The sequence below is a fragment of the Amycolatopsis ponsaeliensis genome (assembly GCF_030182635.1).
Lineage (GTDB): Bacteria > Actinomycetota > Actinomycetes > Mycobacteriales > Pseudonocardiaceae > Amycolatopsis > Amycolatopsis ponsaeliensis.
The window spans coordinates 1-52,976 of record NZ_JAPZLD010000021.1 but is presented as its reverse complement, the minus strand read 5'-3'; the positions used below and the strand labels follow the sequence as shown (position 1 = coordinate 52,976).

Here is a 52,976-nt window from a genome sequence, read left to right as displayed (position 1 = left end):
TGCGAGCGGTCGTGCGCGGCGAGCACCCGGGCGGCGCTGGCCGCCACCGCCAGCGCCAGCTCCGGCGTCAGCTCGGCGTTGGCCAGGCCACGGACCCCGTCGGTACCGAACAGGCGTGCCATCGATCGACCTCCTCAGTGTGGTTGCGGCAGCGCAACCGACCACGACAACGTAGCGGCCCTCCCGGGCCGCGCTACCCCTGGATGTCGCTCCGGACCCCCGAAACGACACAGGCTCGTTCGTCACCAATCCGACCACTGTCACGGCCGAACCGGCCCTTGGCAACGGCTGCGTGCCGCTCGGGGGCCGGCCTGCTTTCGGCCGGATCGGTAACCCCGGTAAAAACGCCGAAGCGCCCATCCGATGGACGGATGGGCGCTCCGGTGGGTTGCGCCAGAGGCGCGATCAGCGCTTGCTGTACTGCGGGGCCTTACGGGCCTTCTTGAGGCCGTACTTCTTCCGCTCCGTGGCGCGCGCGTCACGGGTCAGGAAGCCGGCCTTCTTGAGGGCCGGGCGGTCGTCGGCGTCGACCTCGATGAGCGCGCGGGCGATCGCCAGGCGCAGCGCGCCCGCCTGACCCGAGACGCCGCCACCGTGCAGGTTGGCGAAGATGTCGAACGAGTCCGGCTTCTCGACCAGGACCAGCGGGTCCTTGATGAGCTGCTGGTGCACCTTGTTCGGGAAGTACTCCTCGAGGGTGCGGCCGTTGAGCTTGAACTCGCCGGTGCCCGGGACGACCCGGACGCGGACGACGGCTTCCTTGCGGCGACCGACGGTCTGCGCGTTGCCGCCGGCGGCACGCGACGGGCGCGGCGCGGCAGCGGACTCGCTGGTCGCGACGGGCGTCTCGCTGGTCGAGACCGGCGTCTCGCTGGTGGCGACCGGCGTCTCGCTGGTGGCGACGGGGGTCTCGCTGGTCTCGACGGCGCCGGTCTCGGTCGCCTCGGTCGTGACCTCGGCGGTCTCGGTCTCGGTGCTGGTCACAGACTGTTCCTCACTCACTGCGCGACCTGCGCGATCTTGGTGATCTCGCGCACCTGCGGCTGCTGCGCGGTGTGCGGGTGCTGCGGGCCGGCGTAGACCTTCAGCTTCTTCGCCTGGGCGCGGCCGAGCTTGTTCTTCGGCAGCATGCCCTTGACGACCTTCTCGAGAAGGTGTTCGGGCTTGGTGTCGAGCAGCTCGCCGAACGAGCGCTTCCGCAGGCCGCCCGGGTAACCGCTGTGCCGGTACGCGAACTTCTGCTCGCGCTTGTTTCCGGTGAGCGCGACCTTCTCGGCGTTGACGATGATGACGAAGTCACCGGTGTCCACGTGCGGGGCGTAGGTCGGCTTGTGCTTGCCGCGCAGCAGCGTGGCGACCTCGGTCGCGAGCCGGCCGAGCACGACATCCTCGGCGTCGATCACGTGCCAGGCACGAGTGACGTCGCCGGGCTTGGGGCTGTACGTGGGCAAGGGTCTACCTCGTCGTCAACATTGCGTGTGGGTTCTGTGCGGGCCTAGCGCGCTGATGCGCCGCAACGCACAACGACATATGAAGATACCCCCACGTCCGCCGCGGCCACGCATCGGGGGTGGGTCCAGGGGCCGGAACAGTCCCGGCCCGGGGCGACTCTACCCGGTTTTCCCGCCGAAGTGCCTGCACTCGCCGCCTCGACACGCGAGGATGAGACGATCCGGGCGACACAGCGCTTTCCATCGGATGCAGGGGACGGCGATGAGCAAACGACCGACGGTGATCTTCGTCCTGGCGGCCGTCCTGGCCCTGGTCAGCGCCTGCGGCACGGCCAAGGCGGGCACGGCGCTGCCGAAGGGCGACGACGCGGCGGACTACGTCGGCGGCAAGTTCGAGCAGGTCATCGGCAAGCTCGGGGACGCCATCACCGACACGCGCGACGTCACCAACTCGCTGGACGCCTACTTCAAGTTCGACGACAAGTGGATCCACAGCACCGTGACGTCGGCGCGCACCGGCAGCCCGGAGAGCCGGGCGGTGCGGCACCGGTCGCAGAAGAACCCCGACGAGATCATCGACACGTACACGCCTGCCGACGGCGCGGTCGAGTACACCTACCTCGGCCCGATGTACGTCCAGAAGGGCGTCTCGCCGACGGCGTGGGTGTCCATGCCGAAGCCCGAGGCCGGCCTGATCCTGCCGTGCGCCTGGGGTGGCGTGCTGACCCCGTGCCGGATGGCGGACTCGACCGTGGACGCCTACCAGGCCGACAAGCGCGCGGTCCGCGGCGCCAAGAGCCTCGGCGACGGGAAGACCGCGCTGACGGTCAACGTGCCGTTCGAGATCTTCGTCAAGAACAAGGTCGAGATCCTGCCGCAGAGCATCGTCAGCCAGGTCGGGCCCGAGCTGAAGAAGGCCATGGTGCCGACCACGATCACGCTGAACCCCGACGGCAGCCTGGTCTCGTTCGTGATGGACGCCAAGTTCTCCGGCGACGGCCACCAGCTGGAGCTCAAGTACGACTTCCGGTTCACCGGCAAGGCCAGCCTGCAGGACATGCCGAAGCTGCCGGACGCGTCGCAGATCACGGTGCTGCCCGACCGGGCCGCCATGGACGACTTCTACCGCCGGCTCGGCGAAGCGCAGGGCAGCTGAACCGTGGCCACGACCCGAGGTGACCTCCGATGACACCGCCGTCCCAGCCGCCCGACCCGCAGCAGCCGCAGTGGTGGCAGCCGCCGGCGAACCCGCCTCAGCAGCCGGGTGCCTGGCAACCCGAACAGCAGGCGACCGGCCCGCACGCCGGGCAGTGGCAGCAGAACGCGGACCCGGGCGCGGCGTCGGGTTCCTACACCGGCCAGTGGAACCAGGCGCAGCAGCCCGGCACCAGCGGGTCGTTCTCGGGCCCGTGGCAGCCGGGACAGCCCGCCGGCGGGCCGTGGCAGCCACCGTCCCAGCCGACGCCCCAGCAGCCGGGCACGCCCGGTGGCGGGTGGCCGGCTGCTGGGGCGTCCGGGCCGCCGGGACAACAGCAGTACGGCGGCGGGTTCCAGCCCACGCAGTACGGCGGCCTCGGCGCGTTCGCCGCCGAGCCGGGGAAGAAGCCGAAGTCGAAGAAGCCGTTGCTGATCGCCGGAGCCGTCGTGCTGGTGCTCGTCGTCGGCGGCGGGGCGGCGTGGCTCCTGGGCGCGTTCCGCGGGAACGTGCTCGAGCAGCAGTCCCTCGAGGACGGTGTGGTCAAGGTCCTCAACGAGAACTACGGCGAGCCGGACGTGAAGAACGCGCAGTGCCCGGCGAACGAAGCCGCCGAGAACGGCACGACGTTCGACTGCACGGTGAAGATCGGCGGGCAGGACAAGAAGGTGACGGTGCGGGTGCTCAACGACCGGCCCGAGTACGAGGTCGGCGCACCGCACTGAGTTTCCCTTGGCGCGCAGGCTCTGTTGTCCGCAAAGGACTCTGTTGCCATAAACGAAAACGGCGGGCCCCGCACCGAAGTGCGGGCCCGCCGTGGTTTCCGGGACTACCGGCTCAGAACAGGCCTTCGACGGCGGTGTCCGTCGACTGGTAACCGTCGGCGATCTGCGGCAGGGCGGCGGCGATCTGCGCCAGAACCTGCTTCAGGTCCTCGAACTTCTGGTCCCAGGTGCGCTGGGCCTGGTCGTACTGCTCCTTGGCGGAACCGGTCCAGGTGGTGATCAGCGGCTTGAGGTCGTCCTTGAGGCGGTCGAAAGCCTGCTGCAGCTCGCCGCCGGTCTGCTGGCAGTCGTCCGCGGCAGCGCGGATGGTGGCGTAATTGACGACAATGCCGGCGTCACTGGGCATGATGCGCTCCTTCTGTGCTGAGAAAGTTCAGGTGGGTGAAAAGAAAAGTTCCGGTGTGACGCTCAGCCGAGCGCGTCGAAACCACGGTTGACCGCGCCCAGGATCTCCTGCTGCTGCTGCTCGGACTTCTCGTACTTCGAACCGGCCTCGCGGAGCAGTTCCGCGATCTTCTGGAGGGCCTGGTTCATCTGACGAGCGTCGTCGTCGAAGCGCATCATGACGTGGTCGAACGCCTTCTGGGCCTCGCCCTGCCAGCCGGCGCGGGTGGCCTCGATGCGGTCGCGCAGCGTGGACAGGTTGGCGTCCATGCCCGCGCGGACCTCGGTGACCTTGCCCTCGGCGTCGGTGAACTGGGCAACTGTCCCTGTGAATCCGGATCCAGCCATGGTTGGAACCCCCTTCTGAAGAGTGGTTGTCCGTACGAAGCTCGTTCGTTTGTACGGCCCTACGACGCAGACATTGCCATGCCCGGTTCCCCCTTGTCGTGCTTTGCCCGCAAGTAGTTGCTTGCGTGAACGCTCGTGCCGGGAACCGATCGCCGCGAGTATTCCGCGAGTGCCACGAACCGGCGAAGCGTCACTCGGAAAAGTGTTCTCCACCAGCGTGGTTAGCACACGCACAGCGATCGCCGGACGCCTTCACCGATCGCGTCCCATGATTCGCATCTGGGAAAAGTCTTCGTCCTCGTCACCCGTTCGAGGGGCACGAGCGGAGGATTGCGAACGCGAAGGAACCGAATCGGCCGGATCCGGAACCGCCGGGACCGCCAGACCGCGGGCGCGGCGGAACCGCTCGGCGGCCGCGCGCAGGGTGCCGGGAGTCGGATCGCCGGACTTCGCGCCGCGGCCACTGCGCTTCAGCAGTTCGACGTTTTCGCTGTGGTGGCGCCGGCTGCGCGCCTTCGCGTTCCCGGTGACGCGCCGGGCGTGCGTCACCGCGTCTTCGCCGGTGCGCCGGAAGGCCGACGCGGCGCTTTCGAACTCTTCGGACGGCACCGCGTGCCTTCCTCTCTTCAGAATCTTGTTCAGCCGTCGGCCGGCGCAAGCGTCACCGCAAGCGGTCGGCTGCCGACCCGTAGCGCCGACCTGACCAGAATAAGGTTCTCAGTTGAGGATCTCGACCGTGCGCACGGCCTGCGTGCAGGCGGCGGCGACCCGGTCGCGCAGCTGCGACGTGGCGTACTGGCAGCCGACGTGGACCCGGATCCGGCCCTTCGCCACGACGTACCAGTCGACCTGGAGGTCGGGGCGGTCCTTCTTGATCTCGTGGTAGCCGATCACGGTCTTGCCCGCGTACGACAGGCTCGGGTTGAACGAGCTGTACTGGCTGGGCACGTCGTCCACGCCGGTCTTGATGTAGTCCACCAGCTTCTGCGGCTCCGCCGTCGCGTCGTAGTCCATGACGAACTCCTGGGCGACCAGGAGGTCGTTGCCGTCTCGGGACTCCTGCGGGTGGATGACGACCTGGCGCTGGGCGACCCGGTCGTCGGTCTGCACCCAGTCCTCGGGCGAGACGAACTTGAAGTCGTACTGCGAGAGCGTCCGGCCGGTCTCGGCCTGGCTCCCGGAGTCGCTGAACACGACGATCCCGGTGACGACGAGCGCGGCCACGACGACCACGGCACCGGCGACGATCCCCCAGAGCTTCCCGCGGCCGGGCTTCTTCTCCGGCTGCGCGGAGGCCCCACCGGGGCGGTTGCCCCCTGGGCCGCCCGGCGCGGACTGGCCGGCGGGCGGGGTCCACGGCGGCCGGGCCACCGGCTGTCCGTGGGGCGGTGACGGCGGCGGGGCCGCGCGGTTCGGGAACCCGTTGGACGGCGGGCCGGACGGCAGGCGCGGTGGCGTCGGCCGCTGCCCCGCGTCGCCGGGGCGGGGGGCGACGTCGCCGGGGCGGACGACCTCGGTGCGCTGCGCCGCCGGGTTGAGGGCGCCACCGGGCACCGCGCCCATCCGCGCCATCGCCTCGCCGGGCAGCGAGCCCGTGCGGTCCGGGTCCACCAGCACCGCCCGCAGCGCGCCGCGCGCGACCACGGTCTCGGGCTGGTCGAGGCTCGTCGGCACGACGCCGGTGCGTTCGTGCACCAGCCGCGAGATCATCGGGATCCGGCTCGACCCGCCGACCAGGAAGATCGCCGTGAGCTGCTTCGGCCGCAGGCCGGCGTCGCCGATCGCCGCGACCGTCAGCTCCACCGCGCGCCCCAGCGGCGCCGTGATGAGCCGTTCGAGGTCTTCGCGCGTCACGTGCGCGTCCGCGAACGGCGGCGGCATCGGCACGTCGGTGTAGGCGTGCCGGGACAGCGTTTCCTTGGCTCCCCGCACGTCCTGGCGCAGCACGCGGCGGCGGCGCCGGTCGACCAGCTCGCGCCCTTCGACGAGCTGGCGCCACGCGTCCTGGTCCGCCCCGGCCACGAGCGCGCCGACGTGCTCCAGCAGCGCCTGGTCGATGTCCGCGCCGCCGAAGGCCGGGTCGCCCCGGGTGGCCAGCACCTGGAAGCCGCCGCGTTGCGGACGGCCGGCACGGTCGCGCGCGTTGTCCGGCGGCAGCCGCCGCACGACGCTGACGTCGACCGTGCCGCCGCCGAGGTCCAGCACCGCCAGCGCGTCGCCGGGGCGGCCGCTGAACTCGACGGTGCGGTCGTTCGTCACGTCCTGCGGCGCGAACGTCGCCGCGTGGTAGACCGCCGCTGCGACCGGCTCGGGCACCAGCGCGACCTCGCGCGCCAGCCCGCCCGCCGCCTGCCGCAGCAGCCGGGTGCGGATGGCGCCCCAGTCCGCGGGGTGGGTCAGCACCAGCAGGTCGACCTCGGCCTCGCCGGCGAGGCGGCGCGCCTCGGCGACCGCGCGGCCCAGCACGGCGTGCACGACGTCGGTGACGCGCAGGACGCTGTCGCCGAGCAGCAGCTCGCCTTCGTCGATCCGGCGCTTCGGGTTCGGCTCGTACCGCGACGGGTCGACGGCCGCCTGCCGCTCGGCCTCCTGGCCGACGAACAGCGTGCCGTCCGCCGCCGCGAACACCGCCGAGGACATCAGCGGCTGGCCGTCGATCACCACGACCTGCGGATCGCGCCCGTTCATCGAGGCGACGACACAGGTGCTCGACGTCCCGAAGTCCACCGCAACCCGGACCGTCACCAGCAGCTCCCGCAGATTTTGTCGCGTTCCCCCGCGCCCGGCCGACAGGGCGCGCCCTCGCGAAGGAACCTACTCTTCGCCGCTGCGCGCCCCATCGCCGTACCTAGTCGGGCTGGATCCACGACACCTGGATCAGCTGCTTGCCGGCCTTGCGGGTCAGCAGGTTGCCCCGGCCCGGCGGCATCGCGCTGGCCTTGATGTTGCCGACCAGCGCACCCTCGTCCCGCGAACCGTTCATGACCATGCCCGGCGCCGCGATCTCCTTCAGCTTGCCGATGATCGGGTCGTACATCGCCTTGCTGGCACCACCCGTGCGGCGGACGACCACCAGGTGCAGGCCGACATCCTTGGCCTGCGGGAGGAAGTCGGAGATCTTCCGCAGCGGGTTGTTGCTGGAGGTGGCCACCAGGTCGTAGTCGTCGACCAGGATGAACAACTCCGGCCCCTTCCACCACGACCGCGTCTTCAACTGCTCCTGCGTGACATCCGGGCCGGGCAGGCGACGGGTCATCGAGTTGAAGACGTCGCTGACCATGCTTTCCAGCTGCGCCGCCGAGACCGCGTAGCCGAGCAGCGAGTCGCCCTGGACGAACCCGAGCATCGTGCGCCGGTAGTCGACCAGCAGGATCAACGCTTCCTTCGCGGTGAACCGCTCGGAGATACCGCGGGCGATCTGCCGCAACAGGTTCGTCTTCCCCGACTCGCCGTCGGCGAACGCGTAGAAGTGCGGTTCGGCGTTGAAGTCCAGGTAGATCGGCTGCAGGTCCTCTTCGTTGACGCCGATCGGGATCAGCTTCGAGTCGCGGTGCGCGTCGAGCTTCAGCACGTCCTCGTAGGTGATCATCTCCGGCAGCAGGCGCACCTGCGGCGCGACCCGGCCGCGCCAGGCGGCCCTGATCTTCGCCACCGCATCGGTCACGCCGGCCGCGATGGTCTCCGGGTCGCTCGACCCGTCGATCCGCGGCAGGCCGCCGAGCAGGTGCAGCTTCTCCCGCGTCAGGCCCCGGCCCGGCCGCCCGGTCGGGATGTTGACCGCGACCCGGCGGTCGATGTCCGACTCGGTCGGGTCACCGAGGCGCAGCTCGAACCGGGTCCCGATCATGTCCTTGATCGCCGGGCGGATGTCCGCCCAGCGGTTGGCGGCGATGATGACGTGCACGCCGTAGGACAGACCCTGGGTCGCGATGCGGGTGATCGTGGTCTCGAGCTCTTCGAAGTCATCCCGCAGGGCCCGCCAGCCGTCGACGACGAGGAACGCGTCACCGAACGGGTCCTGGTCCGCGCGGATCTCGCCGCGGCGCTTGCGGTTGCGGAACTCGGTCATCGAGTCGATGCCCATCGCCCCGAACCGGCCTTCCCGCTCGGTGAGCAGGGTGGTCAGCTCGGCCACGATCCGGCGGGCCTTGTCCGGCTCACGCCGGGCGACCGCGACACCACCGACGTGCGGCAGGTCCGCCAGGCCCGCGAGGGTGCCACCACCGAGGTCGAGGCAGTAGAACTGCGCCTCTTCCGGCGTGTGCGTCAACGCCATCGACATGATCAACGTGCGGAGCATCGTCGACTTGCCCGACTGCGGACCGCCCACGATCACACCGTGGCCGGCCGCACCCGAGAAGTCCGCCCACAGCGGGTCACGGCGCTGCTCATACGGCCGGTCGACGATGCCCAGCGGCACCTGCAGCCGGCTGTTGCCGAAGAAGCCGACCGGGGACAGGCCCCGGTCGTCGGTCGGGTTCAGGTTCGGCAGCAGCGTGTCGAGCGAGTTCGGGTCCTTCAGCGGCGGCAGCCACACCTCGTGCGCCGGCGGGCCCTGCCCGATCAGCCGCGAGACGATGACGTCCAGCTCGGACGGCTCGACCGCCTCTTCGGACTGCGGGGCCGCGGCCACCGGGGCTGCTTCGATCAGCTCCGGCTCCGGTTCCTTCGGCAGCTCCACGAAGTCCGGGACGAACAGCTGCGGCCGCTTGTCGGCGCGGACCACGGTCGCCGCCGGGCCCGCCGCCTGGATGCCGGCCGGGCGATAGGGGCCCGAGACGTAGGACGCCTTGAACCGCACCAGCGTCGACGTGTCGAACTTGAGGTACCCGCCACCGGGGACCGAGGGCAGCTCGAACGCGTCCGGCACGCCGATCGCGGCGCGGGATTCCGCCGCGGAGAACGTCTTCAGGCCGATCCGGTAGGACAGGTGCGAGTCCAGACCGCGCAGCTTGCCCTCTTCCAGCCGCTGGGAGGCGAGCAGCATGTGCATCTGCAGCGACCGGCCCAGCCGGCCGATCGCGACGAACAAGTCGATGAAGTCCGGCTTCGCCGCCAGCAGTTCGGAGAACTCGTCACAGACGATGAACAGTGCGGGCAGCGGGTCGAGGTCAGCGCCGTTTTCGCGGGCTTTCTCGTACTCCCAGACGTTCTTGAAGTTACCGCCGTTCTTCAGCGCTTCCTGCCGGCGGTTCATCTCGCCGGCCAGCGCGTCCTTCATGCGGTCGACCAGCGTGACCTCGTCCGCGAGGTTGGTGATGACCGCGGAGACGTGCGGAGCCTTGTCCAACCCCAGGAACGTCGCGCCACCCTTGAAGTCGACGAGGACGAAGTTGAGCGTGCTCGACGAGTGCGTGGCGAGCATGCCCAGCACCAGCGTCCGCAGGAACTCCGACTTACCGGAACCGGTCGCGCCGATGCACAGGCCGTGCGGGCCCATGCCTTCCGCGGCCGCTTCCTTGATGTCCAGCTCGACCGGCTGGCCGTATTCGCCGACACCGAACGGGACGCGGTAGCGGTCGCGGATCGGGCGGGGCCGCCACGCCTGCTGCACGTCGAAGGTCATCGGGTCGCCCGGGATGCCGAGCAGCTCCAGCAGCGACGGGTTGGACAGCAGCGGCTCTTCGTCGCCGACGTCCTGCCCGGCCGCGCCACCGACGCGGTACGGCGAGATCAGGCGGGCCAGCGACTCGGTCTCGACCAAGCTGAGGGTGTCCGGGCGGCCGAACCACTCGACACCGCCGGCACTGCGCGCACCGAGGCGGTCGGCTTCGACGACCAGCCGCAGGCCGCGGCGGGCGGCGAGGTTGCCGAGGGAGTCGGACAGGTCGACCAGCGTGACGCCGACCAGGCCCTCTTCGAGGACGATCTGCTCTTCGCGGGTGACCTCGGCGTCGTCGATGATGATCACGACGTGCGGCTGGTCCGGCGCCGGCGTGGCGTTGCGGGAGAACCGCTGGCGGTCACGGAGCTCTTCGTCGAGCCAGTTTTCGATCTGGGCCAGCGAACCGGCCATCATCCGCAGCTGGCCGATGCCGTCGGCCAGGGTCGGGTGCTGGGCGTGCGGGAGCCACTTCGCCCACTCCCACTCCTCCTTCGCCCGGCCCGCGGTGGCGACCGCGATCAGCACGTCGTCGGGGCTGTGGAAGGTGACCATCTGCGCGAGCATCGCGCGGGTCAGGCCGCGGGTCAGCGCCCGGTCGCCCTGCATGCTCACCGCGGCGAACCCGCGCAGGGTGATCTGGGTCGGCAGGTCCGGCACGATCGAGTGCGCGCGCACGAACCGGCGCAGCGCGAGGGTGGCGATCGGCTCCAGCTCGTCGACCGGCCCGGTCTGCGGCGGGACCAGCCGCGTCGCGAGGCGGTGCGAGCTGCGCCCGACGCGCAGGTGCAGGAAGTCCTGATCGTTCTGGCGGCGTTCCCACATGCGGCGGCTGGCGGCCAGCGACCACAGGGACTGGGGATCGGGGTGCACCCACTCGAGCGCGGCGCGCTGGTCGACCATCGCCTCGCGGGCGCGGTCGCGCATCTGGCCCAGGTAACGCAGGTAGTCCTTGCGGTCCTCGTCCATCTCGGCGCGCTTGGCGCCACCGCCCTTGCCGCCACCGCCGGCCATCATCCCGAGCGTGCCGACGACCATCATGCCGCCCATGGCCATCATCATCGGGTTCCGGTTGCTGGCCTGGAACATGAAGACCATCATCCCGAGCGACGCGACGATCATGACGATCGGCAGCGCCTTCATGACGATGTTGCCGGGGATGACCCGGGGCACCTCGGGCGGCGGCTCGAGGTGCACCTCACCGCCCGGCGGGCGTGGTGCCGCCAGCCGCGGCGACTTCTTGAACTGCAGCGTGCTCATCGAAGGACCCCTCATTCAAACTCGACGATGGCGGCCACCGCTTGGTGCGCGAACAACCTATCGAACGTCCTGATGGAATTCCGGCGGATGCCGTAACCAGCCCGTGAACCCTCGACCATCCTCGCAGGCGAGTGTACGGCCCGGCACCGACAGTCATGACCGTCTCGGCAATTCCTGCTGGTCATGAGCTGTCGGTGATCACAGTCTCAGGAGGGCGATGAGCGGGAAGAGCGGGAGCGTGGCGCCGGCGACCATGGCGGCGGGTGTGCCGTCACGACGACGGAGGCAGCCCGTACTACTGCGCCGGCTGGTACCACCAGTAGCCGAAGACCTGCCCGCGACCTGCCGTTGCCGGTGATTTTCGGACGTTCGATGATGTCGGCACCGGGGTTCGGTATAAGTTCCCCCGGGAGCAGTCTCGACCGAGCGGGGGCAGTGCAGTGGCTACGGGCACGACAGTTTTCAGCAGGGTGACGGTCGTCGCGCCCTCGACGCGGATCGACGTGGCCCTGCCCGCCGACGTCGCGGTCGCCGATCTCCTGCCGATGCTGCTGGACATGGCCAAGGAGTCGTCGCCGGACGGCGGGGCCCGCCACGGTGGCTGGGCGCTCGCCAAGCTCGGGGACGCCCCGCTCGACCCGAGCCGGACCCTGGCCTCGCTCGGCGTCGTCGACGGCGAGTTGCTCCAGCTGCGCAAGCGCAACGAGAACCCGCCGCCGCCGCTCTACGACGACGTCGTCGACGCCATCGCGGAGTCCTCCCCCGACAGCTTCCGCCCCTGGACCAAGGAGACGGCGAACCGCTTCGGGCACGTCGCGGGCGGGCTGGCGCTGGTCGCCGCCGCGTTCGCGCTGTTCATGAGCGGCTCGCTCTACGGCGGCACCGCGCTCGGCGCCGCCATCGCCGGCGGCATCGGCGCGATCGCGTGCGTCGCGGTCGGCGCGACGCTCGCCAAGGCCTACAACGCGGAAGCGACCGGGGTGCTCGTCGCCGCGGCCGGCGGCCTGCCCCTGGCGTTCGTCAGCGGCTTCTACATCGTGCCCGGGCTGTCGATGCGGGCCAACCTGCTGCTCGGCGCGGTCCTCGTGATCATCGTCGCGTCGGTCTGCATCATGGTCATCGGCGCGGGCATCACGACCTTCATCGCCGCGGCCACCGCGGGCACCTTCGGCGCGCTGGCCTTCCTGTTCGGCACGCTCGTCGCGCACCCGGCGGCCGGCATCGCGGCCGGCACGGTCGCGGTCGCCCTCGCGTGCATCTCGATCCTGCCGCGCGCCACGATCTGGCTGGCGAAGCTGCCGCTGCCGCACGTCCCGGGCAGCGCGGAGGAACTCAAGGAAGACTCGGGTTTCCCGGACTACCGGGCGATCGAGCGCCGCACGGCGATCGCGCACAACTACATGACCGGCCTGATGGTCGGCTGCGGCGTCACGGTCGCGGTGTCCGCGGTCATCGCCGCGAGCGCGCCCGGCGCGTTCGGGATCATCCTGGGCGTCGTCGCGACGCTCGTGCTGCTCCTGCGCGCCCGCGCGTACGCGAACGGCAGCCAGGCGGTCGCCCTGCTCACCACGGGCCTCGTCTCGGCGACCGGGATCGCGGTCGGCTGGCTGTTCACGGCGAGCGCGCAGAACCGCCTGATCTACGTCTTCGGCATCCTGATCCTGCTGGCCGCCGGCGCGCTCGTGGTCGGCGTGATCTTCCCGAACCAGCGCTTCTCGCCGCCGCTGCGGCGCACGGTCGAGATCATCGAAGCGCTCTGCATCGCCTCGGTGCTCCCGCTCGCCCTGGGTGTGATGGACCTGTACACGACCCTGCGGCACCTGAACTTCAAGTGACCGGATCGGGTGAATCTCGGATGGCAGTAGGACGGCGTTTCGGCGCCACCCGGCGGACCACGACCGCGTTGCTGACCGGCACGATCGGCTTCCTGTCCTCGGTGGCCGTCGCGGTGCCGGTGTGGGCGCAGCAGGCACCGGCCGACGGCTACTTCGCGACGCCGCCCCCGGTCGACATGAGCAAGCTGATCCCGGACTCCGGCCAGCCGGACAAGAAGTACAAGCCGAGCAAGGCCTGCGTCCAGCGCAGCACGCTCGGCCAGAACGTCATCCTGAAGAACCGGCCGTGGGGTCAGGAGTACCTGCAGATCTCGAAGGCGCAGGAAATCGTCAAGGCGGCGACGGGCAGTATCGGCAACGGCGTCAAGGTGGCCGTGATCGACACCGGCGTGACGCGCCACCCGTGGCTGCGCAACCTCCAGAGCGGCGGCGAGTACGTCGCGACGCCGACGAACGGCCAGCCGAAGGGGCTCGAGGACTGCGACGGCCACGGCACCGAGGTCGCCGGGATCATCGCGGCGAAGCCGGACAACCCGGAGGTCGGGTTCATCGGCATGGCCCCGGACGCGACCATCGTGTCCTACCGCCAGCTGAGCGAGAACTACGAGCCCGACACCTCGACCCCGACGCCGCCGGCGACCAGCAGTGGCACCCCGTCGTCGAGCACCAACCCGCCCACCGGGTCGGGGTCTTCGCTCCCGCCGAGCGGTGGCGGCGGCGCCGGGCCCGGTGACGGCGACCAGACCTCTCCCGGGCAGACCAACGGCGGGCGCCAGCTGGAGAAGGCCGGCACGGCGGGCACGCTGAAGACGCTGGCCGAGATCATCCGCGGCATCGCCGACCGCAAGGACGCCGACGTCATCAACATGTCGGTCGACAACTGCCGCACGGCGACGGGATCGATCACCGAAGGCGAGCAGCAGGTCCAGGCGGCGGTGCACTACGCGGCGCAAGCGGGCATCGTGATCGTCGCCGCCGCCGGCAACGCGACGGACACCTGCCCGCAGAACGACCAGCCGGACGCGAAGAAGCCCAAGACGATCGTGACGCCGCCGTGGTTCGCCGACGACGTGCTGTCCGTCGGGGCGATCGACGAGTTCGGCAGTGTGGCCTCGTTCAGCGTGCACGGCCCGTGGGTCGGCGTCGCGGCGCCGGGGACGAAGATCATCTCGCTCGACCCCGCCGAAGGCTCCAACAGCCTGGCGAACCTCACGTTCGAAAGCGGCGACAAGGCCAGCGAAATCCAGGGAACGAGCTTCGCCGCGCCGTACGTCGCGGGCCTCGCGGCCTTGGTCAAGGCCAAGTTCCCGAACCTCGACGCCAAGGGCATCATCAACCGGATCAAGGAGACGGCCCAGCACCCCGCCGCTCCGGGCGGCCGCGACAACTTCGTCGGCTACGGCGTCATCGACCCGGTGGCGGCGCTGACGCAGAGCCTGCCGTCCGAGGTCGGGAACCAGGCGCCGATCCCGCCCCCGCAGCTGGCCCAGCTCCCGCCGGCGAACGACCGCAACTCGACCCCGATGATCGTGGCGCTGGCCGGCACCGGCGGCGGTGTCGTGGCGCTGCTGATCACGCTGTTCGTGATGCGCACGATCCGCCGCAACCGGCCCGCGGAAACCGCTTCCCGACGCTGACGTTTCCCCGGCCCGCGGGCCGGGGAAACCGGGTCACTTCGCCGGCGGCGCCGGCGGCTTCTTCTGCGGCGGGTTCTCGTCCTCGCCGATCACCGGTGGCGCCACCATGCCCGGCTCGCCCAGGAGCTCCGTCGGTGTCGTCGTCGGGCGGGTCTTCGACTGGCGACGGCCCTGGCCGCCGCCTCCGCCGAACGCTCCGAAGCCCATCATCGGCATCATCGGGACTCCGCCCGACGTGCTGTTGTTGTCCTGCGCCTGCGGGGCCTGCTGCGGGGTCGCGTCGGCCGGCTGTGCGGCGTCCGGCGTGCCTGCTGCGGTGTGCTTCGGCTCCGCCGGGTCTCCGCTCGCCGACGACGGCGTGGTGACCTCGTCAGCCGAAGCCGCCGAAGCCGCCGAAGCTGCTGAAGCTGCTGAAGTCGCCGAAGCCGCCGAGTCGGAAGAACCCGGTTCCTCACCGGCGGAAGCGCCGTTCAAAGCCTCGTCCTGCAGCCGGAACCGCTCCTCCGGGTACCGGTGCGCGATCTCGATGCTCCGGGCGGTCGCGTCGGGGTCGTCGACGCCGTCGCAAAGCCGGTCGAACGCCTCGAGGACGTCGCGCGCGGTCTCGTACAGCGCCTTCGCCGACTCCTGCGTCTCCCGCAGCTGGACCCGCGCCCGTTTGGTGCCCCCGCTGGGCAACGTCATCGTCTCGGAGATCAGGTCCGCGGCGTCGACCAGCACCTCGACGAGGTCCACGACGACGTGGCGGAGCGTCGTCACCAGCTCGTCGAGCGCGCCGGCGAGGACGGTCATCGCCTCCTGGAGGTCGCCGCCCGCCGCGCCGATCTCGCGCATGTACGCGACGAACGCGTCGGCGTCCCGGCCCTCCCAACCACCGTCGAGACGGCCGAGGCCCTCGTCGAGCCGGGCGGACACCTCGGCCGCGGCACTCGCGGCCTGGCGCAGGCGCCCGGCTTCGGCGCCGAGGTCGCCCCAGCGGCCGATCAGCGGGCGGAAGTACGTCTCGACGGGATCGATCAGCCCGAGCTGGTGCGAGATATCGGTGAGGTACGCCAGGTACGGCTCGGCCGTCGCGGCGATCTCGTCGCCTTCCGCGTCCGGGGCGAAGGCCACCACGGGCGCGGCGGGCGCCGGGGCGGCCGGCTTGGCCAGCGGGTGCGGGATGGAGTCCGTGGCTTCCGGTTCGGCGAACATCATCCGATCTCACCGGCCCGCTTGATCAGCTCCGCGGCTTCGGCGTCATGCCCGCTGTGGCGGACCGTCACGTGCCGCAGCGCCTCCGCGGCCGACTTCAGGGCTTCGGCGCCGTCGACCAGCTGACGCCGCAGCGCGCCGGCCGCGCGGCCGTACGACTCGCCGAGCCCGATCTGCGCCCCCAGCGGCCCGTAGGACTCGCCGGAGACGCCTTCGCCCCCGACGATCGCCGCAGCCGCGTTCAGGTCGTCAGCGGCCTCCTCGGCCGTCCGGGCGTAGTCGGTGACGACCACGCCGTCCATCCTCAAGCCGGCCATGGCACCTCTCCGCTCACCAGAAGATCCTTCGAGCGTGTGACGTCCGGCGCCGCCCGATGGTTCCGCCTCAGCCGCCCGCCTGCGCGGTCGGGAACGAACCGGCGTTCGGGTCGATCGGCACCGAGTCGAACTGCTTGAGCACGTCCTGGGTGTTCAGCGAAGCCCCGGTCGGCAGCAGCCCGATGATCGACTCGGGCGCCGGCTGGCGGTTGCCCAGGCCGATCGCGTCCGCCGTCGTGGCGTCCGGGACGCTGTAGCGGATGCCGCGGTCGGAGATCAGCTGGATCGCGCCCTTGCCGAAGCTGGCCTGGCCGGTCGCGGACTGGACCACCGCGCCGAAGCCGGGCTGGAGGTAGAAGCCGTTGATCGGCACGCGGTTCGGGCCCGGCGTGGTGACCTTGGTCGTCGCGAACTTGGCGCCGCGGCTGTTCTGGCCGGGCAGCTGGGTTTCGATGTAGACCGACGTGTGGCCGTCGCGGTTGTCGCCGTCGCCGACCACCGACCAGCCGAGGCAGGCCACCGCCGAGTTCTTCGTCGCGTCGAGGACCGTCGGGACCGAACGCGGGAACTCGTCGACCGGGATGTAGCCCGCCTCGCCGGGCTGCAGGACGTGGACACCGGACAGCTTGTCGAGGCCGAGGTTGCGCAGCTCGCTCGCGCTGCCGTGCTTCGCGACGCGCATGACGTCGGCGACCGCCTGCGACACCCGCTGGATGCCGGTCGTGGTGATGGCCCAGTACTGCGGCTGCTCACCGGTGGGCTGCGTCGAGAAGACGTCGCCGGCGGTCAGCCCGCCGAGGTCGGCGGGGGGCGAGCCGTCCGCAACCTGCGGCGGGGTCAGGGGCGGGACCTCGGGGATCGCGTTGAGCAGCCCCTGCGTGATCTTCCGCGGCTTCTGGTTCAGCTGCAGCGCCGTCGAGACCGCGTTGCGGGTGTCACTGGCGTCGATCTCGGCGCGGACGGTGTTGGCGTTCGGGCGGTTCTGCGTGCTGGGCAGCCGGTAGACCAGGTAGGTCTTGCCGTTGTCCGCCTTCGCCAGCAGCGCCTCGTTGTCACCCAGCTCGGTGCCGAGGGCGCTCGGGGCGACGCCGCCGAAGACGTAGGTGTTGGTCTGGTTGAGGCTGTCCGGCACCGGCAGCGTCGGGTCGAGCTGGACTTGGTCGCACACCGCCCAATTGGGGGTAATCCGCTGGGAATCCGTCGGGATCAGCTGGGGCCCGTCCGGAATTCCGGTCAGTTTCCCGCGCGGAATGTCCTTCAGCTGGTCGTCGGAAACGACAGTGGGATTCTTCACAGCCGCGGGGGTCGCCGCGGCCGGGGCGGCCGCCGGCGCGGCGCCGGGGTTGTTGCCCGTCGGATTCTTCTGCTGGGCCAGCAGGAGAAGCCGCGCCGACGCGAGGTTGAACGTCGGGACGAGCATCTTCGGGTTGCCCATCACCACGTAGACCGTGCCGGACTGCTCGCCGATCACGATGTTGCCGGCCTCCGGGACCGACGGGGCCGGGCTGAGCAGCCCCCAGACGACGAACACGATCATGCCGAGGGCGCCGAGCACCACCCCCACGATCGTCGCCCTCGTGTGGGTGCGCATCGGGTCGTGCAGCATCACGGCGTCGCGCCGGACCAGCGCCGACTGCATCCGGCGCAGGACGAACTTGTACGCCTGAACCTGAGACTTAGTCGTGGGTGTTGATGGCATTCTCGACCTACAGCTCTCCCCGTCGCGGTACGGTTCCGCAGGATAGCCGTACGGGGACCGTCTGGTGTGGGGTTTCTACCAACTCCGGCTAGGGTCGGATTCCCCGGGACCCGGCTTCCGGGTACGCAGCAAGCACGAGGGGAAGAGAAAGCGCGGATGTCCGTCACCACTCCTCCACGTCCGCCTGGCCCGCCCGGGCCCCCGCCGTCCGGCCGCCCGCCGGGCCCGCCGCCGCGGCCCGGGAGACCCGGTGGGCCCGGCGGTCCGGGAGCTGTGCCGGGTGGCCCCGGTGGACCCGGTGGTGTTCCCGGCGGACCCGGTGGTGGCCCCGGTGGACCCGGTGGTGTTCCCGGCGGACCCGGTGGTGGCCCCGGCGGACCCGCCATGCCCCCGCGCGGCCCCGGTGGACCCGGTCCTGGTGGTCCCGGTGGACGTCCCGGCGGCCCGGGCGGCGGCGGTCCTGGAGGCCCCGGTGGGCCCGGTGGCCCAGGTGGACCTGGCGGTCCCGGTGGCGGCGGCCCCGGGGGTCCTGGCGGCCCGGGTGGGCCCGGTGGGCCCGGTGGCCCTGGTGGCCCGCAAGGACCCGACGACAGCGGCCCGGCCACTCCCCCGCCCAGCCCGGTGCGGATGGCGCCCCCCGCGCGGCGCCGGTCTTCGGGGGTGAACCTCGGCCCGCTCCCCGTGGCGAACCTCGTCGTGCTCGAGGTCGGGCTCGCGGTCGGGCTCGTGCTGCTCGCCATCAACATGTCGATGAAGTACGTCGCGATCGGCGTCGTCGGCTTCGCCCTGATCGTCGCGCTGCTGCGCTGGCGCGGCCGCTGGTTCACCCAGTGGATCGGGCTGACGATGCGCTACTCCTTCCGCTCGCACGACCGCGTCGCGGAGCCGCTGCCGCCGAGCACGGTCGAGGAGCTGGCCGCCGAAGAGACCACGGTGACCGGCCCGGACGACGCCCGCGTCAACCTGCTCCGGATCGCCGTGCCGGACCTCGTCGTCGCGCACGGCGTCGACCACGAGCGCCAGCAGGTCGGGCTCGCCTGGAACGACGGCACGTGGACGGCGGTGCTGCTCGTCGAGCCGACGCCGGCGCTGATCACCCAGGCCGGCGGCGCGCCGAGCCTGCCGCTGTCGGCGCTCGCGCCGTGCCTCGAAGACCGCGGTGTGGTCCTCGACTCGATCCAGATGATCTGGCACTGCTACCCGGGCAGCGCGGCTCTGCCTGCGGATTCGCCCGCGTTGAGCTCCTACATGGAGGTGCTCGGGCCGCTGCCCGCGGCGGCGCGGCGGACGACGTGGGTCGCGATCCGGCTCGACCCGAAGCGCTGCCCGGCGGCGATCCGGGAGCGCGGCGGCGGCGTCGTCGGCGCCCACCGCGCGCTGATCGGCGCGCTTTCGCGGGTGCGCAACGCACTGGAGTCGCAGGGCGTGCCGACCCGGCCGCTCGACCCGGACGAGCTGCTGCGCGCGAGCATTTCGGCCGCGGAGCTGACGGCCGTCGCCGGTTCGCCCAGCAAGGTGACCCTGCAGGAGCGCTGGTCCGGCGTGACCGCGGCCGGCATCGGCCACGCGAGCTACGCGATCACCGGCTGGCCGAAGGGCAAGATCGCCGGCAGCCTGGACGCGCTGACGAGCGTCCGCGCGCTGTCGTCGACGCTCGCGATGTCGATTTCCCCGGCGTCCGACGAGGGCAAGATCGGGCTGCGCGGCGTGGTCCGGCTGAGCGCGCGCAACCCGCGTGAGCTCGACGCCGCCGACCAGCGGCTGCAGGGACTGTCCGAGCGGCTGGACGTGAACCTGACGCCGCTGCGCGGGCTCCAGGTCTCCGCGTTCGCCGCGACGTTGCCGATCGGAGGAACAGCATGAGCTCCCGCGTCCGTGACGCCGGGCAGAACACCGGTGTGGCGCCGGAGTTCACGGTGGACCCCGCCATGCTCGACGCGGTCAGCCCCTCGGGCGACCGCGGCGGCATCGTGCTCGGCTCGGGCCTGAAGGGCGAGCCACTGACGATCTCGGCGCTGCGCTCGACGCCGACCCGCATCGTGCTGGTGGGCGGGCTGTACCTGGCCCGCCAGGTCGCGATGCGCGCGATGGCGGTCGGCGCGTGGGTGGTGGTCGCGACCGGGCGCCCGACCGAGTGGCAGGTGCTGTCCCGGGCGGCCGGCAGCCGCGACGGCCGTCCGTCGCCGCTGGTGCAGATCCGGCGGTTGTCGCCGGTCGAGCTGCCGCGGCCGTCGGAGGACGCACCGCTGCTGGTGGTGACCGACGGCGGCCCGACCCCGCAGGACCTGTTCCCGCCGCGGTCGCCGTGGCAGACGACGGTGTACGTGCTGCCGTACCTGCACCCCCAGGCGGGCGTGACGGCGAACGCGGCGGACCTGGTGCTGATGCAGCGCCTCCCGGCCGGCCAGGCCGAGCTGGCGGGCCGCATCTGGAACCTGCCGCCGCAGATGATGCGCCAGCTGACGATGCTGAAGGACGACCAGGTGGTGGCCCTGGGCCGCAACCTGTGGCGGCCGCTGCGCCTGGTGACGACGGGCAAGGAGCAGCAGCTCCTGGGCCCCGTCCGCCGCGGCGACTGAGGCTTTGCCCATGAGGGGCACCTTCATGGCTCTTAAAGCCATGAAGGTGCCCCTCATGGCGTTTGGCTAGGCGTCCGGCTGGGAGGCGCTGCAGATCCAGTTGCCGGAGGCGTTCTTCAGCAGCCTCGGCGGCGTGTTCACGAAGTACGCGTTGACCTGGCGGTGGTTGCCGTCGTGCCAGAGCGTTTGCTCATCCCAGGGGCCGTAGCAGTCGGTGTAGTGGCTGCCGTTGTCCCAGTCCACGTGGATCAGCGCGAAGGTGTTGGCGCAGTGCCGGTAGTGCGCGTCCATGCCCTGCGAGCTGTACCCGCAGGGGAACGGGATCGGCGCCGCGGCGGCCGTGACGGGGAGCATCAGCGCGGCACCGAAAGTGGCCACGATTCCCGCGCTGATGCGACGAAGACTTGTCGACATGCCTCGAACATGCCACATCCTGGGCCGCACGCTCGCCGCCTTCACCTGATCCGTTGATCTTGTCAGGGTGACGTGCGGACGTTCCTCGTCTGCTCCGCCCGGGCCGCCAGTTCGGCGTCCGGCGGGTAGTCCACCGCGGTCAGCGTCAGGCCGTGCGCGGGCGCCACCGCACTGTCGCGCACTCCACTGGCCAGCACCTCCGAAGGCCAGTCGCGCCCTCGGCGGCCGTCGCCCACCAGGAGCAGGGCGCCGACCAGGCTGCGGACCATCGAGTGGCAGAACGCGTCCGCCGAGACCGCCACCTCCAGCAGGTGCTCGTCCACCCGCCGCCACTCCAGGCGCTGCAGCTCGCGGATCGTCGTGCCCGTGTCGCGCTGCTTGCAGTACGCCGCAAAGTCCTGCAGGCCCAGCAGGGACGACGCCGCCTCGTTCATCGCGTCCGTCGACAGTGGACGATTCCAGGCCAGCGTGTCGTTGCGGCGCAACGGGTCCACGCCCCACGGCGCGTCGGACACGCGGTAGCGGTAGTGCCGGCGCACCGCGGAGAACCGCGCGTCGAAACCCTCCGGGGCCACCCGGGCGCCCAGGACCCGGACGTCACCGGGCAGGAGGCGGTTCCAGCGGCCGGCCATGCGGGTCAGGTCCGGGATGCCTTCCGGGGACACCGGAATCCGCCCGGAGGACTCCGCGAGCGGCACGACGTCGACGTGCACCACCTGGCCCGTCGCGTGCACCCCGGCGTCCGTGCGGCCCGCGACCACCACGGACTTGGGCACCGAAGCCCCCGGCGGCTGCCGGTGCAACGCCTCTTCCAGGACGCCCTGCACCGTGCGGCGCGACGGCTGGCGGGCCCAGCCCGAGAAGTCCGTGCCGTCGTAGGAGACGTCCAGGCGCAGACGAACGAGCCCGCCCTCCCCAGCGGGAGTGGCGGGCTCGTCCGGTGTCGAATCGGCCGTCAGGACGTCAGTCCTTCTTGGCGTCCGCGTCCGCGTCGTCCGAAGCCGGAGCTTCGGTCTCGGCGGCGGTGTCCGTGTCTTCGGCAGCCGGAGCCTCTTCGGCGGCGGGCGCCTCGGTGGTCTCCTCGGCGACCGGAGCGGCGGCCTTCTCGTCCTTGGCGAACTTCGTCTTCCGAGCGCGCTCGGCTTCCGAAGTCACGGTCTTCTCCGGCACCAGTTCGATGACCGCCATCTTGGCGTTGTCGCCCTTGCGCGGCATCGTCTTGGTGATCCGGGTGTAGCCACCGTCGCGCTCCGCGAAGTGCGGACCGATCTCGGCGAACAGCTTGTGGACGACGTCCTTGTCACGGACGACGCGCTGAACCTGACGACGGTTGTGCAGGTCGCCCCGCTTCGCCTTCGTGATCAGCTTCTCGGCCAGCGGACGGACCCGCTTCGCCTTCGCCTCGGTCGTCGTGATCTTGCCGTGCTCGAACAGCTGCGTGGCCAAGTTGGCCAGGATCAGCCGCTCGTGCGCGGACGACCCGCCGAGCCGGGCTCCCTTGGTAGGGGTGGGCATTGGTTCTCCTACTAGTTCAGCTCGCAGCGTCCAGGCACAGAGCCCTAGAGCTGCTCGGTCTCTGCGTAGTCCTGGCCATCGTCGTGGCCGTCCGAAATCCCGTCGGCGATGCCACCGACACCCTCCGACCAGCCTTCACCGTCGTAGCTGGCGGCAGCCGCGGTCGGGTCGAACCCGGGCGGGCTGTCCTTCAGCGCGAGGCCGAGGCCGACGAGCTTGAGCTTGACCTCGTCGATCGACTTGGCGCCGAAGTTGCGGATGTCGAGCAGGTCCGCCTCGCTGCGCGAGACGAGCTCGCCCACCGTGTGGATGCCTTCGCGCTTGAGGCAGTTGTACGACCGGACGGTGAGGTCCAGGTCCTCGATCGGCATCGCGTAGGCGGCGATGGTGTCCGCTTCCTGCGGCGACGGGCCGATCTCGATGCCCTCGGCGTCGACGTTCAGCTCGCGGGCGAGACCGAACAGCTCCACCAGCGTCTTGCCGGCCGACGCGACCGCGTCGCGCGGCGTGATCGACGGCTTGGTCTCGACGTCCAGGATCAGCTTGTCGAAGTCGGTGCGCTGCTCGACACGGGTGGCCTCGACCTTGTACGTCACCTTGAGCACCGGCGAGTAGATCGAGTCGACCGGGATCCGGCCGATCTCCGCGCCCGCCTGCTTGTTCTGCAGGGCCGGAACGTAACCGCGGCCGCGCTCGACGACGAGCTCGATCTCGAGCTTGCCCTTGCCGTTCAGCGACGCGATGTGCAGATCCGGGTTGTGCACGGTGACACCCGCCGGCGGCACGATGTCGGCCGCCGTGACCTCACCCGGGCCCTGCTTGCGCAGGTACATGGTGACCGGCTCGTCCTCTTCCGAGGACACCACGAGCTCCTTGAGGTTCAGGATGATGTCGGTGACGTCTTCCTTCACCCCCGGAACGGTGGTGAACTCGTGCAGCACGCCGTCGATGCGGATGCTCGTCACGGCCGCGCCCGGGATGGACGACAGCAGCGTACGACGCAGCGAGTTGCCGAGCGTGTAGCCGAAGCCGGGCTCCAGCGGTTCGATGGTGAACCGGGAGCGGGTCTCGTTGACCGTCTCTTCGCCGAGAGCCGGCCGCTGGGAAATCAGCATTCTTCCTAATTCCTTTCCAGACGACGCCCGCCATATGACGTCGAAGGGATGGCGCGGCGGCGGCGCACCTGTTGCGCCGCCGCCCGTACTCCAGCCGGGGCCGGACTACTTCGAGTAGAGCTCGACGATCAGCTGTTCCTGAACCGGAACGTCGATCTGCGCACGCTCCGGCAGCTGGTGGACCAGCACGCGGAGGTTGGACTGGACGACCTGCAGCCACGCCGGGATCGGGCGGTCGCCGTAGGACTCCTTGGCCACGACCAGGGGCAGCATCGTGAACGACTTCGGCCGCACGTCGATGATGTCCCACTTCGAGACCTGGTAGGACGGGACGTTGACCTTGACGCCGTTGACCAGGAAGTGGCCGTGGCTCACCAGCTGACGCGCCTGACGGCGGGTGCGGGCGATGCCGGCGCGGTAGATCACGTTGTCCAGGCGGGACTCGAGGATCTGCAGCAGGTTCTCACCGGTCTTACCGGGACGCCGGACGGCTTCCTTGTAGTACCGGACGAACTGACGCTCGAGAACGCCGTAGGTGTAGCGAGCCTTCTGCTTCTCCTGCGACTGCAGGAGGTACTCGGACTCCTTGATGCGCCCGCGGCCGTGCTGGCCCGGCGGGTAGGGGCGACGCTCGAAAGCCTGGTCGCCGCCGATGAGGTCAACCTTGAGGCGACGCGAAATACGCGTCGCGGGGCCGGTGTAACGAGCCATTTCTTCTTACTCCTCCCCGTTCCTCAGACCCGGCGCCGCTTGGGCGGGCGGCAGCCGTTGTGAGGCTGCGGGGTCACGTCCTGGATGGTGCCGACCTCGAGGCCGGCTGCCTGCAGCGAGCGGATCGCCGTCTCGCGGCCCGAACCCGGGCCCTTCACGAAGACGTCGACCTTCTTCATGCCGTGCTCGGCAGCCTTGCGGGCAGCGTTCTCGGCGGCCATCTGCGCGGCGAACGGGGTGGACTTACGGGAGCCCTTGAAGCCCACGTGTCCACTCGACGCCCACGCGATCACGGCACCGGTCGGGTCCGTGATCGAGACGATGGTGTTGTTGAAGGTGCTCTTGATGTGCGCGTGGCCGTGCGCAACATTCTTCTTTTCCTTGCGGCGGACCTTCTTGGCCCCCGCCGCGGTACGAGACTTCGGTGGCATGTTCTGAGGGTTCTCCTGTTAGCGCGCGTTCTCTTGGTGAGCGGCGACCGCTTCGGCCTGGCCGCGCCGGATGATCGATCCGGCGTCGGTGTACAGGTTGCGGAGCGCCATCGGGCGGGCGTAGAGCGCCTTGGGCGAAACGCAAGCCGTGCCGCGGCGGTGGACGCCGCCCATCTGCACGACCTTCTTGCCCTGGACGCTCACTTCTTGCCAGCCTTCTTCTTGCCGGCGACCGTCTTCTTCGGACCCTTGCGGGTACGGGCGTTGGTCTTCGTGCGCTGACCACGGACGGGAAGTCCGCGACGCCACCGAATACCCTCGTAGCACCCGATCTCGATCTTCCGACGGATGTCGGCGTTCACCTCGCGGCGAAGGTCACCCTCGACCTTGAAGTTCTCTTCGATGTACGTACGCAGCTTCGCGAGATCGTCATCGCCGAGGTCTTTGACGCGGGTGTCCGCGTTGAGCTCGGCAGCCTTGATGAGCTGCTTCGAGCGGGTACGGCCGATGCCGTAGATGTACGTAAGCGCGATCTCCAACCGCTTTTCGCGGGGGAGGTCTACGCCAGCGAGTCGTGCCATTGGCGTTGATGCTCCTTCATTGAATTCATCTTCAGGTCTGCTCCCCGTCCGGTTCCGGGACCGACTCGCCTGTCGTGCCCTCTGCTTGCGCTTCGGGTGTCCCGGCCCCGGCCTGAAGTCCGGGGGTGAACCGGGCCACTCGCGTGGCCCGGCAGGTGCGGGGAGGGTGTGTAGCCGTCAATCCACTCTGGTCGAGTGCGAGTGATCAGCCCTGCCGCTGCTTGTGCCGCAGGTTCTCGCAGATCACCATGATCCGGCCGTGGCGGCGGATCACCTTGCACTTGTCGCAGATCTTCTTGACGCTCGGCTGGACCTTCACGTCTTCTGCTCTCCTGTTAGCTGCTCTTCGTGATCACTTGTAGCGGTAGACGATGCGACCACGAGAGAGGTCGTAGGGCGAGAGCTCCACGACAACCCTGTCCTCGGGCAGGATGCGGATGTAGTGCTGCCGCATCTTGCCGCTGATGTGTGCCAGGACCTTGTGACCGTTCTCCAACTCGACGCGGAACATCGCGTTGGGGAGCGGCTCGACTACGCGGCCTTCGACCTCGATGGCCCCGTCTTTCTTCGCCATGTCCTCCGCATTTCCTTGTCAACAACGTCGGCCGCCACACCGTGATCAACTCGAGCACTAGTGCTGGGTTGGGTGTTGCGTGGCACACTGGTGCCCGGCTCCCAAGATCGTGAATTCACGAGCGCGCGAGATCCGGGCACGATAAGTGCGCCGACTTGACAGTGTACGCAGGTCGTGTCGCGACCCCCAAACTGGGGGTAACCATGCTAGGAGAATGCGCAGGTGCACGTGACCTCGATCACCACAGACGGGTGAATGCGCAGGTCAGGACTCTTCCGGAGCCGTGAGAACCCACGGGCCGTCTTCGGTGATCGCCACCGTGTGCTCCCAGTGGGCCGCGCGGGAGCCGTCGGCCGTGACGACCGTCCAGCCGTCGTCCAGCTCGCGGGTCTCCCCGCCGCCGCCGGTCAGCATCGGCTCGATCGCCAGCGCCATGCCCGCCTTCAGCCGCGGGCCCTTGCCCGGCTTGCCGATGTTCGGCAGGAACGGGTCCATGTGCATCTGGCGCCCGATGCCGTGGCCGCCGTACTCGACGATCATCCCGTACTCGATGCCGTCGTCGCGGCCCGCGCGTTCGGCGGCCGACTGGACGGCGTAGGAGATGTCGGTCAACCGGCCGCCGGCGCTGACCGCCTCGATGCCGGCCCACATCGCCGCTTCGGTCGCCGCGGACAGCGCCAGGTCGGCGTCGGAGACCTCGCCGATGGCCAGCGTGACGGCGGAGTCGCCGTGCCAGCCGTCGAGGATCGCCCCGCAGTCGACGGAGATGATGTCGCCGTCGGCCAGCACCTGGGTCTTCGCCGGGATGCCGTGGACGATCTGCTCATTCACCGACGCGCAGATCGACGCCGGGAAGCCGTGGTAGCCCTTGAAAGACGGCACCGCACCGGCGTCCCGGATCGTCTGCTCGGCCAGCTCGTCGAGCTCGGCCGTGCTGACGCCCGGTTTCGCGGTGGCGCGGACCGCCGCCAGCGTGCGGGCGACGACGAGCCCCGCGGCCCGCATCGCCTGCAGCTCGTCCGGAGTCTTGACCTCGATCATGCGCCCACGGCGGAGCACTTGCAGAACACGCAACCCTCCGAGATTCACGTGCGGTCGCGCAGCGCTTCCAGCACCCGGCCGGAGATCTCCTCCACGCTGCCGACGCCGTCGACGGTCACCAGGATGCCGGCGTAGTACTCCAGCAGCGGTGCCGTGTCCGACACGTAGATCTGCTGGCGGCGGCGGATGACCTCTTCGGTGTCGTCCGCGCGGCCTCGGGACATGAGGCGCCCGACGACGACGTCCTCCGGCACCTGCAGCTGGATCACGGCGTCGAGCGAGACGTCGGCGTCGCCGAGGATCTCGCCGAGGACCTCGGCCTGCTTGGTGTTGCGGGGGAAGCCGTCGAGCAGGAAGCCGACCTTCGCGTCCGGCTCCGCCAGGCGCTCGCGGACCATCTCGTTCGTCACCGAGTCGGGCACGAGCTCGCCCGAGTCCAGGTAGCGCTTGGCTTCCTGGCCCAGCGGGGTCTCCTGGCCGACGTGCGCGCGGAACAGCTCACCCGTGGAGATGTGCGGGATGCGCAGCTGCTCCGACAGAGCCACCGCCTGCGTACCTTTGCCCGCGCCGGGCGGACCCACGAGAACCAGCCGCGTCACTTCAAGAACCCTTCGTAGTTGCGCTGCATCAGCTGGCTTTCGATCTGCTTCACGGTGTCGAGCCCGACACCGACCATGATCAGCACAGCCGTGCCACCGAACGGGAAGTTCTGGTTGTTCCCGCTACCGGTCACCGACAGGAAGAAGTTCGGAAGGATCGCGATGATGCCCAGGTACAGCGAACCCGGCAGGGTGATCCGGCCCAGCACGAAGCTCAGGTACTCCGCGGTCGGGCGGCCCGGGCGGATGCCCGGGATGAACCCGCCGAACTTCTTCATCTCATCCGCACGCTCGTCCACGTTGAACGTGATCGTGATGTAGAAGTACGTGAAGAAGATGATCAGTGCGAAGTACAGCGCGATGTGCACCCAGCTGGACTGGTTCACGATGTAGTTCTTGATGAAGACCTGCCAGCCGGAGTTGCTGTTCTGGTCGCCGACGAGGCGGCTGATCAGGTCCGGCAGGTACAGCAGGGAAGACGCGAAGATGACCGGGATGACGCCGGCCTGGTTCACCTTGATCGGCAGGTACGTCGACGTGCCGCCGTACATCCGGCGGCCGATCATGCGCTTGGCGTACTGCACCGGAATCCGGCGCTGCCCCTGCTCGACGAAGATGACGCTCGCGATGATCACCAGGCCGAAGACACAGATCATCGTCAGCGCGACGCCACCGCCGTTGCTGAGGATGTTGCCGCCCTCGACCGGGATGCGCGCGGCGATGTTCAGGAAGATCAGGACGGACATGCCGTTGCCGACACCGCGTTCGGTGATCAGCTCACCCAGCCACATCATGACGGCGGTACCCGCGGTCATGGTGATCACGATGATGGCGAGCGAGTAGACGCTGTTGTCCGGGATGATCGGCTGGTCGCAGTCCGGGAAGAGCTGCTTGCGGTCCGCGAGCGCGACCACGCCGGTGGCCTGCAGGATCGCCAGCGCGACCGTCAGGTACCGGGTGTACTGGGTCAGCTTGCCCTGGCCGGACTGGCCTTCCTTCTTCAGCTCCTCGAACCGCGGGATGACCACGGTCAGCAGCTGGATGATGATGCTCGCCGTGATGTACGGCATGATGCCGGTCGAGAAGAGCGACAGCTGCAGCAGCGCACCGCCGCTGAACAGGTTCAGCAGCTGGTAGACGCCTTCCTGCTGCGCCTGGGAACTACAGGCCTGGACCGCCCCGTAGGAGATCCCGGGTGCCGGAATGGTCGCACCGATTCGGTAGACCGCGACGATGGCTAGCGTGAACAGGATCTTCTTGCGTAGATCCGGCGTCGCGAGAGCCGAGCGGAAGGCGCTGAACACGCGGGGGACCTCCTCGGCGTCGTCGGCCGTCCTCAACCGACGATCGGCTTGGCCGGCACGGGTGGCCGGCGGGAACACACAGCACTACTGGCACGCAAGCCAGGAACGCTTCGGGGCACACTCGTCCCGAAGCGTGTCGCCGACTCTAACAGCTTCACAGGGCGTGTCCGCAGTGCGTGTGCGTTTTCCGTACCAAGGTTGCTCCGGCGGGTTGATCCACATCGCCGTCTTGGCCGTATCGCTTGACAGATTGTCGATCAAGCGGTCGACGTCGCGAGCACGCCGGCCAGCCCGACGAGGACCACGCCGGTGCCGCGGTCGACGTTGCGCCGGGCCCGCCGCGTGAGCTCGATCGACTTCACCGCGGCGCCGACGCCGACGTACACCGAGCCGGCCAGGAACTCGGCCAGCAGGTAAACCGCGCCCAGCAGCGCGATCTGCGCCGAAAAGGGCCCGTGAGCTGCGTCGATGAACTGCGGGACGAAGGCGGTGAAGATGAGGATCGCCTTCGGGTTGGTGATCGCGACACCGAACTCCTTGCGCGCGACCCGCCACGCCGACGCCGGTCCGGTGCTCGTCCGGGCGGCTTCGGGTTCGTCGTCTTTGCGCCGGATGGTGGACCACAGGATCCGCACGCCGAGGTAGAGCAGGTAGGCCGCGCCGGCCCACTTGATGATCGTGAGGGCGGTCTCGGACGCGGCCAGCAGCTGCCCGAGCCCGGCCGCCACGGCGGTGATCAACAGGGTGAACGCGGCCAACCGGCCGGCCAGCCCGGCGAGGCCACGGCGAACACCGTGCGTCATCCCGTGGTGGAGACCGAGCAGGTTGTTCGCCCCTGGCGTAAGCGCGATGAGCACGGACGCCCCGAAGAAGACCAGCATGGCTTTCACGGTAGCCGCGATGGCGAGCGGGTTAATCGTGTTTTTCGTCCGGTTCCGGCGGCAGCACGGTGATCGCGACTCCGGTGGGCGGGGTCGGGGTGTCGGCGTAGGCGAGGGCCGGGTCGGCCCAGTCGCCAAGGGTGCGCCGCCGGGCGGGAAGGTAGGCGAGCACGGCGGCGACGGCGGCCAGCGCGGTGGCCCCGATCAGCAGCCACATGCCGGCCCCCGTGACGACGTCGAGGTCCAGGCCGTCCGCCATGGAAGCCCACCCGGGCCCGGTCATGCCGGCGGTACTGACCACGCCGGCGGTGAAGAAGGTCCCGGCGGCGATCAGCCACCGGCCGAGCCCCCGGTCCGGCCGCGAGTAGGCGGTGAAAGCGGCGACGGCCAGCACGAGGACGGCGAGGATCAGCGGAATGCCGACCGGCGGCGCAGCCTGTTCGGTGACCTCCTGCCCGGGGATCTCGGTGCGGCTGACCCAAGCGGTCTCGGTGACGGTGAGCTGGGCTTCGAAGAACCCCCGCCGGATGTTGATGTGCTGCTGGAGCCGGAAGAGCGGGAGGAAGAGCCCGCCGACGGTCATTAGGGCGGCGATGGCGGTGAGGACAGGTGGGAGGGAGCGCAGGAGCCCGGAGGGGGCCGCGGCTGCGGCTTCGGTGACGGGGACCGGTTCGGGGTCGGCGGCCGGGGCCGGTGGCGGGATGGGGGTGACCGCGCCGGGCAGTTCGGCGACCGGGAAGGGCAGCTGCTCGGCCGGTGAGGGTGCATGGACGGCCTGCTCGGGGAAGAGGAGCGGATCGGCGGGCGCCGCTGGGGTTGGGGCGGGGAACGCCAGCGGATCAGCAGGCGCGGCCCCCGCCGGGACGATCGGTGCGCCGGCGGGGGTTGCGACCTCCGAGGGGAAGGCCAGCGGGTTCGCAGGCAGCGCGGGTTCCACCGGAAGAGGCGGACCGCTGGCGGGCGAAGTGACCTCCGCTGGGAAAGCGAGCGGATTCGCGGGTTCCGCCGGGACGAGTGGGGTGGCATCCGCGATCGCAAGCGGTGCGACCTCCGCCGGAAAGGCCAGCGGGTTCGCAGGCGGTCCGGCCTCCGCCGGCACCAGCGGGCCGACAACCCCCACCACAGGCGGTGCGACCTCCGCCGGGAACTCGAGCGGCTCCCCCGCACCCGGCTCCTCCCCCGCGAGCTTCGGGGCCTCGACCGGGAAGCTCAGCGGCGACTCCCCCGCCTCCGGCGTCGGGTCTGGCCGCTCGGGTGGGTTCTGCGACGGTCTGTCCACCCTGTGATCCTCCGTCCGGATCCGCGCCACGGCAAGGAAACGGCCCGGAACCTGTCCGATCAGTCGTCCTCCGGGGGCAGGACCGTGATCACCACGCCCGAGGGCGGTGTCCGGGTGTCCGCGAACGCGACCGCCGGGTCCGCCCACTCCGGGCGGCCCTCCGCGAGCCGGCGGTGGTTCAGCAGCGCCGCCGCCACCGCCGCCAGGACCGCCGCCACCAGCACCCACATGCCCGCCAGGGCCGTCGTGGTCACCTGGGTCGAGCTGACGTCGAAGACCCCGCGCGCGCCCTGCATGCCGATCGTGCCGACCGCTCCCGCCAGGAACGCCGCTCCCGCCAGCGTCGTCCGCCGCGCCGCCGCGGACGGGCGGTGGGTCGCCGCCTGGCGGATGCCCAGGACCGCCGCCGCCAGGAGGATCGCGCTCGCCAGCAGCAGCGGGAACCCGAGCGGAACCGAGGGCGCGCTCAACTCGCCCTCACCCGGGAACGAGAAGTCGATCCGCCAGGCCCGCAGGGTCGTCCGCGCGACCCCGGACGGTTCCATCCCCAGCGACTGCTCGGTGCGGAAGAACGGCAGGAACGTCCCGAAGACCGTCAGCGCGAGAGACAACACCACCAGCACGGGCGCCAGGAAAACCGGGAAGACCGGACCACGGCGAGCCGCCGGCGGGGTGACGTCCATCCCGCCGATCCTTCCGCCGGACCGGGGCCACCACAAGCGACCCCGGGAAACGCCGAAGGCCCGCCTGGCGAACCAGACGGGCCTTCGGACGAGCTACAGCTCAGTTGGTGGTGGCGGAGCCACCGGCCGCTTCGAGCTTCTCCTTGGCGGAGCCGGAGAAACCGTCGGCGGTCACGTCGAGCTTGACGCCGTTGACGTCACCGTTGCCGAGCACCTTGACGAGCTTGCCCGTGCGGACGAGACCCGCGGCGGCGAGCTCTTCGTTGCCGACCGTGCCACCGTCCGGGAAGACGCGGGCGATGTCGCCCACGTTCACCGGCTGGTACTCGGTGCGGAAGCGGTTCTTGAAGCCGCGAAGCTTCGGGAGCCGCATGTGGATGGGCATCTGCCCACCCTCGAACCCGGCGGGCACGTTCTTCCGGGCCTTGGTGCCCTTCGTACCGCGACCGGCCGTCTTGCCCTTCGAGCCTTCACCACGACCGACGCGCATCTTCTCGCGCTTCGAGCCCGGAGCCGGGCGCAGGTGGTGGATCTTGATGGCCGTCATGCCTTGACCTCCTCGACCTCCACCAGGTGGCGGACGGTGTGGATCAGGCCGCGCACCTGGGGGGTGTCTTCACGCACGACGCTCTGGCGGATCTTGCGCAGCCCGAGGGTGCGCAGCGACTCGCGGTGAGCGTGCTTCGTGCCGATCTTGCTCTTGACCTGGGTGACCTTGAGCTGAGTCATGTCAGGACCCCTGACCCGCGCGCTGGCGCAGCATCCGGGCCGGGGCGACGTCCTCGAGCGGGAGACCGCGGCGGGCCGCGACCTCTTCGGGACGCTGCAGGCCCTTCAGGGCCGCCACGGTCGCGTGCACGATGTTGATCGCGTTGTCGGAGCCGAGCGACTTCGACAGCACGTCGTGGACACCCGCGCACTCCAGCACGGCACGCACCGGGCCGCCGGCGATGACGCCGGTACCGGCGGAAGCCGGGCGGAGCAGGACCACACCGGCGGCTTCCTCACCCGTGATCGGGTGGGGAATGGTGCCACCGACGCGCGGAACGCGGAAGAAGTTCTTCTTCGCTTCCTCGACGCCCTTGGCGATCGCCGCGGGAACTTCCTTGGCCTTGCCGTAGCCCACGCCGACCTGACCGTCGCCGTCACCGACGACCACCAGGGCGGTGAAGCTGAAGCGACGACCACCCTTGACGACCTTGGCGACGCGGTTGATCGTCACGACCTTCTCGAGGTGCGGGGTCTTGTCCTGGCCGGCCCCGCCACGGCCGCTGTCGCGCCGGTCCCGGCCGCCACCGCGACGTTCATTGCGGTCGTTGCCGCCCTGCCCGCCGGGTCCGCCCTGTCCGCCGCCGAATTGCCGTGTACGTCCCGGCATCAGGCATTCCTTCCGTTAACAAGCTTCTGCATCGTCAGAACTCCAACCCCGCCTCACGGGCGGCGTCGGCGAGCGCGGCGATGCGGCCGTGGTAGGCGTTGCCCCCACGGTCGAACACCACAGCCGAGATCCCGGCGTTCTTGGCACGCGCGGCGACGAGTTCCCCGACCTTGGCGGCCTTGGCCTTCTTGTCGCCGTCCAGCGCCCGCACGTCCGCCTCGAGGGTGGACGCCGACACCAGCGTGTGGCCGACCAGGTCGTCGATGACCTGCACGGCGATGTGCCGCGAGGACCGCTTGACGACCAGGCGCGGACGCTGTTCGGTGCCCGAGACCTTCTTGCGGAGCCGGAAGTGCCGACGGGCCTTCGCGACGCGGCGGCGGGTCGAGATGTCCTTGCCCACCGGCTTGCGCTTCGTAGTCGTGTCGCTCATGATCACTTACCCGTCTTTCCGACCTTGCGGCGGATCTTCTCACCCTCGTAGCGCAGGCCCTTGCCCTTGTAGGGGTCGGGGCGCCGCAGCTTGCGGATGACGGCCGAGATCTGGCCGACCTTCTGCTTGTCGATGCCGGAGACCGAGAACCGGGTCGGGGTCTCCACCTTGAAGGTGATGCCCTCGGGGGCCTCGATCTTCACCGGGTGCGAGTAGCCGAGTGCGAACTCGAGGTCCGAACCCTTCGCCTGCACGCGGTAACCCACGCCGTGGATTTCCATCTTCTTCTCGTAGCCGGCGGTGACGCCGACGACGAGGTTGTTCACCAGCGTACGGGTGAGCCCGTGGAGCGCCTTGGAGGTGCGCTCGTCGTCCGGGCGCTTCACCAGCAGCGTGCCGTCTTCGTCGCGCTCGACGATGATCGGCTCGGCGACGGTGTGCTCCAGGGTGCCCTTGGGCCCCTTGACCTTGATTTGCTGACCATCGATGGTCACCTCGACCCCGGCAGGGACGGCGACCGGCAGCTTTCCGATGCGTGACATGCCTGTACCCCTTCCCTTACCAGACGTAGGCGAGGACTTCGCCGCCCACGCTGTTGCGCTTGGCCTGACGGTCGGTCTGCAGGCCACCGGACGTCGAGATGATCGCGATGCCCAGGCCGCCGAGGACGGACGGCAGTTCGGTCGATTTGGCGTAGATCCGCAGACCGGGCTTGGAGACGCGCCGCAGGCCGGCGATGCTCCGCTCACGGTTGGGGCCGTACTTGAGCTCGACGACGAGGTTCTTGTGCTTCTCGCCCGGCTCGTCGTGGTAACCCGCGATGTAACCCTCACGCTTGAGGATCTCGGCGATGTTCGCCTTGAGCTTCGAGTGCGGGAGCTTGACCTCGTCGTGGTACGCCGAGTTCGCGTTACGCAGACGCGTCAAGAAGTCTGCGATGGGGTCGGTCATCGTCATGGTGACCTGTCAACCTTTCTCGCCCTGGTTCCCCGCCCGCCGGAGCGGGCGGGGCCTGTGGCGAAGTGGAGTTTTAAAGAAATGCTCTTACCAGCTGGACTTGCGGACGCCGGGCAGTTCGCCCGCGTGTGCCATCTCGCGAAGGCAGATCCGGCAGAGCCCGAACTTGCGGAACACGGCGTGCGGGCGGCCGCACCGCTGGCAGCGGGTGTAGCCGCGCACGGCGAACTTCGGCTTCTTCGCGGCCTTGTGGACCAGCGCTTTCTTGGCCATCGGCTCAGTTCTCCTTGAACGGGAAGCCGAGCTTGCGCAGCAGCGCCCGGCCCTCGTCGTCGTTCGTGGCGGTCGTGACGACGGTGACGTCCATGCCGCGCGGGCGGTCGATGGAGTCAGGGTCGATCTCGTGGAACATCGACTGCTCGTTGAGACCGAACGTGTAGTTGCCGTGGCCGTCGAACTGCTTCGGCGAAAGCCCGCGGAAGTCGCGGATACGCGGCAGCGCGATGGTCAGCAGCCGGTCGAGGAACTCCCACATCCGGTCGCCGCGCAGCGTGACGCGCGCACCGATCGGCTGGCCCTCGCGCAGCTTGAACTGCGCGATGGACTTGCGGGCCTTGCGAACCTCGGGCTTCTGGCCGGTGATCAGGGCGAGGTCCTTGACCGCACCCTCGATCAGCTTGCTGTCACGGGCGGCGTCACCGACACCCATGTTCACGACGACCTTCACCACGCCCGGGATCTGGTGGACGTTGACGAAGGAGAACTCCGCCTGCAGCTGGCCCTTGATCTCTTCGCGGTAGCGCACCTTGAGGCGCGGCGCGACCTTCTCTGCGGTGGTCATCAGATGTCCTTACCGTTCCGGCGCGAGATCCGGACCTTCTTGCCGTCCTCGCCGATGCGGTAACCCACCCGGGACGGCTTGCCGTCCGAGTCGACGACCATCACGTTGGAGACGTGGATCGGGGCCTCCTGCGTGACGATGCCACCGGACTGCGCACCGCGCTGGGTCTGGGTGATCCGCGTGTGCTTCTTGATCCGGTTCACGCCCTCGACCAGCACGCGGTCGCGCTCCGGGTAAGCCTGGATGACCTTGCCCTTGGCGCCCTTGTCCTTGCCGGCGATGACGACGACCGTGTCGCCCTTCTTCACCTTCATCACAGCACCTCCGGCGCGAGCGAAATGATCTTCATGAACTTTCGGTCGCGCAGCTCGCGGCCCACCGGGCCGAAGATGCGGGTGCCCCGGGGCTCGTTGTCGTTCTTGATGAGCACGGCGGCGTTCTCGTCGAACCGGATGTAGGAACCGTCCGGACGACGACGCTCCTTGACCGTGCGGACGATGACGGCCTTGACGACATCGCCCTTCTTCACCCCGGCAGCCGGGATGGCGTCCTTCACGGTGGCGACGATGATGTCACCGATGCCGGCGTAGCGCCGCCCGGAACCACCGAGAACGCGGATGCAGAGGATTTCCTTCGCACCCGTGTTGTCGGCTACCCGAAGCCGCGACTCCTGCTGGATCACGTCAACTCCTGTATGTCGCGCCGGTTCTCGCCCGCTTGTGAGTTCACATTGGCGAGCCTTGCGGAACTAAAGACTCCGAAGAGCCCTGCTTACTTGGCCTTCTCCACGATCTGCACCAGGCGCCACCGCTTCGTCGCCGACAGCGGGCGGGTCTCCATCAAGGTGACCCGGTCGCCCACGCCCGCCTCGTTGTTCTCGTCGTGCACCTTGACCTTGGTGGTGCTGCGGAGAACCTTCGAGTAACGGGGGTGCTTCTTGCGGTCCTCGAGCTCGACCACGATCGTCTTGTTCATCTTGCCCGAGACGACATAGCCCTCGCGAACCTTGCGGTCGTTCCGGGCCGGCGTCTCGGAGGTGGGCTCGCTCATGCGGCACCTTCACTCTCGGAGTCGGGGGCAACGGACAGGCCGAGTTCGCGCTCGCGCATGACCGTGTAGATCCGCGCGATGTCCGTACGGACGGTGCGCAGACGGCGGTTGTTGTCGAGCTGCCCGGTCGCCATCTGGAAGCGGAGGTTGAAGAGCTCCTCCTTGTATTCCTTCAGACGCAGGACGAGCTCTTCCGCGGTGAGCTCACGCAGCTCCGATGCCACAGCACCAGCGTTCGCCATCAGAACTCACCACCTTCACGGGTCACGATGCGGCACTTCATGGGCAGCTTGTGGATCGCGCGGCGGAGCGCCTCACGGGCGGTCTCCTCGTTCGGGAACGAGATCTCGAACATCACGCGGCCCGGCTTCACGTTGGCGATCCACCACTCGGGCGAACCCTTACCGGAACCCATGCGGGTTTCCGCCGGCTTCTTGGTCAGCGGGCGGTCCGGGTAGATGGTCGTCCACACCTTGCCACCACGCTTGATGTGACGGGTCATGGCGATACGAGCGGACTCGATCTGCCGGTTCGTCACGTAGCTGTGCTCAAGCGCCTGGATGCCGTACTCGCCGAAGCTGACCTTCGTGCCACCCTTGGCGGCGCCGTGGCGCTTCGGGGAGTGCTGCTTCCGGTGCTTGACCCTGCGCGGGATGAGCACGTCTCAGCCCTCCGTCTTTTCTGCGGTCTCGGTGGCCGGGGCCGCCTCGGTCGTGGCGGCCGCGGCGGCGCGACCGGCTTCGGTCGAGGTGGCCGTCGTGCCCGAAGCGCCGGAACGACGCGGACGGGACGGCCGGTCGCTGCGGTCACGGTCGCGACGCGGCGCGCGCTCGGCGGCGTCACGGGCCTCGCGAGCCTTCAGGCCACCGACGAGCTCGCCCTTGTAGATCCACACCTTGACGCCGATGCGACCGAACGTCGTCTTGGCCTCGAAGAAGCCGTAGTCGATGTCGGCGCGCAGCGTGTGCAGCGGGACCCGGCCGTCGCGGTAGTGCTCGGAGCGGGACATCTCGGCACCGCCGAGACGACCGCCGCACTGCACGCGAATGCCCTTGACCTGCGGCGAGCGCATGGAGGTCTGGATCGCCTTCCGCATCGCGCGGCGGAACGCCACGCGGTTGGAAAGCTGCTCCGCGACCGCCTGGGCGACCAGCTGGGCGTCGGCCTCGGGGTTCTTGACCTCGAGGATGTTCAGCTGGACCTGCTTCTTGGTCAGCTTCTCCAGCGCGCCGCGGATCCGGTCGGCCTCCGCGCCGCGGCGGCCGATGACGATGCCCGGCCGGGCGGTGTGGATGTCGACGCGGACGCGGTCACGAGTGCGCTCGATCTCGACCTTGGAGATGCCGGCGCGCTCCATGCCCGTCGCCAGCAGCTTGCGGATCTTGACGTCCTCGGCCACGTACTCGGCGTACTGCTTGTCGGCGTACCAGCGCGACTTCCAGTCCGTGGTGATACCCAGGCGGAAACCGTGCGGGTTGATCTTCTGGCCCACTACCGGCCACCTGCCTTCTTCTTGCTCTGAGCCTTCTGCGCGACGGCCGGCCGCGACTCCACCTCGACGGTGATGTGGCTGGTCCGCTTGCGGATCCGGTACGCGCGGCCCTGGGCCCGCGGACGGATCCGCTTGAGGGTGGGGCCCTCGTCGGCGTACGCGTTCTTGACCCAGAGCGTCTCCGGGTCCAGCTGAAGGTTGTTCTCGGCGTTGGCCACGGCGCTGGCGAGCACCTTCGCGACCGGCTCGCTGGCCGCCTGCGGGGCGAACCGGAGCACGGCCAAGGCGTCGGCGGCGCTACGTCCCTTGATGAGCTCGATCACCCGGCGCACCTTGGTCGGCGAGTCCCGGACGAAGCGAGCCCGCGCGTACGCCGTAGGCAGTTCAGCCTCGGTCGTCACGTCGTTCTGGGCGTTCATCGCTACTTCCTGTCTGGTTTCGTGCCCGCTCAGCGGCGGCGCGACTTGCGGTCGTCCTTGATGTGACCCTTGAAGGTCCGCGTCGGGGCGAACTCGCCCAGCTTGTGACCCACCATGGCCTCGGTGACGAACACCGGGACGTGCTTGCGGCCGTCGTGCACGGCGATCGTGTGACCCAGGAAATCCGGGATGATCGTCGAGCGTCGCGACCAGGTCTTGATGACCGTCTTCTTACCCGATTCGTTCAGCGCGTCCACCTTCTTGAGCAGGTGGTCGTCCACGAACGGGCCCTTCTTGAGGCTACGTGGCATGTTGTTCTACCTCCCTGCTCAGCGCTTGTTCTTGCCGGTACGCCGGCGGCGGACGATGAGGGCGTCGCTCGGCTTGCGCCGACGCGTGCGACCCTCGGGCTTACCGTTCGGGTTGACCGGGTGGCGACCACCGGAGGTCTTACCCTCACCACCACCGTGCGGGTGGTCGACCGGGTTCATGACGACACCGCGGACCGTGGGGCGCTTGCCGCGCCAGCGGTTACGACCCGCCTTGCCCCAGTTGATGTTGGCGTGCTCGGAGTTGCCGACCTCGCCGATGGTGGCGCGGTTGCGCACGTCCACGTTGCGGATCTCGCCCGAGGGGAGACGCAGCTGGGCGTACGGACCGTCCTTGGCGACGAGCTGCACCTTCGCGCCCGCGGACCGCGCCATCTTCGCGCCGCCGCCGGGGCGGAGCTCGATCGCGTGGATCACGGTGCCGACCGGGATGTTGCGCAGCGGCAGGTTGTTACCCGGCTTGATGTCGGCGCGGGGGCCGTTCTCAACCGTGTCACCCTGCTTGAGCTTCTCCGGCGCGATGATGTAGCGCTTCTCGCCGTCGGCGTAGTGCAGCAGCGCGATGCGAGCGGACCGGTTGGGGTCGTACTCGATGTGCGCGACCTTGGCGGGAACGCCGTCCTTGTCGTTCCGGCGGAAGTCGATCAGCCGGTACGCGCGCTTGTGGCCGCCACCCTTGTGCCGGGTGGTGATCTTGCCGGACGAGTTGCGACCGCCCGTGCCGCTCAGCGGACGCAGCAGCGACTTCTCCGGGGTCGAGCGGGTGATCTCGGCGAAGTCCGAGACGCTCGAACCGCGACGACCCGGGGTCGTCGGCTTGTACTTGCGGATGCCCATTGTCAGCTCAGTCCTTTACGCGGTGGGTCCGCCGAAGATCTCAATCGCCTTGCTCTCAGGCGAAAGAGTCACGATGGCGCGCTTGGTGTCCTTGCGCTTGCCGAAGCCGGCGCGAGTCCGCTTACGCTTGCCCTTGCGGTTGGCCGTGTTGACACTGACCACCTTGACGCCGAACACCTTCTCGACCGCGATCTTGACCTGGGTCTTGTTGGCGTCCGGGCGGACGATGAACGTGTACTTGTGGTCCTCGAGCAGCCCGTAGGACTTCTCGGAGATGACCGGCGCGAGCAGGATGTCGCGGGGGTCCGGAATGGCGACCGAACTCACTTCTCGTCACTCCCTTCCGTGACCTCGCCCGACCGCGCCGAAGCCTTGACGGCCTTGCCGCGGGCGGGGCCGGCGACGAACACGTCGTACGCGGCCTTGGTGAACACGACGTCGTCGTTGACCAGCACGTCGTAGGTGTTGAGCTGGTCGGCCCAGAGGAGGTGCACCTCGGGCAGGTTCCGCAGGGAGACCCAGCTGTACTCGTCGTCCCGGTGCAGCACCACGAGCACGCGCTTCGCCTGCGTCACCGCGGCGAGCACGGCCTTGGCGGCCTTCGTGGACGGCTTCTCACCCGTCACCAGCTCGGTGACGATGTGCAGCTGGCCGGCGCGAGCCCGGTCGGAGAGGGCGCCACGCAGAGCGGCGGCCTTCATCTTCTTCGGGGTGCGCTGCGAGTAGTCACGCGGCGTGGGGCCGTGGACGACGCCACCGCCGACGAACTGCGGCGCGCGGGTCGAACCCTGGCGGGCACGGCCGGTGCCCTTCTGCCGGTACGGCTTCTTGCCGCCACCGGAGACCTCACCACGGGTCTTCGTGTCGTGCGTGCCCTGGCGCGCGGCGGCCTGCTGGGCCACCACGACCTGGTGCATCAGCGCGACATTGGCCTGCACGTCGAAGATCTCCTCGGGGAGGTCCACGGTGCCGTCGGCTTTACCGGCCGGGGTCTTCAGCTCGACGCTTGTCATTCGGAGTTACCACCCTTCGCGGCGCTGCGCACGAACAGCAGGCCGCCCTTCGGACCGGGCACTGCGCCCTTGATCAGCAGCAGGCCGTCTTCGGCACGCACGGCGTGCACGGTCAGGTTCTGCGTGGTGACCCGGTCGACGCCCATCCGGCCGGCCATGCGCACGCCCTTGAAAACGCGGCCCGGGGTGGCACAGCCACCGATCGAGCCCGGACGACGGTGCACGGCCTGGGCACCGTGGCTCGCGCCCTGGCCCTTGAAGCCGTGGCGCTTCATGACGCCGGCGTAGCCCTTGCCCTTGCTGGTACCGGTGACGTCGACCTCGACGCCGGCGGCGAACACCTCGGCGGTGATCTCCTGGCCGACCTCATAGGTCTCGGCGTCGGTGGTGCGCAGCTCCGCGAGGTAGCGCCGCGGGGTCACGCCCGCCTTGTCGTAGTGGCCGGTGCGCGGCTTGTTCACCCTGCGCGGGTCGACCGCGCCGAACGCCAGCTGCACGGCCTTGTAACCGTCTTTTTCTTCGGTCCGAACCTGGGTCACCACGTTCGGGCCGGCCTGCACGACGGTGACCGGGACAACCCGGTTCTGCTCGTCGAACACCTGGGTCATGCCGAGCTTGGTGCCCAGGATGCCCTTCATTTGCCTGTCAGACATGAGTCTCTTATCTCCGCCGCTCGCCCAACGCTTACTGGATGTTGACGTCGACGCTCGCCGGCAGGTCGATGCGCATGAGCGCGTCGACCGTCTTCGGCGTCGGGTCGAGGATGTCGATCAGACGCTTGTGCGTGCGCATCTCGAAGTGCTCGCGCGAGTCCTTGTACTTGTGCGGCGAGCGGATGACGCAGTAAACGTTCTTCTCGGTGGGCAGCGGCACCGGCCCGACAACCCGGGCGCCGGTGCGCGTGACCGTCTCCACGATCTTGCGCGCCGAGGTGTCGATCGCCTCGTGGTCGTAGGCCTTGAGCCGGATGCGGATCTTCTGTCCCGCCATGGTGGCTGCTCGTTCCTTGTCGTCTCGTGCCGCTATCTCACAAACCCCGCCGGGTGTTCCCACCCTTGGCCTGGGTTTCCGCAGTTCAACGGCCCTGTCCCCGGTCCACGCGGTCGGGCGTGTCGCGCCCGACGCACAGACGGATCCCGCGGGATCGTCGTCTTGCCTGGTCTTCCTCAACGTGAGGAGGCTATGAGCCGGCTGACCGTCTCACTGCCTTTGCCCGCTCGCCTGCAACCCGAAGGAAGAGCTCGGCGGACCGTGGCCACTCGCACCGAGGCGGCCGGACCCTTTCGTCTAAAACCCGAAGGGATCGGCCGCCCCAGGACGAGCAACCTGAATAGTGTCGCACACGTGATTTGACGCCCCTGACCCGGGGGTGTATTGCCCCCGGGCGGGGCGCCGAATCACTTGATGATCTTGGTGACCTGACCCGCACCGACGGTGCGGCCACCCTCGCGGATGGCGAACCGCAGGTTCACGTCCATCGCGACCGGCTGGATCAGCGCGACCGAGATGTCGGTGTTGTCGCCCGGCATGACCATCTCGGTGCCCTCGGGGAGGGTCACGACGCCGGTCACGTCGGTGGTGCGGAAGTAGAACTGCGGGCGGTAGTTGTTGAAGAACGGGGTGTGACGGCCACCCTCGTCCTTCGACAGGATGTAGACCCGGCCCTCGAAGTCGGTGTGCGGGGTGGTGGTGCCCGGCTTCACGACGACCTGGCCGCGCTCGACGTCCTCGCGCTTGATGCCACGGACGAGGAGGCCGACGTTGTCGCCCGCCTGGCCCTGGTCGAGCAGCTTGCGGAACATCTCGACACCGGTGACCGTGGTCTTGGTCGACTTTTCCTTGATGCCGACGATCTCGACCTCTTCGTTGACGTTGACCACGCCACGCTCGATGCGGCCGGTGACGACGGTGCCGCGACCGGTGATCGTGAAGACGTCTTCGATCGGCATGAGGAACGGCTTGTCGAGCTCGCGCACCGGGTCCGGCACGTTGTCGTCGACAGCGGTCATCAGCTCGAGAACGGCGTCGCCCCACTTCTCGTCGCCCTCGAGGGCCTTGAGGCCCGAGACGCGCACGACCGGAGCGTCGTCGCCCGGGAACTCCTGCGAGGAGAGCAGCTCGCGGACCTCGAGCTCGACGAGCTCCAGGATCTCCTCGTCGTCGACCATGTCGGCCTTGTTCAGCGCGACCACGATGTAGGGCACGCCGACCTGGCGGGCGAGCAGCACGTGCTCACGGGTCTGCGGCATCGGGCCGTCGGTCGCGGCGACCACCAGGATCGCGCCGTCCATCTGGGCGGCACCGGTGATCATGTTCTTGATGTAGTCCGCGTGACCGGGGGCGTCGACGTGCGCGTAGTGACGCTTCTCGGTCTGGTACTCGACGTGCGAGATGTTGATCGTGATGCCGCGCTGCTTCTCTTCCGGCGCGTTGTCGATCTGGTCGAACGCCCGGGACTCGTTGAGCTCCGGGTACTTGTCGTGCAGAACCTTGGTGATCGCCGCGGTCAGCGTGGTCTTGCCGTGGTCGACGTGACCGATGGTCCCGATGTTGACGTGCGGCTTGCTCCGCTCGAACTTCGCCTTCGCCACTGGAATGTCCTCCTGGACTGATTTCGCTTTGTGCTCGGGGGCCGGCGTGGCTGCCGACCCCCGAATGTTCCTTCGTCGGTGCTAGCGGACGTTCAGGAGAGTCCCTTAATGCCCGCGCGCGGTGAGGGGTTTTACTCCCCCGTCGCCTTCGCGATGATTTCCTTCGCGACGTTCGCGGGAACCTCGGCGTAGGAGTCGAACAACATGGAGTAGTTCGCCCGGCCCTGGGTGCGGGACCGGAGGTCACCGACGTAGCCGAACATCTCCGACAGCGGGACCAGCGCCTTCACGACGCGGATGCCCGCCCGCTCCTCCATGGCCTGGATCTGACCACGACGGGAGTTGAGGTCACCGATGACGTCACCCATGTAGTCCTCGGGCGTGGTCACCTCGACCGCCATCATCGGCTCCAGGATCACCGGGCCGGCCTTCTTCGCGGCTTCCTTCATCGCCATGGAACCGGCGATCTTGAACGCCATCTCCGAAGAGTCGACCTCGTGGTACGCACCATCGATCAAGGTGAACTTCAACCCGACGAGCGGGTAGCCGGCCAGGACGCCGTACTGCATCGCGTCCTGCGCGCCCGCGTCCACCGACGGGATGTACTCCCGCGGCACGCGACCACCGGTCACCTTGTTGACGAACTCGTAGAGCGCGCCGTCGGTGCGCTCCAGCGGCTCCAGCTTCACGATGACCTTCGCGAACTGGCCGGAACCACCGGTCTGCTTCTTGTGGACGTAGTCGAGCTTGTCGACCGTCTTCTTGATCGTCTCGCGGTAGGCGACCTGCGGCTTACCGATGTTCGCCTCGACCTTGTAGTCGGACTTCATCCGGTTCACCAGCACCTCGAGGTGCAGCTCGCCCATGCCCGCGATGATCGTCTGGCCGGTGTCCTCGTCCAGCTTGACCTGGAACGTCGGGTCCTCTTCGGCCAGCTTCTGGATCGCCAGGGACAGCTTCTCCTGGTCGGCCTTCGTCTTCGGTTCGATCGCGACCCGGATGACCGGCTCGGGGAACGTCATCGACTCCAGCACGATCGGGTTCTGCGGGTCCGCCAGGGTGTCACCCGTGGTGGTGTCCTTCAGCCCGATGACCGCGTAGATGTGGCCGACCTGGGCGTCGTCGACCGGGTTCTCCTTGTTGGAGTGCATCTGGAAGATCTTCCCGATGCGCTCCTTGCGCTCCTTGGTCGCGTTGACGACCTGCGCTCCGGCGGCGACCTTGCCCGAGTACACCCGGATGTAGGTCAGCTTGCCGAAGAACGGGTGCGCGGCGATCTTGAAGGCGAGCGCGGCGAACGGCTCGTCGACCGAAGCCTTGCGGGACGCCACGGTCTCGCCGTCGGGCAGCAGGCCCTCGACGGCCGGGACGTCCAGCGGGGTCGGCAGGTAGTCGATGACCGCGTCGAGCATGGGCTGCACGCCCTTGTTCTTGAACGCGGAACCGGCCAGCACCGGGAAGACCTGGCTGGTGATGGTGAGCTTGCGGATGCCGGACTTGATCTCGGCTTCCGTGAGCTCCTCACCCTCGAGGAACTTCTCCATCAGCGCGTCGTCCGCCTCGGCGACGGTCTCGACGAGCTTCTCGCGGTACTCCGCGGCCAGCTCGGCCAGCTCGGCGGGGATCTCCTCGACGGAGTAGTCCTCGCCCTTCTGGACCTCGCCACGCCAGGTCAGCGCCTTCATGCGGACCAGGTCGACGACGCCTTCGAAGTCGTTCTCGGCGCCGATCGGCAGCTGGATGACCAGCGGCCGGACACCGAGGCGCTCGACGATGGTCTTCACGGTGTAGTAGAAGTCCGCACCGAGCTTGTCCATCTTGTTGACGAAGCAGATGCGCGGGACGTCGTACTTGTCCGCCTGCCGCCAGACCTGCTCGGACTGCGGCTCGACGCCTTCCTTGCCGTCGAAGACGGCGACCGCACCGTCGAGCACCCGGAGGTTGCGCTCCACCTCGACGGTGAAGTCGACGTGGCCCGGGGTGTCGATGATGTTGATCTGGTGGTCGTCCCAGAAGGTGGTGGTCGCAGCCGAGGTGATGGTGATGCCCCGCTTCTGCTCCTCCTCCATCCAGTCCATGGTGGCGGCGCCGTCGTGGACTTCACCGATCTTGTAGTTGACCCCGGTGTAGAACAGGATCCGCTCGGTGGTGGTCGTCTTGCCGGCGTCGATGTGGGCCATGATGCCGATGTTGCGGACCTTGTTCAGGTCGGTCAGCACTTCACGTGCCACGAGAGTGTTCCCCTGTTCTCAAGCTTGGGGCCCGGCATGGCTTGATCGACAGCCGGGCAGTCATCACCAGCGGTAGTGCGCGAAGGCCCGGTTGGACTCGGCCATCTTGTGCGTGTCCTCGCGACGCTTCACGGAGGCACCGAGGCCGTTGGAAGCGTCCAGGAGCTCGTTCTGCAGGCGCTCGATCATCGTCTTCTCGCGGCGGGCCTGCGAGAAGGAGACCAGCCAGCGCAGGGCCAGCGTGGTGGAGCGACCCGGCTTGACCTCGATCGGCACCTGGTAGGTGGCACCACCGACGCGGCGGCTCTTCACCTCGATGGTGGGCTTCACGTTGTCGAGGGCGCGCTTCAGCGTGACGACCGGGTCGGTGCCCGTCTTCTCGCGAGCGCCTTCGAGCGCGCCGTACACGATGCGCTCGGCCAGGGACCGCTTCCCGTCCTTCAGCACCTTGTTCACCAGCTGGGTGACCAGCGGGGAGGCGTAGACGGGGTCGGAGATCAGCGGCCGCTTCGGGGCCGGACCCTTGCGGGGCATTAGCTCTTCTCCTTCTTCGCGCCGTACCGGCTGCGCGCCTGCTTGCGGTTCTTGACACCCTGCGTGTCGAGCGAACCGCGGATGATCTTGTAACGGACACCCGGAAGGTCCTTCACACGACCACCACGCACGAGCACCATCGAGTGCTCCTGCAGGTTGTGGCCCTCACCGGGGATGTAGGCGGTGACCTCGATGCCGCTGGTCAGCTTCACACGCGCGACCTTGCGAAGCGCCGAGTTCGGCTTCTTGGGGGTCGTGGTGTACACGCGAGTGCACACGCCACGCCGCTGCGGGCTCCCCTTGAGGGCCGCGGTCTTCTGCTTGGCAGCCTTGTCCTGGCGGCCCTTGCGGACCAGCTGCTGGATCGTGGGCAATGGACCAGCTTCCTGTCGTGATCTGCTTCTTCGTGTCTTCACCGGCCCCCGCGGTCGGGCGTGTCGGCCCGCGTCACGGTCTCTCGACCGGTAACTTCCCGGAGGGATTTTCCGTCGGTAACCCCGACCTGCCGAAGCCGGTGACCGGGTGCCTCAGCACCCCGCCCATGCCGCACGGCACGCGGAGCGGCCCGACGCATGCCGGGCACGGTCTCCAAAGATACCCGCCCGGGTGCGGGCGGAACGCGGCGGGGGGTCCGAAGGTCGGCGAACCTGCAGCCTACCTCCGAACAGCACAGCGCCGCGGGATGTTCCGCCAGGCGGTCACGCCTGGGTACCGGACGCCGTTTCCGGGCCGGCCACAGGCAGTACGCCCCCGCAGACGTTCTTTACAACACTGCCCGCCTCGGGAATGTTCCCAGGCCGGGCGGTCGGCTCGCGTACCCAGACAGTCGGCTCGCGTACTCAGACGGTCGGCTCACGAGCCGACCCTCCAGGTACGCGAGCCGACGCTCCGGGACCCCCGCACCGGGCGGTGGATCAGTCCTCGTCGGGCTTCGCGTGGTCCGGCTTGCCCGGGTTCGGGTCGCGCGAGAGGTCGATGAGCGGGTGCACGTCCGCTCCCTCGGGAGCCGCGTGGCTGCCGGTCGACTTCGGCTCTTCGTCGGGCCGCTCGGCCCCTTCTCTGCTGCTCATCACACACTCCTAGCGACTCTTCCCTGCTTCCCCTTGCGGCCGGAAACCTACCCATTACCCGGTCGGGTGACGCAGTGGGATCGGATCGGGCGTTCCGTGCGTCACACCGTCGCCGAGGGGCCACGATGGGTGGCGAGCACCGGGCGAGCGGGGAGGAACAGAGACATGTCGGCCGAGTTCGACCAGCTGGTGGCGGAGTTCGAGCGGTTCGAATCGAGCATCCGCGACGTCGACGACCGCTTCGCCGGCGTCGGCGCGATGCGGCAGGAACTGACCGAGCTGCGAGCGAGCGCGTCCTCGCCGGACGGCGGCGTGACCGTGGTCACCGGCCCCGGCGGCGCGGTCCTCGACGTCAAGTTCACCGACGCGGCGCTCGCGAAGGGCGCGCAGGCGCTCTCGGCGACGTTGCTGACGACGCTGCGCGAAGCCGTCGGCGAGGCGGCCCGCCGGCAGGCGGTGCTCGTCGAGGAACACCTGGGCGACCACCTCGGCCTGGTCGACCAGGTCATCGAAACCCAGGCCGTCGCGTTCGGAACCACCGTCGAGGAAATGCGGTCGAAGCTCGCGGAAGGAACGCCGGAGCCGCCGGCCCCCGCCGAGGACTTCTCCGAGGAACGGGTGCTGCGCCAGGCCGACACGCCTCCCCCGCCGCCGGCACCGCCCGCGGCCGGGTCCGCCGGCGACTCCTTCCTGCGCACCCTGTTCGACGAGGAGGACTGATGCCCGACGGAGCCGGCGGCTACCAGGTGGAGATCGACGCGCTGCGCCAGTACGTCGGCGTGCTCGGCAAGTACCAGGACCAGGGCGCGAAGTTCACCGAGAAGGTCGGCCGGTCCGACGTCGGCGACAAGTCGTGGGGCGTGGTCGGCCTGTTCACCAAGCACGGGTACGACGAAACGCTGCACGAACTGCGCGACCTGCTGGCGTCGATGGCCGAGGGCCTGACGTCGGCGCAGGGCAAGTTCACCGACGCGGCGAACGTCTACCAGGGCACCGAAGACGATCACAAGGCCTTCTTCGGGCAGGTCGAGGTCCTGCTCGACGGCCCGAAGCAGCCCTGAGGGGGGCCAGGATGGCGGAGTTCCAGGACGTCGCGAGCGGCGTCAGCGTGAAGAGCGACGACCCGGCGACGGTGCTCGGGGTGAACGTCGACAACGCGGTCAAGGCGACGCCGTTCGTGGGCAGCGCGGTGACCGTCGGCAAGGACTTCGTCTCGGTGGCGAAGGCCGCGACGGCGCCGCACCCGGACGGCGTCGACATCGCCCTCGGGCTCGGCACCATCGCGACCGACACGACGAGCTTCATCCAGTCGAGCGCGAGCACGATCACCGACATCGCCACCGACCCGCTCGGCTGGCTCGTCGGGCAGGGGCTGAACTTCCTGATCAGCGCCGTCCAGCCGATCCAGGACGCGATCCACTTCGTCAGCGGCGACGGGCCCGCGCTCGGCATCGCGGCGGACAACTTCAACGCCATCGCGACCGGGCTGGACCAGCTGGCGAAGAACTTCGCCGAGGTCGCGGACACGTCGCTGGCGAGCTGGAAGGGGGACGCCGGCGACGCGGCGCGCACGTCGCTCGGCGAGTTCGCCCACGGCATCGGCGGGGTCTCCGCGAAGTCCGGTGACCTGGCGCAGATGCTGCAGCTGAGCAGCATGCTGATGAGCTTCATCGAAGAGCTGATCAAGGCGATCCTCACCGAGCTGGTCACCTGGCTGATCATGATCTGGATCCCGGCGCTGGCGGCCGCGGTGCCCACCTGCGGGGCGTCGGTCGCCACCGCGGGCACGGCGTCGGAGGTCAAGCTCGGCACGACCGCCGCGAAGACGACCAAGAAGGTCTCGAAGGTCCGTGAGCTGCTGCAGAAGATCCTCGCCTGGCTGCAGAAGATGAAGGCCAAGCTGGCCGCGACGAAGCTGGGCAAGGTGTTCACCGAAGGCAAGACCGCGGACAAGCTCAAGGAGATCGCCGAAGGCAACGCGGGCAAGAGCATGGTGGACAAGCTCAAGGGCGCCGAGGGGATGATCGGCAAGCGGGCCGGCAAGAACGCGCTTTCCGAGATCGCGAAGAAGGGCGGCGAGGCGGCGGCCAAGGGCGTGTTCGGCTTCAACCCGGCCAAGCCCGGCGACAACCCGGCCAAGACGCTGAACGACCACCTCGGCAAGCTCAACAGCCACGTCAAGAACGCCAAGAAAGCGAGCGGCTACGGCGAGACGGGCCGGAACCAATCCGACGAAGAGACCCGCGAGGACCTGGACTTCTGATGATCCTGGCACTGGTGATCGTCCTGATCGTGGCCGGCTTCGCGGGCGCGGCCGCGCTCTGGTGGCGGTCGCACACCAAGTACGTCGAAGGCCGCCGGGAGCACTGGTTCAAGGCCTTCGCGGCCGAGCGCGGCGGCACGTTCCACAGCGGGGTCGCCGGCGACGCGAACCCGGCGCCGACATTCGGGGTCATCCACCCGACCGGGCGCCCGCTGGCCGAAAGCGGCCACAAGTCGTGGGTCGAGTTCCGCCACCGCGACCGGCCGGTGATCGCCGTCGACGGCCAGGAGCCGTACCGGCACTTCGACGACCACACGTACTTCCGCGACATCCACGTCACCCAGGTGCAGGTGCCGCCGTCTCCGGAGCTGCGGATCGTGCCGGGGAAGGCGCTGTCGATGCCGACGCTGCCCCCGGATTCGCCGCTCGAGGGCGAGCTGACCCGGTGGCTGGCCGCGAACCCCCGGTTCGCCCAGCGGGACGTCGTCGTGGAGCACGGCTCGGCGCGGACCTGGGCGCAGGGGTGCGCGACCCGGCAGAACATCGTCGCCGACGCCGGCTACCTGGCCGACCTGGCCGACCGGCTGCCCGCGGCGTTGTGGAGCGTCAGCGACGGCGCGTCGTGAGGTGCGTCAAGCCCGCCGACAGCGCGAACACCAGGCCCAAGCCGACGATGTAGGGCCCCGCCAGCAGGGCGAACCCCGCGCCGATGTTGGCGTCGGCCTGCTCGTCGGACCGGAAGCCGATCGCGCCCACCGACAGCAGGATCGCTCCCACCGTGATCAGCAGGACGGCCACCACTGTCAGGCGCTTCGTGATCGTCGTCATACCTTCATGGTGCCCGGGGCCCGGGCAATTCGCTGGACAGCGTCCCCAGGATGAGGACGTGAACTGGAAGATCACCCAGATCGACGTCGCCCACCCGGACGCCGTCACGATCATGCGCGAGTACATGGACGAAGTCGCTTCGCGCTACTACGGGCGCCCCGTCAGCGAAGCGGAGGTCACGCGGTACCTGGCCGACGCTCCCGCCGACGACCTGGTCGCGCCCACCGGGGCGTTCCTCGTCGGCTACCGCGACGGCGACGTCGCTGGCTGCGCCGGCACCCGCGTCGTCGCCCCGGGCGTCAGCGAGCTGACGAAGGTGTTCGTCAGGCCGGCCCACCGCGGGTCGGGGATCGCGCCCGAGCTGGTGGCGGCCGCCGAGGACGCGGCCCGGCGGCTCGGCTCGGACCTCATGCGGCTCGACACCCGAAACGACCTCGTCGAGGCCCGCGCGCTCTACGCGAAGATCGGCTACGCCGAGGTCGAGCCCTTCAACGCCGAGCAGTTCGCCGAGCACTGGTTCGCGAAGGCCCTCAGCTGAGCCGGCCGGTGCAGGCCGCGACCTCGCCGGGCGCCGACTTCTGGGCGGTCACCACGCGCCCGCCCAGGGAAATGCGGCACTCCACCGCGCCGCTCCCCTGCCCGAGCAGCTGGACCGACCCGGCCGACGGCCACGAGAGCTCCTTCCGCCACGGCAGGGCGACGTCGAGCTCCTGGTGGACCAGGCCGAGGCCGTTCGAGTCGTAGACGACCGTCGCCGTGCCGGTACCGGCCAGCTCGTAGGTCACCTGGTAGCCGGACGGCGCCGGCGGGGTCGAGGTGTACGTCGCCGTCGCCATGATCGTGCGCGGCGGCACCGAGGACAGCGACGGCTCCCCCACCACCGCGACCGGCGGCGAGGGTGGCGGCGAACCGTTGTCGCCCAGGATGAAGATGCCGGCGGTGACCGCCGCGATCGCGATCACCGCGATGCCGAGCCTGCCGACGAGCTGCCGGTTCATGGGGACTCCCAAGGAAAACGGCGGCCCCTCGGGTGAGGGGCCGCCGGAGGGTCAGAAGGAGGGCAGGAGCTTGCCGGGGATCCCGTTGACCGACTGGATCAGGCCGAGCACCGGGACGCCGAGCGGCGCGAACGTCCAGATGTTGTTCAGGCCGCTGGTGTCCGGCTCGTCGACCACGACGACACCGGGCGCGTCGGCCGCGAGCGCCGGCGCCGCCGCACCGAACAGGGCCGCACCGGCGAGGACCGCGGCACCGGCCGCGCGAGCGAGGTTCTTCTTCATGGTTGCCTGCCTTTCAGGAAACAGCGGTGATCAGGTCGAAGACGGGGGCGAGCAGGTCGACCGGCTGGCCGATCGGCCCGAGCAGGCTGCCGAGGTCGACGCCGGGCACGAGCCAGACGGAGCCGTCGGTCGGGTCGGCACTGGCGACGCCGGCGGCCAGGCCGGTGAACGCCGTCGCCGCGACGAGCGGCAGCAGGACGCGGGCAGCAAGACGCTTCATGCTTTTCCTTTCATAACAAGGGTTTTTCAGCGGAGAACCGACGTGATCGGCACGATGGTTCCGTCGGGGACCCACTGGCCCGCGTAGTCGCGGTCCATCACCATTCCGGTGGCGTGGGGTTCGGTGGGGTACATCGGCATGGCGTTGACCTGGGCGGCGGCGAAGATCTGGACGTCGCCGGCCGACCGGTCGGCACCCAGCCAGGTCCGGAAGCCGCCGAGCGTCGGGCTTTCGCCGCCGAAGCGGTCGCCGACCGCGACGGCGTACCCGACCGCGGTCGCCTCCCGCGGGTCGAACCGCAGCGGCAGCGACGCGCTCGCGACCGCGTTGACGATCGGCCCGTTCAGCAGCCACGGCGCCAGGTAGAGCCCGTACTGGTGGGTGGGTTCGAGGCGCTGCAGCTCGGCGGCCCGCGTCATCGCCGTGTACCCGGCGGCCCAGCCGGAGACGACGACGAGCGCGGTGTCCGGCCCGGCGTCGGGCCGCACGGCCAGCCCGGCGCGCGCGGCGGTGTCCCGCACCAGCCTCGCCGCCGCGACGCCGCGCGGGGAGTCGTCCTCGGCCAGCGTGATCGCGGACGGTTTCCGCCCGGCGAGGAACTCGACGAGCTTGACCAGCGCCCCGCTGTCCTCCGGCGTCAGCGTGTCGGACGGGCACGCGGTCAGGACGTCGGAGCGGCCCGCGACCAGGCCACCGAGGGCCGCCGACGCGCATTCCGGCGCGTCGGCCTCGGTGATCGACGGACCGGGCGCACTTCCCGCGTCGACCTCGACGACCGTCGTCGCGTCGCCGCGGTGGATCTCCAGGTCGCTGCGGCCGGGCGGCAGGTCGACGTCGGCCCAGGTGCCCTCGGCGCCGGGCCGGGCGACGGCCTTGGTGATGATCCCGCCGCGGACCCCGGCGGAGAGGTCGTCGCCCGCGCTCGGCGGGAGGTGGACGACGTTGTGCCCCGGCCGCTGCGGGCTCACCAGCACCGGGAACCCCGGCGCGTCGGCCAGCAGCGGCACGCCGGGCACGGGCAGCGGCGGCGGCGCCGGGATGGCGCCCAGCGCACTCCACGCCAGGAACCCGAGGGCGACTCCGGCCGCGCCGAAACGGTAGGCGCGCCCGCGCAGGACCGCCGCGAACCCGCTCACGACCAGCGGGAGGACCACGACGGCGAGTACCGCGAATCCGAAGAGCGTGGTGTAGAGCCGCCGGTCGAACCCGACGCCGGACAGCCCGAACCGCGCCGCGCCGGCGAGGACCAGGAGCCCGCCGAGGGTGAGGGCCAGGGGCCCGGGCCGGATCGACGACGTCGGGACCGGGCCGTGCAGGGTGAAGCCGAACCAGACGGCGGCCCCCGCGACGAACACCGAGTCGAGCGCGAACTCGACGCCGGAGCCGCCCAGCGACGTTTCCAGCACCACGAGCACCAGCAGCGCGAGTGACGCCCAGCGCCCGGCCCTCGGCCACCGCAGGAGGATCGGCACGGCCACCGCGAGCACGACGTGGATCGCCAGCGCGACGACGTTGATGTCGACCGCGAACTCCGACACCACGGCGAGCAGGGCCGAAAGCCCGCCGAGGCCGTACAGGGTGAACTTCTGCGCGCGGGTCAGGTCGCCGACCAGCGGGCGCAGGAGACCGCCACCGGCGAGGAAGGCCGTGGAAAGCAAGAGGGCCAGCCGAAGGACCAGCGCCAGAATGTCCACAGTGGACGAACCGGTGGGCGCAGGGTGGTCGTGTTCCATCGAGACTCCCAGCTCGGGGGTCGTGAGTGCGTAACAGTGTTAGAACACTGTTACGCACTCACG

The 52,976-nt window shown here is 69.5% G+C and carries 70 protein-coding genes (1 of these 70 running past the window's edge); 12 read left to right on the top strand and 58 right to left on the bottom strand.

Features of this window, described 5'->3' with window-relative positions; genetic code table 11:
- The 3 genes from glmM to rplM all read right to left on the bottom strand — a co-directional run.
- Window positions 1–122 carry the start of a phosphoglucosamine mutase gene (gene glmM / locus QQ657_RS29000; protein ID WP_284745423.1) on the bottom strand. The gene continues 1,213 nt to the left of window position 1, outside the view, so only the first 122 of its 1,335 coding nucleotides appear in the window; it begins with the start codon at window positions 120–122; its stop codon lies beyond the left edge, outside the window.
- A 283-nt stretch (window positions 123–405) separates the two neighbouring features.
- On the bottom strand, window positions 406–984 hold the full coding sequence (gene rpsI, locus QQ657_RS28995) for a 30S ribosomal protein S9 (RefSeq protein ID WP_284745422.1): 579 nt from the start codon (window positions 982–984) through the stop codon (window positions 406–408).
- A gap of 14 nt (window positions 985–998) precedes the next feature.
- Complete coding sequence (gene rplM / locus QQ657_RS28990) at window positions 999–1,451, bottom strand: 50S ribosomal protein L13 (RefSeq protein WP_284745421.1); 453 nt, start codon at window positions 1,449–1,451, stop codon at window positions 999–1,001.
- Between the two features lie 262 nt (window positions 1,452–1,713).
- Between rplM and QQ657_RS28985 the strand changes: the two genes are divergently transcribed.
- On the top strand, window positions 1,714–2,607 hold the full coding sequence (locus tag QQ657_RS28985) for a hypothetical protein (RefSeq protein WP_284745420.1): 894 nt from the start codon (window positions 1,714–1,716) through the stop codon (window positions 2,605–2,607).
- 29 nt (window positions 2,608–2,636) lie between these two features.
- Window positions 2,637–3,371: a DUF4333 domain-containing protein gene (locus QQ657_RS28980; RefSeq protein ID WP_284745419.1), complete on the top strand. Its 735-nt coding sequence runs from the start codon at window positions 2,637–2,639 to the stop codon at window positions 3,369–3,371.
- Between the two features lie 112 nt (window positions 3,372–3,483).
- Here the strand turns inward: QQ657_RS28980 and QQ657_RS28975 are convergent, their stop codons facing one another.
- The 5 genes from QQ657_RS28975 to eccCa all read right to left on the bottom strand — a co-directional run bounded on the left by QQ657_RS28975 (window position 3,484) and on the right by eccCa (window position 11,025).
- Entirely contained in the window at window positions 3,484–3,777 is a 294-nt protein-coding gene (locus tag QQ657_RS28975) for a WXG100 family type VII secretion target (protein WP_284745418.1), read from the bottom strand.
- A 62-nt stretch (window positions 3,778–3,839) separates the two neighbouring features.
- Window positions 3,840–4,163, bottom strand: a complete 324-nt coding sequence (locus QQ657_RS28970; RefSeq protein ID WP_284745417.1) for a WXG100 family type VII secretion target — start codon at window positions 4,161–4,163, stop codon at window positions 3,840–3,842.
- A 252-nt stretch (window positions 4,164–4,415) separates the two neighbouring features.
- Window positions 4,416–4,712 carry a hypothetical protein gene (locus tag QQ657_RS28965; protein ID WP_434056791.1) on the bottom strand — a complete coding sequence of 99 codons (297 nt, stop codon included), beginning with the start codon at window positions 4,710–4,712 and terminating at the stop codon, window positions 4,416–4,418.
- A 168-nt stretch (window positions 4,713–4,880) separates the two neighbouring features.
- Window positions 4,881–6,908 carry a type VII secretion-associated protein gene (locus QQ657_RS28960; RefSeq protein ID WP_284745415.1) on the bottom strand — a complete coding sequence of 676 codons (2,028 nt, stop codon included), beginning with the start codon at window positions 6,906–6,908 and terminating at the stop codon, window positions 4,881–4,883.
- A 103-nt stretch (window positions 6,909–7,011) separates the two neighbouring features.
- Entirely contained in the window at window positions 7,012–11,025 is a 4,014-nt protein-coding gene (gene eccCa, locus QQ657_RS28955; protein ID WP_284745414.1) for a type VII secretion protein EccCa, read from the bottom strand.
- Window positions 11,026–11,495: 470 nt separating this feature from the next.
- On the opposite strand from eccCa, the gene eccD reads away from it, so the two are divergent.
- The gene (eccD, locus tag QQ657_RS28950; RefSeq protein ID WP_284745413.1) at window positions 11,496–12,860 is read left to right on the top strand and encodes a type VII secretion integral membrane protein EccD; all 1,365 of its coding nucleotides are present in this window, start codon (window positions 11,496–11,498) and stop codon (window positions 12,858–12,860) included.
- A gap of 20 nt (window positions 12,861–12,880) precedes the next feature.
- Entirely contained in the window at window positions 12,881–14,497 is a 1,617-nt protein-coding gene (locus QQ657_RS28945; protein ID WP_284745412.1) for a S8 family serine peptidase, read from the top strand.
- A gap of 33 nt (window positions 14,498–14,530) precedes the next feature.
- Here the strand turns inward: QQ657_RS28945 and QQ657_RS28940 are convergent, their stop codons facing one another.
- From QQ657_RS28940 to eccB, 3 genes are all read right to left on the bottom strand, one after another.
- The gene (locus QQ657_RS28940; RefSeq protein ID WP_284745540.1) at window positions 14,531–15,691 is read right to left on the bottom strand and encodes a WXG100 family type VII secretion target; all 1,161 of its coding nucleotides are present in this window, start codon (window positions 15,689–15,691) and stop codon (window positions 14,531–14,533) included.
- On the bottom strand, window positions 15,691–16,008 hold the full coding sequence (locus tag QQ657_RS28935) for a hypothetical protein (protein ID WP_284745411.1): 318 nt from the start codon (window positions 16,006–16,008) through the stop codon (window positions 15,691–15,693). The genes QQ657_RS28940 and QQ657_RS28935 overlap by 1 nt, the downstream gene beginning before the upstream one ends.
- Window positions 16,009–16,075: 67 nt before the next feature.
- Entirely contained in the window at window positions 16,076–17,647 is a 1,572-nt protein-coding gene (gene eccB / locus QQ657_RS28930; RefSeq protein ID WP_434056790.1) for a type VII secretion protein EccB, read from the bottom strand.
- A gap of 310 nt (window positions 17,648–17,957) precedes the next feature.
- Here eccB and QQ657_RS28925 point away from each other — a divergent pair, with 310 nt between their 5' ends.
- The 3 genes from QQ657_RS28925 to QQ657_RS28915 are packed head-to-tail and all read left to right on the top strand — an operon-like array spanning window position 17,958 to window position 20,286.
- Window positions 17,958–18,371, top strand: a complete 414-nt coding sequence (locus QQ657_RS28925) for a hypothetical protein (RefSeq protein ID WP_284745409.1) — start codon at window positions 17,958–17,960, stop codon at window positions 18,369–18,371.
- Window positions 18,335–19,570 carry a type VII secretion protein EccE gene (gene eccE, locus QQ657_RS28920; RefSeq protein ID WP_284745408.1) on the top strand — a complete coding sequence of 412 codons (1,236 nt, stop codon included), beginning with the start codon at window positions 18,335–18,337 and terminating at the stop codon, window positions 19,568–19,570. The genes QQ657_RS28925 and eccE overlap by 37 nt, the downstream gene beginning before the upstream one ends.
- Complete coding sequence (locus QQ657_RS28915; protein ID WP_284745407.1) at window positions 19,567–20,286, top strand: hypothetical protein; 720 nt, start codon at window positions 19,567–19,569, stop codon at window positions 20,284–20,286. The genes eccE and QQ657_RS28915 overlap by 4 nt, the downstream gene beginning before the upstream one ends.
- Window positions 20,287–20,352: 66 nt before the next feature.
- Here the strand turns inward: QQ657_RS28915 and QQ657_RS28910 are convergent, their stop codons facing one another.
- From QQ657_RS28910 to QQ657_RS28705, 42 genes are all read right to left on the bottom strand, one after another.
- Complete coding sequence (locus tag QQ657_RS28910; protein WP_284745406.1) at window positions 20,353–20,664, bottom strand: DUF6355 family natural product biosynthesis protein; 312 nt, start codon at window positions 20,662–20,664, stop codon at window positions 20,353–20,355.
- A gap of 98 nt (window positions 20,665–20,762) precedes the next feature.
- Window positions 20,763–21,590 (bottom strand): tRNA pseudouridine(38-40) synthase TruA, encoded by an 828-nt coding sequence (gene truA, locus QQ657_RS28905; protein ID WP_284745539.1) that lies wholly within the window; start codon window positions 21,588–21,590, stop codon window positions 20,763–20,765.
- Window positions 21,591–21,663: 73 nt separating this feature from the next.
- Window positions 21,664–22,215, bottom strand: coding sequence for a 50S ribosomal protein L17 (rplQ, locus tag QQ657_RS28900; RefSeq protein ID WP_284745405.1), 552 nt, complete (start codon window positions 22,213–22,215; stop codon window positions 21,664–21,666).
- 44 nt (window positions 22,216–22,259) lie between these two features.
- Window positions 22,260–23,330 (bottom strand): DNA-directed RNA polymerase subunit alpha, encoded by a 1,071-nt coding sequence (locus QQ657_RS28895; protein WP_004558887.1) that lies wholly within the window; start codon window positions 23,328–23,330, stop codon window positions 22,260–22,262.
- Between the two features lie 105 nt (window positions 23,331–23,435).
- The gene (rpsD, locus tag QQ657_RS28890; protein ID WP_284745404.1) at window positions 23,436–24,041 is read right to left on the bottom strand and encodes a 30S ribosomal protein S4; all 606 of its coding nucleotides are present in this window, start codon (window positions 24,039–24,041) and stop codon (window positions 23,436–23,438) included.
- A 23-nt stretch (window positions 24,042–24,064) separates the two neighbouring features.
- On the bottom strand, window positions 24,065–24,472 hold the full coding sequence (rpsK, locus tag QQ657_RS28885; protein WP_004558885.1) for a 30S ribosomal protein S11: 408 nt from the start codon (window positions 24,470–24,472) through the stop codon (window positions 24,065–24,067).
- Between the two features lie 18 nt (window positions 24,473–24,490).
- Entirely contained in the window at window positions 24,491–24,676 is a 186-nt protein-coding gene (locus QQ657_RS28880; protein ID WP_284745403.1) for a hypothetical protein, read from the bottom strand.
- The gene (gene rpsM, locus QQ657_RS28875; protein ID WP_284745402.1) at window positions 24,673–25,053 is read right to left on the bottom strand and encodes a 30S ribosomal protein S13; all 381 of its coding nucleotides are present in this window, start codon (window positions 25,051–25,053) and stop codon (window positions 24,673–24,675) included. Before rpsM ends, QQ657_RS28880 begins: the two co-directional genes overlap by 4 nt.
- A gap of 205 nt (window positions 25,054–25,258) precedes the next feature.
- On the bottom strand, window positions 25,259–25,372 hold the full coding sequence (gene rpmJ, locus QQ657_RS28870; protein ID WP_004558882.1) for a 50S ribosomal protein L36: 114 nt from the start codon (window positions 25,370–25,372) through the stop codon (window positions 25,259–25,261).
- Between the two features lie 33 nt (window positions 25,373–25,405).
- Window positions 25,406–25,627, bottom strand: coding sequence for a translation initiation factor IF-1 (infA, locus tag QQ657_RS28865; protein ID WP_004558881.1), 222 nt, complete (start codon window positions 25,625–25,627; stop codon window positions 25,406–25,408).
- Between the two features lie 264 nt (window positions 25,628–25,891).
- Window positions 25,892–26,668: a type I methionyl aminopeptidase gene (gene map / locus QQ657_RS28860; RefSeq protein WP_284745401.1), complete on the bottom strand. Its 777-nt coding sequence runs from the start codon at window positions 26,666–26,668 to the stop codon at window positions 25,892–25,894.
- 44 nt (window positions 26,669–26,712) lie between these two features.
- Window positions 26,713–27,267, bottom strand: a complete 555-nt coding sequence (locus QQ657_RS28855) for an adenylate kinase (protein WP_284745400.1) — start codon at window positions 27,265–27,267, stop codon at window positions 26,713–26,715.
- Window positions 27,264–28,571 carry a preprotein translocase subunit SecY gene (gene secY / locus QQ657_RS28850; RefSeq protein WP_284745399.1) on the bottom strand — a complete coding sequence of 436 codons (1,308 nt, stop codon included), beginning with the start codon at window positions 28,569–28,571 and terminating at the stop codon, window positions 27,264–27,266. The genes QQ657_RS28855 and secY overlap by 4 nt, the downstream gene beginning before the upstream one ends.
- A 257-nt stretch (window positions 28,572–28,828) precedes the next feature.
- Window positions 28,829–29,452, bottom strand: a complete 624-nt coding sequence (locus tag QQ657_RS28845; protein WP_284745398.1) for a LysE family translocator — start codon at window positions 29,450–29,452, stop codon at window positions 28,829–28,831.
- Window positions 29,453–29,483: 31 nt separating this feature from the next.
- Window positions 29,484–30,731 (bottom strand): hypothetical protein, encoded by a 1,248-nt coding sequence (locus tag QQ657_RS28840; RefSeq protein WP_284745397.1) that lies wholly within the window; start codon window positions 30,729–30,731, stop codon window positions 29,484–29,486.
- A 59-nt stretch (window positions 30,732–30,790) separates the two neighbouring features.
- Window positions 30,791–31,414, bottom strand: a complete 624-nt coding sequence (locus QQ657_RS28835; protein ID WP_284745396.1) for a hypothetical protein — start codon at window positions 31,412–31,414, stop codon at window positions 30,791–30,793.
- A gap of 100 nt (window positions 31,415–31,514) precedes the next feature.
- A complete protein-coding gene (gene rplO / locus QQ657_RS28830; protein WP_284745395.1) occupies window positions 31,515–31,961 on the bottom strand; it encodes a 50S ribosomal protein L15 in 447 nt (148 codons plus the stop codon).
- Entirely contained in the window at window positions 31,958–32,143 is a 186-nt protein-coding gene (rpmD, locus tag QQ657_RS28825; protein WP_005166796.1) for a 50S ribosomal protein L30, read from the bottom strand. The genes rplO and rpmD overlap by 4 nt, the downstream gene beginning before the upstream one ends.
- 1 nt (window position 32,144) lies before the next feature.
- Entirely contained in the window at window positions 32,145–32,792 is a 648-nt protein-coding gene (rpsE, locus tag QQ657_RS28820) for a 30S ribosomal protein S5 (protein WP_020643214.1), read from the bottom strand.
- Window positions 32,793–32,826: 34 nt separating this feature from the next.
- Window positions 32,827–33,225 carry a 50S ribosomal protein L18 gene (rplR, locus tag QQ657_RS28815; protein ID WP_284745394.1) on the bottom strand — a complete coding sequence of 133 codons (399 nt, stop codon included), beginning with the start codon at window positions 33,223–33,225 and terminating at the stop codon, window positions 32,827–32,829.
- A gap of 2 nt (window positions 33,226–33,227) precedes the next feature.
- The gene (gene rplF / locus QQ657_RS28810; RefSeq protein ID WP_284745393.1) at window positions 33,228–33,767 is read right to left on the bottom strand and encodes a 50S ribosomal protein L6; all 540 of its coding nucleotides are present in this window, start codon (window positions 33,765–33,767) and stop codon (window positions 33,228–33,230) included.
- A 16-nt stretch (window positions 33,768–33,783) separates the two neighbouring features.
- Window positions 33,784–34,182 (bottom strand): 30S ribosomal protein S8, encoded by a 399-nt coding sequence (gene rpsH, locus QQ657_RS28805; RefSeq protein WP_103342413.1) that lies wholly within the window; start codon window positions 34,180–34,182, stop codon window positions 33,784–33,786.
- 87 nt (window positions 34,183–34,269) lie between these two features.
- Entirely contained in the window at window positions 34,270–34,455 is a 186-nt protein-coding gene (locus QQ657_RS28800) for a type Z 30S ribosomal protein S14 (protein ID WP_284745392.1), read from the bottom strand.
- Between the two features lie 4 nt (window positions 34,456–34,459).
- Complete coding sequence (gene rplE, locus QQ657_RS28795) at window positions 34,460–35,023, bottom strand: 50S ribosomal protein L5 (protein ID WP_284745391.1); 564 nt, start codon at window positions 35,021–35,023, stop codon at window positions 34,460–34,462.
- Window positions 35,023–35,337: a 50S ribosomal protein L24 gene (rplX, locus tag QQ657_RS28790; RefSeq protein ID WP_086675498.1), complete on the bottom strand. Its 315-nt coding sequence runs from the start codon at window positions 35,335–35,337 to the stop codon at window positions 35,023–35,025. Before rplX ends, rplE begins: the two co-directional genes overlap by 1 nt.
- Window positions 35,337–35,705, bottom strand: a complete 369-nt coding sequence (rplN, locus tag QQ657_RS28785) for a 50S ribosomal protein L14 (RefSeq protein WP_004558867.1) — start codon at window positions 35,703–35,705, stop codon at window positions 35,337–35,339. The genes rplX and rplN overlap by 1 nt, the downstream gene beginning before the upstream one ends.
- Before the next feature lie 89 nt (window positions 35,706–35,794).
- A complete protein-coding gene (gene rpsQ / locus QQ657_RS28780; RefSeq protein WP_284745390.1) occupies window positions 35,795–36,073 on the bottom strand; it encodes a 30S ribosomal protein S17 in 279 nt (92 codons plus the stop codon).
- Window positions 36,070–36,315, bottom strand: a complete 246-nt coding sequence (gene rpmC / locus QQ657_RS28775) for a 50S ribosomal protein L29 (RefSeq protein WP_284745389.1) — start codon at window positions 36,313–36,315, stop codon at window positions 36,070–36,072. Before rpmC ends, rpsQ begins: the two co-directional genes overlap by 4 nt.
- Window positions 36,315–36,734, bottom strand: coding sequence for a 50S ribosomal protein L16 (rplP, locus tag QQ657_RS28770; protein ID WP_004558864.1), 420 nt, complete (start codon window positions 36,732–36,734; stop codon window positions 36,315–36,317). The genes rpmC and rplP overlap by 1 nt, the downstream gene beginning before the upstream one ends.
- Window positions 36,735–36,737: 3 nt before the next feature.
- Complete coding sequence (gene rpsC, locus QQ657_RS28765) at window positions 36,738–37,565, bottom strand: 30S ribosomal protein S3 (protein WP_086842942.1); 828 nt, start codon at window positions 37,563–37,565, stop codon at window positions 36,738–36,740.
- Window positions 37,565–37,984: a 50S ribosomal protein L22 gene (rplV, locus tag QQ657_RS28760; RefSeq protein ID WP_086675501.1), complete on the bottom strand. Its 420-nt coding sequence runs from the start codon at window positions 37,982–37,984 to the stop codon at window positions 37,565–37,567. The genes rpsC and rplV overlap by 1 nt, the downstream gene beginning before the upstream one ends.
- Window positions 37,985–38,013: 29 nt before the next feature.
- Complete coding sequence (rpsS, locus tag QQ657_RS28755; RefSeq protein ID WP_003102083.1) at window positions 38,014–38,295, bottom strand: 30S ribosomal protein S19; 282 nt, start codon at window positions 38,293–38,295, stop codon at window positions 38,014–38,016.
- An 18-nt stretch (window positions 38,296–38,313) separates the two neighbouring features.
- Window positions 38,314–39,150, bottom strand: coding sequence for a 50S ribosomal protein L2 (rplB, locus tag QQ657_RS28750; RefSeq protein WP_284745388.1), 837 nt, complete (start codon window positions 39,148–39,150; stop codon window positions 38,314–38,316).
- Window positions 39,151–39,165: 15 nt separating this feature from the next.
- Window positions 39,166–39,477 (bottom strand): 50S ribosomal protein L23, encoded by a 312-nt coding sequence (rplW, locus tag QQ657_RS28745; RefSeq protein WP_284745387.1) that lies wholly within the window; start codon window positions 39,475–39,477, stop codon window positions 39,166–39,168.
- Entirely contained in the window at window positions 39,474–40,163 is a 690-nt protein-coding gene (gene rplD / locus QQ657_RS28740; RefSeq protein ID WP_284745386.1) for a 50S ribosomal protein L4, read from the bottom strand. Before rplD ends, rplW begins: the two co-directional genes overlap by 4 nt.
- The gene (gene rplC / locus QQ657_RS28735; RefSeq protein WP_284745385.1) at window positions 40,160–40,816 is read right to left on the bottom strand and encodes a 50S ribosomal protein L3; all 657 of its coding nucleotides are present in this window, start codon (window positions 40,814–40,816) and stop codon (window positions 40,160–40,162) included. Before rplC ends, rplD begins: the two co-directional genes overlap by 4 nt.
- A gap of 31 nt (window positions 40,817–40,847) precedes the next feature.
- A complete protein-coding gene (rpsJ, locus tag QQ657_RS28730; RefSeq protein ID WP_003102098.1) occupies window positions 40,848–41,153 on the bottom strand; it encodes a 30S ribosomal protein S10 in 306 nt (101 codons plus the stop codon).
- Between the two features lie 407 nt (window positions 41,154–41,560).
- Window positions 41,561–42,754 (bottom strand): elongation factor Tu, encoded by a 1,194-nt coding sequence (gene tuf / locus QQ657_RS28725; RefSeq protein ID WP_284745384.1) that lies wholly within the window; start codon window positions 42,752–42,754, stop codon window positions 41,561–41,563.
- Between the two features lie 131 nt (window positions 42,755–42,885).
- Window positions 42,886–44,985 carry an elongation factor G gene (gene fusA, locus QQ657_RS28720; RefSeq protein ID WP_284745383.1) on the bottom strand — a complete coding sequence of 700 codons (2,100 nt, stop codon included), beginning with the start codon at window positions 44,983–44,985 and terminating at the stop codon, window positions 42,886–42,888.
- Window positions 44,986–45,048: 63 nt separating this feature from the next.
- A complete protein-coding gene (gene rpsG / locus QQ657_RS28715) occupies window positions 45,049–45,519 on the bottom strand; it encodes a 30S ribosomal protein S7 (RefSeq protein WP_003102106.1) in 471 nt (156 codons plus the stop codon).
- A complete protein-coding gene (gene rpsL, locus QQ657_RS28710; protein ID WP_003102113.1) occupies window positions 45,519–45,893 on the bottom strand; it encodes a 30S ribosomal protein S12 in 375 nt (124 codons plus the stop codon). Before rpsL ends, rpsG begins: the two co-directional genes overlap by 1 nt.
- A 540-nt stretch (window positions 45,894–46,433) precedes the next feature.
- Window positions 46,434–46,589, bottom strand: a complete 156-nt coding sequence (locus tag QQ657_RS28705; protein ID WP_284745382.1) for a hypothetical protein — start codon at window positions 46,587–46,589, stop codon at window positions 46,434–46,436.
- 165 nt (window positions 46,590–46,754) lie between these two features.
- Here QQ657_RS28705 and QQ657_RS28700 point away from each other — a divergent pair, with 165 nt between their 5' ends.
- The 4 genes from QQ657_RS28700 to QQ657_RS28685 are packed head-to-tail and all read left to right on the top strand — an operon-like array spanning window position 46,755 to window position 49,478.
- Window positions 46,755–47,309 (top strand): YbaB/EbfC family nucleoid-associated protein, encoded by a 555-nt coding sequence (locus QQ657_RS28700; protein ID WP_284745381.1) that lies wholly within the window; start codon window positions 46,755–46,757, stop codon window positions 47,307–47,309.
- On the top strand, window positions 47,309–47,650 hold the full coding sequence (locus QQ657_RS28695) for an ESX-1 secretion-associated protein (RefSeq protein ID WP_284745380.1): 342 nt from the start codon (window positions 47,309–47,311) through the stop codon (window positions 47,648–47,650). The genes QQ657_RS28700 and QQ657_RS28695 overlap by 1 nt, the downstream gene beginning before the upstream one ends.
- Before the next feature lie 11 nt (window positions 47,651–47,661).
- Window positions 47,662–48,852, top strand: a complete 1,191-nt coding sequence (locus QQ657_RS28690) for a hypothetical protein (protein WP_284745379.1) — start codon at window positions 47,662–47,664, stop codon at window positions 48,850–48,852.
- Window positions 48,852–49,478 (top strand): hypothetical protein, encoded by a 627-nt coding sequence (locus QQ657_RS28685; protein WP_284745378.1) that lies wholly within the window; start codon window positions 48,852–48,854, stop codon window positions 49,476–49,478. The genes QQ657_RS28690 and QQ657_RS28685 overlap by 1 nt, the downstream gene beginning before the upstream one ends.
- On the opposite strand, the gene QQ657_RS28680 is transcribed toward QQ657_RS28685, so the two are convergent.
- The gene (locus QQ657_RS28680) at window positions 49,459–49,680 is read right to left on the bottom strand and encodes a hypothetical protein (RefSeq protein ID WP_284745377.1); all 222 of its coding nucleotides are present in this window, start codon (window positions 49,678–49,680) and stop codon (window positions 49,459–49,461) included. The genes QQ657_RS28685 and QQ657_RS28680 overlap by 20 nt on opposite strands.
- Window positions 49,681–49,738: 58 nt before the next feature.
- Here QQ657_RS28680 and QQ657_RS28675 point away from each other — a divergent pair, with 58 nt between their 5' ends.
- A complete protein-coding gene (locus tag QQ657_RS28675; protein ID WP_350310710.1) occupies window positions 49,739–50,218 on the top strand; it encodes a GNAT family N-acetyltransferase in 480 nt (159 codons plus the stop codon).
- Here the strand turns inward: QQ657_RS28675 and QQ657_RS28670 are convergent.
- The 4 genes from QQ657_RS28670 to QQ657_RS28655 are packed head-to-tail and all read right to left on the bottom strand — an operon-like array spanning window position 50,211 to window position 52,913.
- Complete coding sequence (locus QQ657_RS28670; RefSeq protein WP_284745376.1) at window positions 50,211–50,678, bottom strand: hypothetical protein; 468 nt, start codon at window positions 50,676–50,678, stop codon at window positions 50,211–50,213. The two genes, QQ657_RS28675 and QQ657_RS28670, sit on opposite strands and share 8 nt — an antisense overlap.
- Window positions 50,679–50,729: 51 nt before the next feature.
- A complete protein-coding gene (locus QQ657_RS28665; RefSeq protein WP_284745375.1) occupies window positions 50,730–50,960 on the bottom strand; it encodes a hypothetical protein in 231 nt (76 codons plus the stop codon).
- A gap of 13 nt (window positions 50,961–50,973) precedes the next feature.
- A complete protein-coding gene (locus QQ657_RS28660; protein ID WP_284745374.1) occupies window positions 50,974–51,180 on the bottom strand; it encodes a hypothetical protein in 207 nt (68 codons plus the stop codon).
- Window positions 51,181–51,206: 26 nt separating this feature from the next.
- Window positions 51,207–52,913 (bottom strand): hypothetical protein, encoded by a 1,707-nt coding sequence (locus QQ657_RS28655; RefSeq protein ID WP_284745373.1) that lies wholly within the window; start codon window positions 52,911–52,913, stop codon window positions 51,207–51,209.
- Window positions 52,914–52,976 lie beyond the last annotated feature (63 nt).

Excerpts from the sequence above, each read along its gene's own strand:
- QQ657_RS28655 (WP_284745373.1), bottom strand. The coding sequence starts at position 52,913 with ATGGAACACGACCACCCTGCGCCCACCGGTTCGTCCACTGTGGACATT.
- QQ657_RS28835 (WP_284745396.1), bottom strand. The coding sequence starts at position 31,414 with ATGGACGTCACCCCGCCGGCGGCTCGCCGTGGTCCGGTCTTCCCGGTT.
- eccB (WP_434056790.1), bottom strand. The coding sequence starts at position 17,647 with ATGCAGTCGGCGCTGGTCCGGCGCGACGCCGTGATGCTGCACGACCCG.
- QQ657_RS28660 (WP_284745374.1), bottom strand. The coding sequence starts at position 51,180 with ATGAAGCGTCTTGCTGCCCGCGTCCTGCTGCCGCTCGTCGCGGCGACG.
- rpsD (WP_284745404.1), bottom strand. The coding sequence starts at position 24,041 with ATGGCTCGTTACACCGGCCCCGCGACGCGTATTTCGCGTCGCCTCAAG.
- QQ657_RS28800 (WP_284745392.1), bottom strand. The coding sequence starts at position 34,455 with ATGGCCAAGAAAGCGCTGGTCCACAAGGCCGCGAAGAAGCCGAAGTTC.
- QQ657_RS28895 (WP_004558887.1), bottom strand. The coding sequence starts at position 23,330 with ATGCTGATTTCCCAGCGGCCGGCTCTCGGCGAAGAGACGGTCAACGAG.
- rplV (WP_086675501.1), bottom strand. The coding sequence starts at position 37,984 with ATGAACGCCCAGAACGACGTGACGACCGAGGCTGAACTGCCTACGGCG.
- rpmC (WP_284745389.1), bottom strand. The coding sequence starts at position 36,315 with ATGGCGAACGCTGGTGCTGTGGCATCGGAGCTGCGTGAGCTCACCGCG.
- QQ657_RS28970 (WP_284745417.1), bottom strand. The coding sequence starts at position 4,163 with ATGGCTGGATCCGGATTCACAGGGACAGTTGCCCAGTTCACCGACGCC.
- infA (WP_004558881.1), bottom strand. The coding sequence starts at position 25,627 with ATGGCGAAGAAAGACGGGGCCATCGAGGTCGAAGGCCGCGTAGTCGAG.
- eccE (WP_284745408.1), top strand. The coding sequence starts at position 18,335 with ATGGCGCCCCCCGCGCGGCGCCGGTCTTCGGGGGTGAACCTCGGCCCG.
- QQ657_RS28670 (WP_284745376.1), bottom strand. The coding sequence starts at position 50,678 with ATGAACCGGCAGCTCGTCGGCAGGCTCGGCATCGCGGTGATCGCGATC.
- rplO (WP_284745395.1), bottom strand. The coding sequence starts at position 31,961 with ATGACGGCCATCAAGATCCACCACCTGCGCCCGGCTCCGGGCTCGAAG.
- QQ657_RS28935 (WP_284745411.1), bottom strand. The coding sequence starts at position 16,008 with ATGGCCGGCTTGAGGATGGACGGCGTGGTCGTCACCGACTACGCCCGG.
- rplF (WP_284745393.1), bottom strand. The coding sequence starts at position 33,767 with ATGTCACGCATCGGAAAGCTGCCGGTCGCCGTCCCTGCCGGGGTCGAG.
- rpsJ (WP_003102098.1), bottom strand. The coding sequence starts at position 41,153 with ATGGCGGGACAGAAGATCCGCATCCGGCTCAAGGCCTACGACCACGAG.
- QQ657_RS28705 (WP_284745382.1), bottom strand. The coding sequence starts at position 46,589 with ATGAGCAGCAGAGAAGGGGCCGAGCGGCCCGACGAAGAGCCGAAGTCG.
- QQ657_RS28695 (WP_284745380.1), top strand. The coding sequence starts at position 47,309 with ATGCCCGACGGAGCCGGCGGCTACCAGGTGGAGATCGACGCGCTGCGC.
- rpsM (WP_284745402.1), bottom strand. The coding sequence starts at position 25,053 with ATGGCACGACTCGCTGGCGTAGACCTCCCCCGCGAAAAGCGGTTGGAG.
- QQ657_RS28980 (WP_284745419.1), top strand. The coding sequence starts at position 2,637 with ATGACACCGCCGTCCCAGCCGCCCGACCCGCAGCAGCCGCAGTGGTGG.
- rpsH (WP_103342413.1), bottom strand. The coding sequence starts at position 34,182 with ATGACGATGACCGACCCCATCGCAGACTTCTTGACGCGTCTGCGTAAC.
- rpsK (WP_004558885.1), bottom strand. The coding sequence starts at position 24,472 with ATGCCACCGAAGTCTCGTACCGCGGCGGGGGCCAAGAAGGTCCGCCGC.
- rplQ (WP_284745405.1), bottom strand. The coding sequence starts at position 22,215 with ATGCCCACCCCTACCAAGGGAGCCCGGCTCGGCGGGTCGTCCGCGCAC.
- QQ657_RS28685 (WP_284745378.1), top strand. The coding sequence starts at position 48,852 with ATGATCCTGGCACTGGTGATCGTCCTGATCGTGGCCGGCTTCGCGGGC.
- rplE (WP_284745391.1), bottom strand. The coding sequence starts at position 35,023 with ATGACCACCGCAGAGAAGGTCGCGCCGCGCCTCAAGGTGCGCTACCGC.
- QQ657_RS28680 (WP_284745377.1), bottom strand. The coding sequence starts at position 49,680 with ATGACGACGATCACGAAGCGCCTGACAGTGGTGGCCGTCCTGCTGATC.
- rplC (WP_284745385.1), bottom strand. The coding sequence starts at position 40,816 with ATGTCTGACAGGCAAATGAAGGGCATCCTGGGCACCAAGCTCGGCATG.
- rplX (WP_086675498.1), bottom strand. The coding sequence starts at position 35,337 with ATGAAGGTGAAGAAGGGCGACACGGTCGTCGTCATCGCCGGCAAGGAC.
- QQ657_RS28985 (WP_284745420.1), top strand. The coding sequence starts at position 1,714 with ATGAGCAAACGACCGACGGTGATCTTCGTCCTGGCGGCCGTCCTGGCC.
- rpsS (WP_003102083.1), bottom strand. The coding sequence starts at position 38,295 with ATGCCACGTAGCCTCAAGAAGGGCCCGTTCGTGGACGACCACCTGCTC.
- eccCa (WP_284745414.1), bottom strand. The coding sequence starts at position 11,025 with ATGAGCACGCTGCAGTTCAAGAAGTCGCCGCGGCTGGCGGCACCACGC.
- rpsE (WP_020643214.1), bottom strand. The coding sequence starts at position 32,792 with ATGCCGGGACGTACACGGCAATTCGGCGGCGGACAGGGCGGACCCGGC.
- rpmD (WP_005166796.1), bottom strand. The coding sequence starts at position 32,143 with ATGACTCAGCTCAAGGTCACCCAGGTCAAGAGCAAGATCGGCACGAAG.
- QQ657_RS28915 (WP_284745407.1), top strand. The coding sequence starts at position 19,567 with ATGAGCTCCCGCGTCCGTGACGCCGGGCAGAACACCGGTGTGGCGCCG.
- rplR (WP_284745394.1), bottom strand. The coding sequence starts at position 33,225 with ATGAGCGACACGACTACGAAGCGCAAGCCGGTGGGCAAGGACATCTCG.
- QQ657_RS28940 (WP_284745540.1), bottom strand. The coding sequence starts at position 15,691 with ATGTTCGCCGAACCGGAAGCCACGGACTCCATCCCGCACCCGCTGGCC.
- map (WP_284745401.1), bottom strand. The coding sequence starts at position 26,668 with ATGATCGAGGTCAAGACTCCGGACGAGCTGCAGGCGATGCGGGCCGCG.
- QQ657_RS28975 (WP_284745418.1), bottom strand. The coding sequence starts at position 3,777 with ATGCCCAGTGACGCCGGCATTGTCGTCAATTACGCCACCATCCGCGCT.
- rplB (WP_284745388.1), bottom strand. The coding sequence starts at position 39,150 with ATGGGCATCCGCAAGTACAAGCCGACGACCCCGGGTCGTCGCGGTTCG.
- rpsG (WP_003102106.1), bottom strand. The coding sequence starts at position 45,519 with ATGCCCCGCAAGGGTCCGGCCCCGAAGCGGCCGCTGATCTCCGACCCC.
- QQ657_RS28845 (WP_284745398.1), bottom strand. The coding sequence starts at position 29,452 with ATGCTGGTCTTCTTCGGGGCGTCCGTGCTCATCGCGCTTACGCCAGGG.
- QQ657_RS28690 (WP_284745379.1), top strand. The coding sequence starts at position 47,662 with ATGGCGGAGTTCCAGGACGTCGCGAGCGGCGTCAGCGTGAAGAGCGAC.
- QQ657_RS28665 (WP_284745375.1), bottom strand. The coding sequence starts at position 50,960 with ATGAAGAAGAACCTCGCTCGCGCGGCCGGTGCCGCGGTCCTCGCCGGT.
- rplD (WP_284745386.1), bottom strand. The coding sequence starts at position 40,163 with ATGACAAGCGTCGAGCTGAAGACCCCGGCCGGTAAAGCCGACGGCACC.
- QQ657_RS28700 (WP_284745381.1), top strand. The coding sequence starts at position 46,755 with ATGTCGGCCGAGTTCGACCAGCTGGTGGCGGAGTTCGAGCGGTTCGAA.
- rpsQ (WP_284745390.1), bottom strand. The coding sequence starts at position 36,073 with ATGAGCGAGCCCACCTCCGAGACGCCGGCCCGGAACGACCGCAAGGTT.
- QQ657_RS28945 (WP_284745412.1), top strand. The coding sequence starts at position 12,881 with ATGGCAGTAGGACGGCGTTTCGGCGCCACCCGGCGGACCACGACCGCG.